The following is a 56,186-nucleotide window of genomic DNA, read 5'->3' as shown; positions in this document are numbered from 1 at the left end:
GCCTGCCGAGCCTAGAGGTTCGGCGCGCTTTCGTCAGCGACGAGTTTCCGGCGGGACGGCGGTCTACCGGGTATGAGCGATGTGGTGCTGAACATGACGGTCTCGGTCGACGGGTTCGCCACCGGGCCGGACGAGGATCTGGAGCGGCTCCACCGGTGGATCTTCGCGGAGAGCGCGGAGGACGCGGAGATCATGGCGGAGTTCGCCGCCGAGCCGGGCGCGTACGTGATGGGGATGGGCATGTTCCGGTCGGGCCTGGAGCCGTGGGGTGACGCGCCGCCGTTCCCGCACCCGGTGTTCGTGCTCTCCCACACCGAGCGGGAGCCGCTGGTCAAGCCGCCGGCGACGTTCACGTTCGTCACCAGCGGGATCGAGGACGCGGTCGCCCGCGCGCGGGCGGCGGCCGGGGAGCGGGACGTGTGGGTGGTCGGCGGCGCGGACGTGTGCCGGCAGGCGCTGGCCGCCGGGCTGGTCGGCGAGCTGCGGCTGCATGTCGCGCACGTGCTGCTCGGCGACGGGCTGCCGCTGTTCGGGAAGCTCCCGCTGCCGGCCGACCTGGAGGAGGTCAGGACGGTGACGACGCCGGGTATGACGCACCTGACGTTCCGGGTCGCCAGGAACGCCTGACCCCGTCAGGGGATCACCCGTTCCTGGGGATGCCGGCGGACACCCCTCCCGTTGACGCCCGGCGACGGGGACGCGGCGAGATAGCCGGCCAGGAGGCTTTCGGCGACCTCGCCCACGGTGGCGTCGTCGGGCAGGAACTCGGGGGTGTGCAGCCCGGCCCGCGTGTCGACGCCGACGAACATCATCAGCGACGGCATCAGCTCGCCGTACTGGGCGAAGTCGTCGCCGCCGCACGAGCGCAGCTCCTCGCTGACCGACCGCCCGCTCTGACGCAGCAGCGCGCCGGTGCGCATGGCGAGCGCGGCGTCGTTGACCAGGACCGGCTCGCCCCGGTGGACCCGGACGTCGGCCTCACAGCCGTAGGTGCGCGCCATGTCCTCGACGAGCTGGGCGAACTGGGCGTGCAGCGTCTCGCGCGCCGGCTGTGACAGGGTGCGCAGGGTGCCGTGGGCGACGGCCTCGGCGGGGATGGCGTTCGGCGCGGTGCCGGCGTGCACGGTGCCGAACGTCACCACGGTCGGCACCATCGGGTCGGCGGTCCGGCTGACGAGGTGCTGGGCTCCGGTGATCACCTGCGCCATGGCGACGATCGGGTCGCGGGCCAGGTGCGGGTAGGCGGCGTGCCCGCTCACGCCCCTGAGCGTCACCCGGAACTCGTCGGCGGAGGCGTTGACCGCGCCCGGCGTGCAGGCGGTCACCCCGGCGTCCAGCACGGGCTGCACGTGCGCGCCGATCATGGCGCAGACGTCGTTGCGGGCCAGGGCTCCCGATCGGACGATGTCGGCGGCGCCCGACGGGTGGCTCTCCTCGCGTGGCTGCAGCACGACCATGAGCGGGGCCGGCCGCTGCTGGGCGGTCACGGACTCGTACCCGGCCTCGGGCCGGCTCTCGTGCGTCTCCAGGATGGCGGTGACCCTGGCGACCGCGCGGGCCAGCGCCACGACGGCGGCCAGGTGGACGTCGTGGCCGCAGGCGTGCATGGCGCCGTTGTCGGCCGCCCAGGGCACGCCGGTGCGCTCGACGATGGGCAGCGCGTCGAGTTCGCCGCGCACGCCCACGGCGGGGCCGGGGCCGCCGATCCTGACCAGCGCGCCGGTCCCGGCGACGTGCTCCACCGGCCCTTCCGGCAGCGCGTCCAGCACCCGTCTGAGCGTGGGCGCCTCCTTGCCCGACACCCTGGGGTCGGCGTGCAGCTCGCGCCGCAGCCGCTCGGCGGCGGGCAGCTCGGCGTGCAGCGCCTCCCGAAGCAGCACCTCGCGGTGGTCGGAGCCGAGGTCGGCGCGGGCGTCCGCGCGCCGGCCGGAGAGCTGATCGGATCGCAGCTCAGCACGATGGTCCGTACGCCGGTCGGAGTGGCCGTCCGGGCGGGGATAGGAGGTCACGCGGCGCCCCCGAGCCGGTAGAGGCGGCGCGCGTTGGTGGCGCCGATCATGGTGGCGACCCGCACGGCCTGGCCCGCCGACCACTCCCCCTCGGTGACGAAGCCGCCGAGCACCCGCGTCATGGCCCGCCGCCACAGCTCCGCGCCGAGGAAGTGCAGCTCAGCCGGGCCCCATCCGTCGGACGAGAACATGATCTTGGCGAACGGGGCGGTCTCCAGGCTCTCGGCCACCACCGCGGCGCTGCCCGCACCGGTGTGGTGGACGGCCAGGCCCAGGTCGAAGAACACGTGCGGGTACGCGTGCGCCAGGTATCCGGCGTGGCGGTGGAACGGGTAGCAGTGCAGCAGCACCAGCGGCACCCCGGCCGGCTGCGTCCGCTCGATCAGCCCGCGCAGCAGCAGCGGGTCGGCGCGGCGCAGGTCCAGGTCGGGGTCGCCGATCCCGGTGTGGAACTGCAGCGGCAGGCCGGTCTCCAGCGCGGTCCAGATGAGGTGCCGCAGCAGCACCGGGTCCGCCAGGCGGCCGTCGGCGGCGAGCCAGCGGCCCGCGGCCTCGGTCACCTCGGCGGGCGAGGGCGGGTCCGGGTCGAGGTCGAGCCCGTGCCGGTAGGCGACGATGCTCTTCAGCGCGCGGGCGGTGCGGATCCGCTCCCCCAGCGCCTCGGCGAACCGGCCGGCGAAGCCCGCGGCGGACACGCCGGAGGCGGCGACCTGCTCGGCCACGGCCTCCAGCCGCACCACCTCGTCGACCGGGACCGCGGCGAGCTCGGCCATGCCGGACGGGCCGACGACCTCGTCGGCGCGGTAACCGGTCTCGATCAGGTAGTGGCCCGCGCCCGCGGCGCCGAGCAGCAGCCGGTTCACCGCGACGACGCCCAGCCGGGCGCGGCGGGCCAGGTACTCCTCGGGCGAGATGAACGCGTCGAGTCCGAGCACGGGCGCGCAGTGGCGCAGGATGGCGTGGCCCAGCTGCGAGTCGAACGGCGTCATCCAGTCGGGCGCCGGCCCGTGGGCCTCGGTGATCAGCTCCTCGAACGCGGCACGCGACAGGTCGCGGCCCGTCACCCCGTGGGCGTGCTGGTCGACCAGCGGCAGTTCCTCGATCGCCCGATGGAGCCCGGACAGCACGGTGAGTTCACTGGCCATCGGCGCCCCCGCCCGGCTTCACCTCTACGCGCGACACGTACGTTCTTCCCCTTCGCGGACAACGGCCTCAACCCGAACCGTGCCCGCGTGCGGGGCCGATGAACGTGGGGACGGGCACGACCTGCGCGCCCTTCCCCACGGATCAGTCGGTCGATCAGGCGGCTGACCTGGCGGCGACCGCCACGGCGGCCTGCTCGGTGACGCCGTTGACGGTGACCGCGACCGTCACCTGACCCTTGCGCAGCGCGGTGAGCGTGCCGGTCTCGGGGTCGAGCACGGCGACGTGCCACGGCTTGGCCTTGGCCCGCGGTCCCACGTGCAGGTTGGGCGAGCCGGACCAGGCCGCCGACACCGGGTAGGCGACGGGCACGTCACGGCCGTCCTGCCGGACCGTGGCGGTGACGGTGGCCGGGGTGCCGGTCTCGACCCTGGCCGGGGCGGTCAGCGTGAGCCGGTCGACGTGCGGGCGCAGCTCGGCGCCGATCCACTCGGGGGCGTCGGCGAACCAGTTGCGCCTGACGTGCTCGGCCTCCTTGCCGGTGACCGGGTCGACGCCCCACAGGGACCAGCCGGTGAAGCCGCCGTCGCCCGCCGGGGTGGACGGGTTCTTGGCGGAGTTGCCGTTGATCACGTAGGGCACCGCATCCACCCGGGAGGCGTGGAAAGTGCCCACGTGCCCGCCGATGAACGCCGCGCCCTTGCCGGTCTCCCGCTGGAAGTCGGCCAGCCAGCCTTCCACCAGCGCGGCTTCCTTGCGGTCGCCGAGCTGGCTGCCCTTGCCGGGGGTGGGATCGCGCGGCGGCACGTGGAACAGCACCGCGACCGAGCCGATCGAGCGGTCGTCCGCGGCCCGGTCTAGCTCCGTACGGAGGAGCTCGATCTGCTCGAAGCCGCCGCCGCGCAGGTTGAGGCGGGAGGTGTCGAGCGTGACGAAGCGGGTGCCCTTGTGGTCGAAGGTGGTGTACGTGTCGCCGAAGACGGCCTTGAAGTTGTCGATGCTGCCGCCCATCACCTCGTGGTTACCCGGGATGTAGTGATATTTCAGGTCATCGCCGAGTTCTTCGTCGAGGACCCGCTTGGCCAGCGCGAAGTCCTCCGGCGAGGCCTCGTCCACCAGGTCACCGTTGACGAACAGGAAGTCCGGCTTCGCCGCCTTGATCTCGCGGAGCGTGCGGCGCGCGCCCGCGACCAGGTCGCTGTCCGGGTCCCGGGCGACGAACTGCGCGTCCGACATGACCGCGAACCGCCACGGCCGGTCGGCCACGTCCGGCTTGACCACCGGGTCGGCGACCTTCTCCGGCTCCGGCGTCTCCACGGACGGCGGCACCTTCGCGACCAGCCCGTCGATCAGGATCTCGTTGGTGTAGGAGGCGGTGGCCTTGGTCTCGGCCACGTAGAAGCGCCGCAGCTTGAGCGGGTAGCTCACGCCCGGCGGCACCGCGAACTCGACGAACCGCCAGCCGGTCCACGTCATGTACGGGCCGCGCAGGATCTGCGACTGCCCGAGCGCGTCGTAGAACTCGAGGCTGGGCCACTCCCCCTTGCCGGTGGAGTGGATCCACAGCCCGAACGCCTGCGGCTGCCCGTCCACCACGAGCTGCTCGGGCGGGCTGGCGTAGGCGGCGCGGGTCGCCGTCGACTGGGTGAAGTCGTACGAGAGCTTGAGCCCGCCGCCGCTCTGACCCGGCGCGGCCGAGAGCGAGCCGGTGGCCCGCGCGGCGGCGAACGTCCACGAGGCGGCGTTCTCGAAGTCGGCGACCGGCTGGTCCTCGAAGCCGACGGTCACCGGCAGGGCGGTGCTGATCTTGCCGACCTTGGCGGTGATCAGGGCGGAGCCGGTGTCCTTCTTGGCCTTGACGGTGAAGGATCCGTGCTCGTTCGCGGTGACGTCGAGCAGGGCGCGGTCGTAGTCGAGCGACAGGTCGGCGGGCTCGATCGGGGCGGTGTTGCCGTTGCGGTCGTAGCCGACGACGCCGAAGGTCGCGGTGTCGTCCGCGCCGGCCAGGCCGACCCGGTCACTGGTGACGCCGAGCCGCTGGAGCGGCTGGAGCACGGTCAGCTCCAGGGAGCCGGTGGCCTTGCCCCGGGCGGCGGTGACGGTCGTGGTACCGGGCACCAGGGCGTGGAACCTGCCGTCCCTGACGACGCCGTGGACCGCGGGCTTGCTCCGCCAGATCGGCGCCCCGGAGGCGGGCCCGTACGTCTCGTCGTATCCGGCGGCGGTCAGCCGCCGCGTGAGGCCGGGGAAGACCCGCTCGGGGCGCCCGCCGCCGATGGGCGCCGCGCCGGGGGCCCGGCCGGGGTCGACGGCGGTCTCGACCCAGAAGCCCTTGAGCTTGCCGCTGCCCTCGGGGGCGTAGAGCGCCAGGCCGTTGGGGACGTGCCGCTCGCCGCCGTCGGACGGGCTGTTCTCGACCTGCGGGGCGGCCTGGCCCGGCTCGCGGGCGAGCATGGTGGAGGAGCCGCCGCCGTCGAGGTTGAGCGCGTCGGCCGCGCCCAGCTCGACCATCATCGCGGCCAGCTCGTTGAGCGTGACCCCACGGCTGTCGGCCTGGCGGCCGTCCACGGTGAGCAGGTACATCTTCTTGCCGTCGGCGGAGAACCCGACCGCGGTGCGCGGGTGCGCCGACTGGTCGGTGGAGTTCTGCGCCTTGCCGTCCTTGACCAGCACCCAGTTCCCGCCGACCGCGGCCTTGACGTCCCCGCCGTCGGAGGCCTTCGGCCGGTACGCGACCTCGACCTTGTCGCCTGCCTTGAGCCCGGCCAGGGCGGCGGCGCCGGCGTCGCGGCCGAGCAGGATCGAGGTCCCGGCCGGGATGGGGCCCTCACCGGCCTGCCCGCGGACCGCGGCGACCACGCCGTCCTTCAGCTCGACCTCGGTGACGGCGGTGGCGCCCTCGACGGCGCGGGCCCGGGTGTAGGAGCCCCACAGCGGGGTGAACAGGCCGACGCCGCCTGACTGGATGCGCTGGTTGAACTGGGTGAGCGTGACCGGTGAGCCGCCCTCGGGGGTGGCGGTGCCCTCGAAGTGCATCTTGAGCACCCGGCCGACGCCGTCGCCGCTGATCGCGACCGCGTTGTCGTGGCCGGCCATCGGCGACTGGACGAGCTCTCCGGTCTGCACGCCGATGCCCTGGGCGGCGCCCGAGTTGTTGATGTCGAAGAAGTCGCCGTTGACGGCGGCGACCGCCCGCGACCGCTGGGCGGGGCCGGACAGCGGCTCGGTCTTCGACACCTCGCCGGAGTACACGTAGTCGGCGCTCGCCCCGCCGGCGAGGTCGGCGGTGAGCGCGTCGGCGCGCAGCCACCCGAGCGGGTCCAGCCGGTCGAAGGAGGTGAGGGTGATGCCCGGGGCCACCGGCCTGGTCTTCTTGGCGGTGTCGAGCCGGTCGCCGGTCGCCTGGGCGGCGACCAGCGTCGAGAGGGGCGGGTAGGACGACGCCGTCGGCGCGTCCTCGATCGGGGGTGCGGGATCGGCCTGTGCGGGCGCGGCGGCGGTGAGCACGAGCGTCGCCGCGGCGAGTAAACGGAGGGTCTGCACGACCGAATGCAATCGTCCGTGCATATAACTTTCAAGACCTTGGGGTGAACTAAAAGAAAATTTCAGATCTTGGCGGCGACAGGGGCCTCCTCGGACGCGGGCTCCGCCAGCGGCTCGCTGTGGATCCCCGCGTACAGCACCAGCGGCACGGCCACCGCCACGACCATCGACAGCACGGCGGTGCCCGAGTCGTTCACCAGCATCCCGACCACCCCGCTGACCAGCGCCCCGATCAGCCCGGCCTTCAGCATGGGCGCGCGCTCGAACGCCTGCGGCACCACCCCTGCGCTGATCTTGCCCGGTCGCATGATCGCGAAGATCAGGAACGCCAGGCCGGTGATCACGATCGGCATCAGGTTGGGCGAGAGCATGGTGTTGAGCATGGCCCCGAGCTTGCGGAGGATCATCGGCATGAACGTCCCTTCGAGCACCATGCCGACGAACCTGCCCAGATGGGTCTGCGACGGCGCCGGCCGCAGGTAGTCGAGCACCGCGAGCGCCGACACGGTCACCCCGCCGAGGGCGCAGAACCCGACGAACTTCAGCACCGACACCCGCTTGCCCGCCACCAGCAGCGCGGTGACCGCGATGCCGGGCACGAACGCGATCACGCCGCCGAAGTCGCTGCCGATCCCCGGCCAGCCCGCCAGCAGCATCGCGGCCACGCCCAGCGTGGAGACCAGCGCCACCGCGGCCCGCCGCCGCCCGGCCCGCACCAGATGGTCGGCGGCCACCGCGGCGGTCATCAGCACGGAGGTGGCCAGCAGCGCGAACGGGATGTTCGCCAGCCCGTAGTAGCGCCCGCCCACCACGGCGGTGTAGCCCATGAGGCTGTTGAACTGCAGGTTGGTGCCGGTCAGCAGGTCGGCCACCATGACGATGCCGATGATCGCGGCCACCACGCCGGGCGGCCCCAGGGGGCCGCGCCGCCACGGCCCGAGCACGGCGAAGGCGGTGATGGCCGAGGCGATCGCCACCACGCCGGTGATGACCAGCGCGATCGGGTACGGGCCGTGCCCCCAGGGGAACACGTTCACCGCGTACGTCGAGACGGGCACCGCCGCCAGGCCGAGCGCGACCACGCCGACGGCGCCAGCGTTCCTGCGGCGGGACAGCACGTAGTAGGCGATCGCGTAGAACGACACCGTGATGACGGCGAAGCCGGTGAAGAACAGCCCGGTGGTGTTGCGGATGCCGGTGCCCATCATGTCGGCCCTGCGCAGCTCGGCGACGGCCTCCTCCAGCGGCAGCCGCTCCCCCGCCTGCCAGGGCAGGCCGATCACGGTCGGCGGGACGGGGATGCCGGCGGCGGTGAGCACGGTCGGCGTGGTGTCGGTGATGATGACGATGTCGCCGCGCCGGGTCGAGGCGGTGCCGAGCAGCGCGCCGGACGCCTCGGCCCGCTTCCACATGGCCACCCGCAGGTGTGGCACCGACCCGTGGTCGCCGATGCCGCTGAGCACCACCTGGGCGCCGGCGGGCAGCTTCGCCAGCGCGGCGCCGACCTCCGCGTCGGCGGCCCGCACGGCCTCGCGCCGCCGCTCCGGGCCGAGCGCGTCGGGCACCGCGGGCAGGTGGCCGCCCGCCAGGTAGGGGCGGATCAGCTCGTCCACGTCCACGGCCAGCACCCGGCAGCGCGACCAGTCGGCCAGGGCGGCCGGCTCCGGCGCGTACACGTCCACCTTGCCGCCGGCGTCGGCCAGCGCCAGCGCGGCGCCGGGGCCGACGGCGGTCGTGCAGTGACCGGCGGCGTGCACGGCCGCGCCGAGCGTGCCCGCGTACGTGCCGTCACGCCTCGCGCGCAGCCCGTCGAAGCCCGGCACCCGGGCGCCCTCGCCCGTGCGCTCCGGCTCGGGCGGCAGCCCGCAGCGCTGCCCGACGGCGGAGCGGACGCCGGCGGACACCGACAGCCAGCCGTCGAACGGGCAGGCGAGGGTGCCCACGGTCTTCACCGACACCGACCCCAGGTCGCTCTCCCCGGCCAGCCGCCACAGGTTGGGGGTCGCGTGCGGGTCGACGTCCTCCCAGAGCAGACCGGGCACGCCGATGAGCGCGACCGGGGGCTCCTCTTGCGCGGCGTGCGCGGGCGGCGCGATCCACCACAGCGCCGACGCGACCAGCAGGAAGTACGCCCACCTCACCGTTTGCCCCCATGCGGAGAAGGAGTCAGGTACGGCGACGCGGATCCGGCCGCCGGGGATCAGCAGGCAACGTAGCACGCCACCCCGTGGTTAGGCTCCCTCCTTATCCGGGGGCTTTCGCGCGCTCGATCTCCGCCGCGGCGGCCAGCACGACGTGTTCCTCCCACGGACGGCCGACCATCTGGACGGCCGAGCCGCCGCAGGGCACCACCACGACCGGCGCGCCGGTGAGGCTCCAGGGCAGCGTCCACAGGTAGTCGGCCGTCTCGGACTCCCGCCACGGCGGCGGCTCCTCGGCGGCGGGGATGACGAGGACGTCGGCCTGCGCGGTGGCGGCCAGCATCCGCCTGCGGAACCGGTCCCAGTCCCACAGCACCCGCACGTTCTCCTCTCCGCTCAGCCCAGCCCGGTCCCAGTAGCGCCGGGTCAGCTCCAGCGCCTCCTCCCGCACGTCGGGCAGCGGCCGTTCCGCGACGGCCGCCCCCGCCTCGGCCAGCGTCCGCACCGCCCGCGCCGTCGCCTCGTGGCCGCCGGCCCCGGCCATGGTCGCCACCCACAGCCCTGGGACGCGCACGGCTCCCGGGTCGCCGAGCGGCACCGGCGGCGTCCCGCCGTCCATCCCGTCCGGCCCGGCGATCACCTCCAGCGTGGCGGCGAGGTCGGCCACGGTGCCGGCGATCGGGCCGATGACGGTCCTGCCGTCCTCCAGCGATCCGCAGCGCGGGAAGTGACCGGTCAGCGGCACCCGCCCGAACGTCGGCTTCAGCCCGGCCACCCCGCACCAGGCGGCGGGCAGCCGTACGCTCCCGCCCGAGTCGCTGCCCAGCCCCAGCGGTACGGCACCGGCGGCCACCAGCGCCGCCGTCCCCGACGACGACCCACCGGGCGCCCTGCCCGGATCGCGCGGATTGCCGGTCTTCCCGTCCAGGGGGTTGTCGGCCATGGCGCTGCTGATCGCGACCACGACCGCCCCGGCGGCCCGCAGCCGCGCCACGGCCGTCGCATCCCGCTCAGGCCGCCGCCCCGGGCTCCCCGGCGTCCCCCCGGCCGCCCCGCTCACGGGCCAGCCTGAGACATCGATCCAGTCCTTGACGGTGACGGGCACCCCTTCGAGCACCCCGCCCTCACCGGCCCGCAACCGCCGATCAGCCCGCTCCGCCTCCGCCATACTCCACCCGGCATCAACGGCGGCCACACCCCCGAACCGCTCCCCCGCCCGCCGCACCCGCTCGATCGCCTCCCGTACGACGTCGACGGCGGTCGTCTCGCCTGCCCGTAACCCCTCCGCCAGCCCTATCGCGCTCCGCACCATGCGCGCATCCTGACATGTCCCCCGTACGACGGACATCGCGCTTTAGTCCGCGGGACGTCTTCGATAGCCCCCCGCTCCACCGGGAGGCCGGCGGTGTCCCGGCCATGACGCGGTTGCCGTCGACGCCCCGGCCAGGAACGGTGGGAAAGGTGCCGCCTCACCAGGTGGCGGCGATGACGACGCCCACCATGACGACGGCCACGACGGCGTAACGGAACGCTCTGGCGCGCAGGACTCGGGTGATCCGCATTGTCAGTCACCGGAGGCCGGGCCGAGATGCTCCTCCAGCCGGGCGATCCGCTGGACGAGGGGCTGGAGTTGCTGCCGCACGGCCACGGCCACGAGCGCCGCCAGGTCCGGCGCGCCGGGCGACTGGCCGGACGGTTGCGCGGCCGACTCGGCGCGTAGGTGGACGTAGCCGGCGAGGGCCGCCACGACGGCGCGGCGGGTCGGCCGGGGCTCGGCGCCCAGCCCGCGCAGCACCTGACCGGCGATCCCGTCGGGTTCGGCGACGAGCCCGAGGAGGAGGTGCTCGCATCCGACGTAGTTGTGCCCGAGCGAGGTCGCCTCGTTGACCGCGGCTTCCAGAGCGTTCGCCGCGCCCACGCCGAACCGGCGCGCCTCTGAACCCGGCTCGCCCGCCCCGGGTTCTTGCACCGGGCCGCTGCCCGGCTCGGGCTCAGAACCCGCAGCTCGTCCCGGCTCGCCGCCGGGATCCTGTCCGGCTCCGAGACCTCCGGACGACATACGACCGCCCGGAGAGTCGGGACCTTCCGCACCTCCCGGGCCCGTAGAAGCTTTCGCAGTCGTACGACTCTCCGGGGACGTAGAACCTTCCGCAGATGCACGACTTCCCGGGGACGTGCGCCCTTCCGCAGACGCACCACCTCCCATGGACATGCGCCCAGCGAGGTCGCGGGTTACCTGCCCGGGGTCGATGTCCATGGCGCGCAGGACGTGGAGGGCGAGGTTGGTGCCCTCCGCCAGCATGCCGGCCAGGAGGTGCTCGGTCTCGACGCCGCCCGCCCCGGCTCGCGCCGCCGCGAGCTTGAGCACGGTGCGGGTGCGCGGGGTCAGCAGGGTCAGGGCGCCGGTGGGACGGTCGAGGTCGACGTCGGACAGGGCTGTCTCGCGGATGGCCGTGACGCGGCGGACCGCCTGCTCCAGGGCTCGCTGGCAGATGGACGAGACCGGCACGCCCGCCTGCTTGACCGCCTCCGCCAGGTCGTCCGGCAGATACACGTTGATCTTCGGCACGTCACCTCCCCAAGGACTGCCCCCCATCATAACCCCCATGTAACCCCACCGCCTCCGACAAGGCCGGGAGTCTTATTCACTGGCATTGGGGCAGATGTCAGCGCAGACTGGAAAGACGGCGATACACCACAAAGTGGAGCACCCGTGGACAATCACCTTGATCACATGCCGGTTCTGTCCCGTGGCAGGCATCGCAACCCGAAGCGTGGTGCTTGCTTCATGGAGTTCGCGTCCTATCTGGCCGGAGAACGGTGGAGCGACCACCCGGCCTGCACACACCCGCTGCTGGCCGCGCTGGCCCGTCTCGTCAACGACAACACCACCGACGAGAGCCGCAGCCGCCTCATCCACCTGGTCCCGTCCATCATCGGCCTGACCAGCACGGACCTCCGGGTCGACGCCCACATCGCGCTCCGCTGCGCGACCACCGCCCTGCCCGTCGCCGCCGCCGAGCGCCAGCTCGCCCTCGCGGTGTCGGTGCTCGCGGCGGAGGAGATGCTGGCCCGGCTGAACGGCGTCCCGCCCGGACGGCTGAGCCCGCGCAGTCAGGAGGCGATGGACCAGGTCCCGCAGGCGGCGGCCCAGGCGCGCAGGTTCAGCCGGGCAGCCAAGATCACGGAGAAGGGCTTCCGCAGGTACGCGGCCCCGAACGCGGTGCAACTGGCCGTGGTCGGGATCGTGCAGGCCTGCATCGAGGACCCGGACACGATGCTGCGCGACCTGCTGACGGCGGCGATCGACGACTGCTCCCGCCTGATCCAGGACACCAGGACGACGACCCCGGCCGTGCCGCTGCCCGTCGCGCAGCCGGCGTCCTGAGAGTGTCGTTCGTCACCTGGCCCACCTTACTTAGGAGGGCCTAAAACACTCGTCCACCTGTTCGTATACGGTGCAGAACCGCAGGTCAGGCAAGCCTCTCCTTCGTTGCGGATCTTTCCGGCATTTACCTAATGTCGATGGAAATGCAGCAATAGGAGGGATTTCATGACCATCGAGCTGGAGCGGACGTACTCCCCCGAGATGCACCACAGCCACCGTGACGTCACCGGCGGGTGGCTGCGGCCGGCGGTGTTCGGGGCGATGGACGGGCTCGTCTCCAACTTCGCGCTGATCGCCGGTGTGGTGGGGGCCTCGGGTCCCGGGCGGGGCGCCGTGCTCGCCGGGTTCGCCGGGCTGGTGGCGGGTGCGTGCTCGATGGCGGCCGGCGAGTACACGTCGGTCAAGTCCCAGACGGAGCTGATGCGCGCCGAGATCGCCGTGGAGCGGCGCGAGCTGGCCCGCAACCCCGAGGGCGAGCGCGCCGAGCTGGCCGCGCTCTACCGGGCCCGCGGGCTGGAGCCGGAACTGGCCGAACAGGTCGCGGCCGGGCTGTCGGCCGATCCCGAGCAGGCTCTGCGGGTGCACGTGCGCGAGGAGCTCGGGGTGGATCCTGACGACCTGCCTTCGCCGAAGCTGGCGGCCGTGTCGTCGTTCTGCGCGTTCTCCGCCGGGGCGCTGGTGCCGCTGGTGCCGTTCTTCTTCGGGGCGTCGGGGCTGGCGCTGGCGGTGGTGCTGAGCGTGCTCGCCCTGTTCGGGTTCGGCGCGGTCGTGGCGCACCTCACGGCCCGCCCGTGGTGGGTGGGCGGCCTGCGCCAGCTCGTGCTCGGCGTCGGCGCCGCCGCGGTGACCTTCGGCATCGGCCACCTGCTGGGCGTCGCCGTCTCCTAGACCCAGCCGTCTCCTGATCCAGCCGTCTCCCGGCCCAGCCGTCTGCTGATCCATGCGCGGAACCCGGCTCCGGCAAAGAGTCCGCTCCGCCATGCGCGGAATCGGAACCTCCGGGTATGCGGATACGGGACGATGGCGTGATCGGTTTGTGACGGCCGCGAGGAGGGCGACGTGAACGGCGACATCACCCAGAGCCAGGAGTGGGCGGCGCTGGAGAAGCACCATGGTGAGCTGGCGGGCATACACCTGCGCGAGCTGTTCGCCGACGACCCCGGCCGGGCCGGCCGCATGACGCTGACGGCGGGCGACCTCTACCTCGACTACGCCAAGCACCGCGTCACCAGTGAGACCGTCGGGCTGCTGGTGCGGCTGGCCGAGCGGGCCGGGCTTCGCGAGCGCATCGAGGCCATGTTCACCGGCGAGCACATCAACGTCAGCGAGGATCGGGCCGTCCTCCACACCGCGCTGCGGGCCCCCGCCGACGCCGCCCTCGTGGTCGACGGCCAGGACGTCATCGGCGACGTGCACGCGGTGCTCGACAAGATGACCGCCTTCGCCGACCGGGTGCGCGCCCAGGAGTGGCGGGGGGCCACCGGGCGGCCCATCGCCACCGTGGTCAACATCGGCATCGGCGGCTCCGACCTCGGCCCCGCGATGGCCTACGAGGCGCTGCTCGACTACGCCGACGCCGGCATCGAGGCCAGGTTCGTCTCCAACATCGACCCGGCCGACATCACCGGCAACCTCCGCGGACTCGACCCCGCCACCACGCTCTTCGTGGTCAGTTCCAAGACCTTCACCACACTCGAGACCCTCACCAACGCCAGGGTGGCCCGGCAGTGGCTGGTCGGCGCGCTGGGCGAGGACGCCGTCGCCAAACACTTCGTGGCCGTCTCCACCAACGCCGCCAAGGTCGCCGAGTTCGGCATCGACACCGACAACATGTTCGGCTTCTGGGACTGGGTCGGCGGCCGCTACTCCTACGACGGCGCCATCGGCCTGTCCCTGATGATCGCCGTCGGGCCGGCCAGGTTCCGCGCGATGCTGGCCGGCTTCCACGCCATCGACCAGCACTTCCGCACCGCTCCTTTCGAGGCCAACATGCCGGTGCTGATGGGCCTGCTCGGGGTGTGGTACGCCGACTTCTTCGGCGCCCAGACCCGCGCTGTGCTGCCCTACAGCCAGCGCCTGCACCGCTTCCCCGCCTACCTCCAGCAGCTCACCATGGAGTCCAACGGCAAGTCGGTGCGCGCCGACGGCGCCCCCGTCACCTGCGACACCGGCGCCATCTTCTGGGGTGAGCCGGGCACCAACGGTCAGCACGCCTTCTACCAGCTGCTCCACCAGGGCACCCACCTGGTGCCCGCCGACTTCATCGGCTTCGCCGAGCCGTACGAGGACCGCGAGGGCATGCACGACCTGCTCACCGCCAACCTGTTCGCGCAGACCTCGGCGCTCGCGTTCGGCAAGACGGCCGAGGAGATCGCCGCCGAGGGCACCGCCGCCGCGGTCGTGCCGCACAAGGTCATGCCGGGCAACCGGCCCACCTCCACCATCCTCGTCCCGAAGCTCTCCCCGTCGACCCTCGGCCAGCTCGTCGCCCTGTACGAGCACGTCGTGTTCGTCGAGGGCACCATCTGGGGCATCGACTCCTTCGACCAGTGGGGCGTCGAGCTGGGCAAGAAGATGGCGCTCGACCTGGCCCCCGCGCTCACCTCCGACGAGCCGCAGGCCGGCTTCCCCGACCCCTCGACCGAGCGGCTGGTCCGCGTCTACCGCGAGCTGCGCGGCCGCCCGTCGTGAGCCACGATGAGGGCATGGACATCATGGAGATAGCGGAGAAGTCCAGGGACTCCGCGAACGTCAAGAGGGTGTTCGGCGACCCCGTGCAACACGGCGACGTGGTCGTCATCCCCGTCGCCAGGATCGCCTACGGCGGTGGGGGCGGCACGGGCCAGGGCGAGGACAAGAAGGGCGACAGCGGCAGCGGCAGCGGCGTCGGCTACGGCGTGGCGGCCACCCCCGCCGGGGTGTTCGTGGTCAAGGACGGCGAGGTGCGCTGGCAGCCGGCCGTGGACGTCAACCGCATCGTGGCCGGCGGCCAGATCGTCGCCGTGGTGCTCCTGCTGACGCTGCGCGCCGTCTTCAAGCGCCGCCGTCGCCGCCGTCACTGACGCCCGGGGTCGGCCGGAAACTCCGGGCGCCGCGCTTCCGGTGAAACCGCTCAGTGGGACTCGCGGCCCACCCCGTCGCCGCTCGAACCGGTGAGGAAGTCCAGGTCGACGCCCCGGTCGGCCTGGAGCACGTGGTCCACGTACAACCGCTCCCAGCCGCGTACGGGCCGGGCGTGGCCGGTCATGACCGGCTCCCGGGCGGCCAGTTCGGCCTCCGGCAGGTCCACGTCGAGCCGCCGGGCCGCCACGTCGAGCACGATCGGGTCGCCGGTGCGCACCCTGGCGAGCGGCCCGCCGGCGGCGGCCTCGGGCGCGGCGTGCAGCACGACGGTGCCGTAGGCGGTGCCGCTCATGCGGGCGTCGCTGATGCGCACCATGTCGCGCACCCCCTTGGCCAGCAGCTTGGCGGGCAGCGGCAGGTTGCCCACCTCGGGCATGCCGGGGTAGCCGCGGGGACCGCAGCCGCGCAGCACGAGCACCGACGTCTCGTCCACGTCCAGGTCGGGCGAGTCGAGCCGGGCGTAGACGTCCTCGACGCTGTCGAACACGACGGCCCGGCCCCGGTGGCGCAGGAGTTCGGGCGAGGCGGCGGCGGGCTTGATGACGGCGCCGTCGGGGGCGAGGTTGCCGCGCAGCACGGCGATGCCGGCGTCGGGCAGCAGCGGCTCCGCGCGCCTCCTGATCACGGTCTCGTCCCAGATCTCGGCCCCGGCCAGGGAGCCGGTGAGCGGCTCGCCGGTGACGGTGATCGCGGACGGGTCGAGCAGGTCGGCGACCTCGTTCAGCACGGCCCGCAGGCCGCCCGCCCTGAACATGTCCTCCATCAGGTGCCGGCCGGCGGGCTGCAGGTCGACGAGGAGCGGCACATCGGAGCCGGTGCGGTCGAAGTCGTCGAGGTTCAGCTCGACGCCGAGCCGGCCGGCGATGGCGAGCAGGTGGACGACGGCGTTGGTGGAGCCGCCGACGGCGGCCAGGGTGACGATCGCGTTGAGGAACGAGGCACGGGTCATCACGTGGCTGGGGCGGCGGCCCTCGCGCACCAGCTCGACGGCCAGGCGGCCGGTGTCGTGCGAGCGTTCCAGCAGTCTGCTGTCGGGGGCGGGGATGCCTGCGGTGCCGGGGATGGTCATGCCGAGCGCCTCGGCCATGCACGCCATGGTGGAGGCGGTGCCCATCGTGTTGCAGTGGCCGCGGCTGCGGATCATGGAGGACTCGGACTCCAGGAACGCCTCACGGGAGAGCGTCCCGGCGCGTACCTCCTCGCTGAGCCGCCACACGTCGGTGCCGCAGCCGAGCGGGACGCCGCGGAAGCGGCCGGTGAGCATGGGGCCGCCGGGCAGCACGACGGCGGGCAGGTCGACGGAGGCGGCGGCCATGAGCAGCGACGGGATGGTCTTGTCGCAGCCGCCGAGCAGCACCACGCCGTCGATCGGGTTGGCGCGCAGCATCTCCTCGGTGGCCATGGCGGCGAGGTTGCGCCAGAGCATGGCGGTGGGCCGGACGTTGGTCTCGCCGATGGAGAGCGCGGGCAGATTGAGGGGGACGCCGCCGGCCGCCCAGATGCCCTGTTTGACGCTGTCGGCGACCTCGTTGAGATGGGAGTTGCAGGGGGTCAGGTCGGAGGCGGTGTTGGCGATCGCGATGTGCGGCCGTTCGCCGTCGAAGGCGTCCCGGGGCAGTCCTCGGCGCATCCACGCGCGGTGGATGTACGAGTTCCTGTCATCGCCCGCGTACCAGTGCGAGCTGCGCAAAACCATAACGGCACCTTAGCCATCGAATCATGGCTAACGGTAGCAATCGTCTACGGAACGTGCCTTGTTCACCATGGCCATAACGGGGGCACTTGTCGGAGCATGGACGACATCGATGCCTATTGGCGTGCGGCCAACTACCTGTCGGTGGGCCAGATCTACCTGCTGGACAACCCACTCCTCACCGAGCCGTTGCGGCGCGAGCACGTCAAGCCGCGCCTGCTCGGCCACTGGGGCACCACCCCCGGGCTGAACTTCTGCTTCGCCCACCTGAACCGCGTCATCCGCGAGCGCGACCAGGACATGATCTACATCGCCGGACCCGGGCACGGGGGCCCCGCCGCCGTGGCGCACTCCTGGCTGGAGGGCTCGTACACCGAGCGCTACCCCGACGTCACGCAGGACGAGGACGGCATGCGCCGCCTGTTCCGGCAGTTCTCCTTCCCCGGCGGGATCCCCAGCCACGTGGCGCCGGAGACCCCCGGCTCCATCCACGAGGGCGGCGAGCTGGGGTACGCGCTCGCGCACGCGTACGGGGCCGCCTTCGACAACCCGGACCTGGTGGTGGCGTGCGTCATCGGCGACGGCGAGGCCGAGACGGGCCCGCTGGCGGCGAGCTGGCACTCCAACAAGTTCCTCAACCGGGAGCGCGACGGCGTGGTGCTGCCGATCCTCTCGCTGAACGGCTACAAGATCGCCAACCCGACGGTGCTCGCCCGCATCCCCGAGGACGAGCTGCTCAAGCTCATGGAGGGGTACGGGTACCGCCCGCACCTCGTGGGCCCGGACCACGAGGAGATGGCGCGCACCCTGGACGAGGCGTTCGAGCAGATCGCCGCGTACCGGGAAGGTGCCGAGAAGCGCCTGCCCATGATCATCCTGCGCACGCCGAAGGGCTGGACGGGCCCGAAGGTGGTCGACGGGCTGCCGGTGGAGGGCACCTGGCGCGCCCACCAGGTGCCGCTGTCGGCGGTGCACGACAACCCCGAGCATCTGGCGATGCTGGAGGAGTGGATGCGCTCCTACCGGCCCGACGAGCTGTTCGACTCCGGCGGCCGGCCGGTCCAGGGCATCCTGGACACGGTGCCGCGCGGCGAGCTCAGGATGAGCGCCAACCCGCACACCAACGGCGGCGAGCTGCTCACGCCGCTGCGGCTGCCGGACTTCCGCGCCCTCGCCGTCGAGGTCAAGGCCCCGGCCACGCAGTCGACGGAGCCGACCCGGGTGATGGGCAGGCTGCTGCGCGACGTCATCGAGCGCAACCCGCGCACGTTCCGGCTGATGGGCCCGGACGAGACCGCCTCGAACCGGCTCAGCGCCGTCTTCGAGACGACCGACCGGACGTGGGAGGCCGGACTGCTGCCCACCGACGAGCACCTGGGACCGGCCGGGCGGGTCATGGAGGTGCTCAGCGAGCACCTGTGCCAGGGCTGGCTGGAGGGCTACCTGCTGACCGGCAGGCACGGCCTGTTCAACTGCTACGAGGCGTTCATCCACATCGTCGACGCGATGTTCAACCAGCACGCCAAGTGGCTGGAGTCGTCGCAGAAGATCCCGTGGCGGCGTCCGGTGGCGTCGCTGACGTACCTGCTGTCGTCGCACGTGTGGCGGCAGGACCACAACGGCTTCAGCCACCAGGACCCGGGCTTCCTGGACGTGGTGGTCAACAAGAAGGCGTCGGTGGTGCGGGTGTACCTGCCGCCGGACGCGAACACGCTGCTGTCGGTCACCGACCACTGCCTGCGCTCGCGCGACTACGTGAACGTGATCGTGGCGGGCAAGCAGCCGGTGCTGGACCTGTTCGGCATGGACGAGGCCATCGCGCACTGCACGCGCGGGCTGGGCATCCTGCCGTGGGCGTCCACGGACGCCGGCAGCGAGCCGGACGTGGTGCTGGCCTGCGCGGGCGACGTGCCGACGCTGGAGACGCTGGCCGCCGCCTCGATCCTGCGCGAGGAGATGCCGGAGCTGAAGGTCCGGGTCGTCAACGTGGTCGACCTGATGCGGCTGCAGCCGCCGTCGGAGCACCCGCACGGCATGCCGGACTCCGAGTTCGACACGCTGTTCACCACCGAACGGCCGATCATCTTCAACTTCCACGGCTACCCGACGCTGATCCACCAGCTCACCTACCGGCGCACCGGGCACGACAACCTGCACGTGCGCGGCTACAAGGAGGAGGGCACCACGACCACGCCCTTCGACATGTGCATGCTCAACGACATCGACCGCTTCCACCTGGTGATGGACGTGATCGACCGGGTTCCCGGCCTCGGCTCGAAGGCCGCCCACCTGCGCCAGCGCATGTCCGACGCCCGGCTGCAGGCCCGCGCCTACACCCGCATGTACGGCGAGGACGCCCCCGAGATCAGTTCGTGGACATGGCCGCACACATCCTCGTCCTGAACACGGGCTCCTCCTCCATCAAGTACGAGCTGATCGACGCCGAGTCGGGAGCCCGCCCCGCGCGCGGCGTCATCGAGCGGATCCACGAGGGCGAGGGCCTGCTGACCCACCATGCAGGCGACGCTCCCCCGTACCGGAGGAAGGGCGTCTACGCGGACCACGAGCAGGGCCTCGAAGCCGTGCTGGAGGCGTTCCGGACGGTGGGGCCGGAGCTGGACCCGGTTGCGGTCGGCCACCGGGTGGTGCACGGCGGCGACCGGTTCGGCACGGCGGTGCTGGTGGACGAACCGGTGGTGGCCGCCATCGAGGAGCTGGCGCCGCTGGCCCCGCTGCACAACCGGGTGAACGTGACCGGCATCCGGGTGGCGCAGGCCGCCTTCCCCGGGGTGCCGCAGGTGGCGGTGTTCGACACGGCCTTCCACCGGTCGCTGCCGCCCGAGGCGTACACCTACGCGGTGCCGCGCGAGTGGCGCGAGCGGCTGGGCGTGCGCCGGTTCGGCTTCCACGGCACCTCGTGCGCGTACGTGTCCCGCAGGGCGGCCGCGTTCCTGGGCCGCGACCCCGCCGGGGTCAACCTGATCGTGCTGCACCTGGGCAACGGCGCCAGCGCCACCGCGGTCGAGGGAGGGCGCAGCGTCGACACCTCCATGGGCCTGACCCCGCTGGAGGGCCTGGTCATGGGCACCCGCTCGGGCGACGTCGACCCGGCGCTCTGCGCGTATCTGGGCCGGGTGGCCGGGTTCGACACGCAGGACGTGGAGGAGGCGCTCGGCCGCCACGGCGGCCTGCTCGCGCTCGCCGGCACCGGCGACATGCGCGAGGTGCGCCGGCGCGCGGCGGACGGCGACGGCGAGGCACGGCTGGCGCTGGACGTCTACTGCCGGCGCATCCGCAAGTACGTGGGCGCGTACTACGCGGTGCTGGGCCGGGTGGACGCGATCGTGTTCACCGGCGGCGTCGGCGAGAACGACGCGGCGACGCGGGCCACGTCGCTGGCCGGGCTGGAGAGGTTCGGCGTCGCGGTGGACCCGGCGCGCAACGAGGCCGCGGACGACGGCGAGCGGGCGATCTCGCCGCCCGGGGCGGAGGTCGCGGTCCTGGTCATCCCCACCGACGAGGAGTGGGAGATCGCCCGTCAGGCGCTGGAGCTGATCTGAGGGAGGTCAGGAGGTGGCGGCCGTGCGCCGCACGGCCGCCACGATGTCGCTGTTGGGCAGCCCTTTGAGCAGGTACTCGCGGACGCCGACGCGGCGCATCTCGTCGACGGAGCGGGAGTCGCCGTAGGCGGAGAACGCCATCACCCTGGTGGCGGGCGACAGCCGGCGGATCTCCCTCGCCGCCCACGCCCCGCCGCCGGGCATCCGCACGTCGAGGATGGCGACCGCGGGCAGGTGGCGGACCGCCAGCCGCACCGCCTCCCGGGCGTCGGCGGCCACGGCGACCACGTCCAGGTCGGGCTCGGCCGTCAGCACCTCGGTGAGCACCTCGCGGATCAGCGGCTGGTCGTCGCCGATCAGGACGGTGAGCCGGTCCGGCGCGGCGCTCATGACCGCCTCGGCCGCACCGCGGGCACCCAGAACTCCACCGTGGACCCCTCGCCGGGACTGCTGTGGAGCTGCCACCAGCCGCCGGAGATCTCGGCTCGCTCGCGCATCTCGATCAGGCCGAAATGCCCCATCCGGGAGGAGCCGTCGCCCGGATCGGCGAAGCCGACGCCGTCGTCGCCGACCTTGACGTGCACGCCCTGGTCGGCGGAGGCGAGCGAGACCCGCACGGAGGAGGCGTGGGCGTGCTTGCGCACGTTGGTGAGGGCCTCCTGGCAGATCCGGAACACGGTGATCGCGGTCTCCGGCGGCGGCTCCTCGTCGAGGTCGGGGACGAAGTCGTAGGTCAGGCCCGCGGTGGAGACGACCTGCTCCAGATAGCCGGACAGGGTGTCGACCAGGCCGCCGCTGTCGAGGCCCGGCGGGTGCAGGAAGAAGGCGAGGTTGCGCAGGCGGCCGACGGCGGCGTTGACCGTGTCGTTGAGCCGCAGCACGGCCTCGGCGTGGTCGCCCGGCAGCTGGGAGGCCAGCAGTTGCAGGCGCATGCCGACAGCCACCATCGACTGGATGGTGTCGTCGTGGACGTCCCAGGCGATGCGCCGCCGCTCCTTCTCCTGGGCCTGCACCAGGTGGGCGAGGAGCCTGCCGCGCTCGTCGAGCGCGCGCTCGGCGTTGCGGCGCTCGCTCATGTCGCGGGTCACCTTGCCGAACCCGCGCAGCCGGCCCTCGCCGTCGCGCAGGGCCGTGATCACCACGTTGGCCCAGAACCGGGTGCCGTCCTTGCGCACCCGCCAGCCCTCGTCCTCGAACCTGCCCTCGGCGGCGGCGGTCTCCAGGCCGCGGGCGGGTCTGCCCGCCGCGATGTCCTCCGGCGGGTAGAAGATCGAGAAGTGACGGCCGGTGACCTCGTCGGCCGCGTAGCCCTTGATGCGCTGAGCGCCGGCGTTCCAGCTCATGACACGGCCGCCCGGATCCAGCATGAAGATCGCGTAGTCGACGAGGCTCTGAAGGAGGAGCTGGAGGTCGACGTGCTCGTGCTCGGGCATAGTGCAGCTTCGCACGGCGGTGTCCCTCTGAGGGACCCGCACCCCCTCAATCGGCGGTGGTGACAGCGGTGAGAGGGGCCGCGAGCTCACACCAGACCACCTTCCCGCCCTCCTGGAGCGAGGTGCCCCAGGCGATGCTCAGTTCTTCGACGACGTGCAGCCCCCAGCCGTCGGACGGGCCGGGGCTCCGCGGCCTGGGCAACGCGTCGCTGGAGTCGCCGACCTCGACGCGGATGTGGCCGAGACCGCCGGCGATGCGCAGCACCGGCGCGCCGGCGCCGTGCACGAGGGCGTTGGTGACCATCTCGGAGACGACGAGCAGCACGTCCTCGAAGCGGCCTCGATAGCCCCACGTCATCAGGGTGTCACGGGCGACCTGCCGGGCGACGGAGATGCTGCCCATCTCCTCCGCGAGGTGGTGCTCCACCATGTGCGAGTCGAGTCCCGTGCCCATGGTCCTACTTTCGGCCACCCGAAGCCCGGCCGCGAGACGCAACCGCGCCGACCTTTCTGGTGCTGGTGCGGAACGGGCCTGGTGCAGGTGCATCAGTCAAGCAGGCCCTCACGCCGGGCGATGGCCACCGCCTCCAGCTTGGACCGGGCCCCGAGCTTCTCCAGCACCCGCTGGATGTGGTTGCGGGCGGTGTTGCGGGCGATGCCGAGCCGCTCGCTCAGCTGGTCGGTGCTCACGCCCTCGGCGAGCAGGTGGAGCGTCTCACGCTCCCGCCCGGTCAGCGCGCCCCGGCCCGCCCGCCCGCGGCCGGCGAGCTGGTCGAGCACGGCGGGCAGCAGGCCCGGCCCGAACGCCACCCCGCCCGAGGCCACCTCGATCACCGCCGACTCGAGCTCGCGCAGCCCCGACGACTTCACCACCAGGCCCGCGCCACCGGCCTCCACCACGCGCACGGCGATCGCCGGCGTCGCCTCGGCGGTCAGAACCAGCACGCGGGCGCCGGGGGCGGCCTGCGAGATGCGGCCGATGGCCGTGATGCCGTCGCCGTCGGGCAGCCGCCGGTCGAGCACCACCACGTCGGGCAGGTGGGCGCGGGCGTCGGCCACGGCGGCGGCCACCGATCGGGACCTGGCCACCACCTCGATGCCGGGGTCGTGGTCGAGCGCCATCGCGATCGCCTCGGCCACCATGTCGTGGTCCTCCACGAGCAGAAGTCGCACGGGGGCGGGCGGGTGCGGCCCCTGCGAGGGTGACACGGCAGCTCCCCTTTTACCTGCTCCCGACGATTGTCTTCTCCGCACACTACCGTTCACCTGCTATGTCGGTTCCTCTCGGTGCCGACACTATGGGTGGAGATTGGTAATGTTCTCCCGTTGTTTTCGGATCAAGATGGATGGGATACAGCCGTGGAGGTCGAGCAGACGGCGCTGCCGGGGATAGGGCTGCGCCATGAGTTCACCACCCATTCAGGCCGAAGAATCGGGGTGATCTCGCACCGCACTGGGCGGCGTGATCTCGTCATCTACAGCAAGGACGACCCCGACCGGGCCTGCGAAGCAGTCAAGCTCAACGACGAGGAGGCCGACGCGCTCGTCGAGCTGCTCGGCGCCCCGCGCATCGTCGCGCGGCTCAACCAGGCGCACGCCGAGGTCGAGGGCCTGGTCAGCCTCCAGCTGCCGATCCCGGCCACCTCCCCGTACGTGAACAGGCCGATGGGCGACGCGCGCGTGCGGACCCGGACGAACGCGTCGATCGTCGCGATCGTCCGCAACGGGCAGGTCTACGCCAGCCCCGGCCCCGACTTCGTGCTCCTTCCCGGCGACATCGTGGTCGTGGTGGGCAGCGCGGACAGCACGGCCGAAGTCGGCGACATATTGGCTGAAGGCTAGGGCCGGGTGCATCACACAGCGATACTCTTCCTCGAATTCGGGGCCGTTCTCCTCGGCCTGGGCGTGCTCGGAGCGCTGGCGCTGCGCGCCGGCATCTCCGCCATCCCCCTCTATCTGATCGCCGGGCTCGCCTTCGGCACCGGCGGCGTCCTTCCTCTGGCCACCAGCGAGGAGTTCATCTCCATCGGCGCGGAGATCGGCGTCGTCCTCCTGCTGCTGACGCTCGGCCTGGAGTACAACGCCGACGAGCTGGTCTCCAGCCTCAAGGGCAACGCCCGCGCCGGCATCGTCGACCTCGTGCTCAACGCCGCGCCCGGCGCGATCCTGGCGCTGCTGCTCGGCTGGGGGCCGGTGGCCGCCCTGGCGATGGCCGGCGTCACGTACGCGACCTCCTCCGGCATCACCGCCAAGGTGCTGAGCGACCTGGGCTGGATCGGCAACCGCGAGACACCGACCGTGCTGTCGCTGCTGGTGTTCGAAGACCTCACGATGGCCGTCTACCTGCCGATCCTGACCGCCACCCTGGCCGGGCTCAGCCTGCTCAGCGGGGCGATCGCGGTGGGCATCGCGCTGGCCACGGTGACCGTGGTGCTGCTGATCGCGCTGCGGTTCGGCAAGTGGATCGAGGCGTTCGTCTCCAGCCCCAACAACGAGGTGCTGCTGCTGAAGGTCGTCGGCCTGGCGCTGCTGGTGGCCGGCATCGCCCAGCAGCTCCAGGTGTCGGCGGCGGTCGGCGCCTTCCTCGTCGGGATCGCCCTGTCCGGCCAGCTCGCGCACGACGCGCAGGCGCTGCTCGCGCCGCTGCGCGACCTGTTCGCGGCGGTGTTCTTCGTCTTCTTCGGCCTGCAGACCGACCCGACGAAGATCCTCCCGGTGGCGGCTATCGCCGCCGCGCTGGCGCTGGTCAGCATGCTCACCAAGCTGGCGACGGGCATGTACGCGGCCAGGCGGGCCGGCATCTCCAAAGCGGGTCAGGCCCGGGCGGGCATCGCCCTGGTGCCGCGCGGTGAGTTCAACATCGTCATCGCGGGTCTCGCGGTGGCGGCCGGCGCCCACCCCGACCTGGGTCCGCTGGCGGCCGCGTACGTCCTGATCCTGGCCGCTTTCGGCCCGCTCGCGGCCAAGCTCGTCCAGCCTCTCTTCGAAGCCATCGCCAAGCGCGCCTGACCGGCGGCGCGCGCTCTTCCGTTTCTGTCGGTGGGGTGTGGGAGGTTTGCCTCCGATCATCGAAGGAGGCGGCTGACGGTGGAGTTCACGGACAACGCCGGCGGCGACCGCGTGGTCGTCGTCGGCGAGCGGGTGGAGGCGGGCGCGCGATGACGACACGCGTGACGGCCGACACCACGATCGGCCCCGACGAGTGGGACGACCGCGACCTCGACGGCGAGACCTTCCGGCGGGTGCGGTTCGTCGACCTCGACATGATGGAGATGGCCGACGACGGCACGACCTTCGAGGAGTGCACGTTCAGCAACGTCCGCTTCAACGTGTCGGTCCACGCCGACGCCGCCTTCGTCGCGTGCACGTTCGGGAGCTGCTCGTTCTTCGACGCCACGTTCAACGGCTGCAAGCTGACGGGCAGCACGTTCTCGGGCTGCACCTACGGGCTGCTCAAGGTCGACGGCGGCGACTGGTCGTTCACCTCGCTGGCGGGCGCCGACCTGCGGGGCAGCGCCTTCGACGGGGTCCGCCTGCGCGAGGCCGACCTGTCGGGGGCCGATCTGACGGGCGCCACCCTGCGCCGCTGCGACCTCAGCGGCGCCGCGCTGCGCCGGGCCGACCTGACCTCGTGCGATCTGCGCGGCAGCGACCTGAGCACGCTCGACCCGTCGGCGGTCACCCTGCGCGACGCGACCGTCGACCCCCACCAGGCCACGGTCATCGTCACCGCCCTGGGTCTCCAGGTCCTCCCCTGATCCGGTGTCAGGGGCGGCCGTCGAGGCGGTCGATCCGGGTGCCGAAGACCCCGCCGGCCTCGGCGATGAAGTCGGCGGGGAAGCCGCGGGTGAAGGGCGCCGCCTGGGCGAGGCGCTCCATGGCCTCCTCGGGGAGGGTGACGTCCGCCGCGGCGAGGTTGTCGGCGAGCTGGCCGGGGGTGCTCGCGCCGACGATGGGGTGCACCACGCGCGAGCGGGCCCGGGTCCAGGCGATCGCCACCTGCGACGGCGTGACGCCCAGGTCGTCCGCGACGTCCATGACGGCTCTGGCCGCCGCGTGCTCGCGTTCCGTCACCGAGCCGGGCTCGATCCTGGTGGGGGTCTCGGGAGCGGGGCCGGCGGTGTACTTGCCCGACAGCACGCCTTGGGCGAGCGTCGCCCAGGCGGCCACCGTCAGCCCCGACTCCTCCGCCATCGGCAGCAGCTCGCGCTCGACGTCGCGCCACAGCAGGCTGTAGGGCACCTGGAGGCCGGCGAACGGCGTCCATCCGCGCCACTCCGCCAGCGTGTTGGCCCGGCTCACCACCCACGCCGGCGCATCCGATATCCCGACATAGAGCACTTTGCCCGCTCGGACCACGTCGTCGAGGGCCCGCATCGTCTCCTCCAGCGGCGTGTGCCGGTCCCAGATGTGCACCCAGAGCAGGTCCACATAGTCGGTGCGCAACCGCCGCAGGCTCCGCTCCAGGGAGAGCACGAGGTTCTTGCGGTGGTTGCCCGCCGCATTGAGGTCGCCGGCGTCGCGGGTCAGGGTGTACTTGGTCGCCACCACGAACCGGTCCCGCCGCCCTTCCAGCACCTCGCCGACCACGCTCTCCGACTCGCCGTAGGCGGAGGCCGTGTCGACGACGTTGCCGCCCGCGTCCTCGTACAGGTCCAGCATCGCGCGCACCCCGGGCGTCACCGCCCGCCACGTCATGGCGCCGAGGAACAGCTCCGACACCCTCAACCCGGTACGCCCGAGCAACCGGTACCTCATGGCCGTCTTCCCTTCACTCGTCATTCCGTACGGGGTCCACCATGGCGGGGCCGCCGGCCGGGGAGGGAGACCGGGCGGAGACTGGCCCTGACAGGGCCACGATGCGCGGGCGCCGTCCCGCCTAGACTGCCCTGCGTGAGCGGGAACGAGCTGGCCGCCTACCTGCGCGGCCTCCGGGAAGCGGTCAGGCCGGGCGACGTCGGCCTGCCGGAGGGGCCGCGGCGCCGCACCCCCGGGCTGCGCCGGGCCGAGCTGGCGACGCTGGCGGGCATCAGCGTCGAGTACCTGACCCGGCTGGAGCAGGGCCGCGACCGCAACCCGTCCGCCCAGGTGCTGGGGGCGCTCGCCGACGTGCTCGGGCTGAGCTTCGAGCAGCGGCTGCACCTGCGCCACCTGGCCAAGATGGCCGGCGGCGACGCGCTGCTCTGCTCCGCCGCCGCGTCCTCGCCCGCGCGCACGGTGCGGCCCACGCTCCGTGCGCTGCTCGACCGGCTGGAGCCGGCCCCGGCCGTCCTGCTCAACCGGCTGGAGGACGTGCTGGCGCACACCGCCGGCTACGCCCTGATGGTGGCGGCGCTGGGCGTCCTCGACGACGATCAGCCCAACCTGGCCCGCTACGTGTTCACCGACCCCCGGGCGCGGGCCGCCTTTCCCGAGTGGGGCGCGGTGGCCGCCGGGCGGGCCACCGCCCTGCGGCTGGCCGCCGCCATGGGCGACGGGCGGGCCGTACACCTCGTCGAGGAGCTGACGATCACGGCCGGTGCGGTGTTCACCGAGCTGCTCCACGCCCCGCCGGCGCCGCCCGCGACCCCTTACCGCGAGCGGCTGGCCCATCCGGGCGCGGGCGAGCTCCGGCTGGTCGTGGAGTCCCTCGACCTGGCGGACGCCGACCAGCGGCTCGTCGTCTACCTTCCCGCCGACGAGACCACGGCCGCGGCCCTGGACCACCTGACCGGCCGCCAGCCCGGCGCCCTCCACGCGGTCACCGCCTGACCCAGGGCGCCACGGGGAGTGCGCGCGTGGTCAGGCGGGCGGGGCCAGGTGTCCGGCCGTGCGCCGGAGGGACGGGAGGGCCGCCAGGACGGTGGCGGCGCGGGCCTGGCGGGCGGCGGGGGTGTCCGCGCCCAGGTCGGAGAGCAGTTCGAGGAGGGCGTCCTCCTGGGCCGGCCGACCGGCCGCGGCGAGCTTGAGCAGGCAGCGCGCGTAGGTGGCCGCCAGCCAGAAGACCGCCTCCCGGTGCAGACCGGCGTCGACGAGGGCGCGGGTGCCGTCGACGGCGATCGGCCGGGCGGCGGCGGTGATGTCGGAGTCGAAGCGGTAGCCGGGGGCGTCCACCCGCGCGGCCGTGTCGAAGAGCCGCTCCAGCCCGTCCAGATGGCGCCGGACCCGGCCCGGGGTCATGGTGGCGCAGCCGAGCAGGTCGAGGAGGTGCTCGTGGTGGTCGGCGAGGCCGCGCCCGTCGAGCAGCTCGCGGGTGGCCGCGTACCGGCGGCGGACGGTCGGGTTGCGCAGCCCGGCGACCAGCAGGACGTGCGCCGTCACCCCGGTGCCGAACAGCCACGCGTTCACCTGGCCGGGCAGCGGCCCCGGCGAGCCGGCGCCGGCCAGCCGGGCGCGGACCGTCTCCAGGGCGTGGTCACAGCGGGCCAGCACCCAGCGCCGCCCGGCGAACCGGCGGGACACCTCGCGGCCGAGGTCCCTCAGCCGCCCGGTGGGGTCGGCCAGCACGCCGGGCCGGTGGAAGGCGCCGGCCAGGTGGTAGTCGCGCAGCACGGCCTCGGCCGACTCCACCCGGGTGGCGGGCAGGAACGACACGTCCAGGAGCGCTCCCCCGTACCGGACCTTGCGCCCGTGCCCGGCGGGCTCGTCGAGCACCACCATCACGTCCACGTCGGAGTGCGGCGGCAGCGCGGAGCCGGGCGGCGCCCACAGCGCCGAGCCGGTCAGGAACGCGCCGCCGAACCCGGGCAGGCGGGCGCCCTCGTCGCGCACCCACCGGCGGGCCGTGTCCACGGCTTCCCCCACGCGCACGCCCGCCATCGTACGGGAGGTACGGCGCTCGCACCTGAGGGTAGGTTCGCGGCGGGCGGTCATGGGCAGCGAGTTGTCATGAACGTGGCGGATCCCGAGCTGGAACGCCTGGTGTGCCAGGAGCTCAGAGACGCCGGATTCGCCGTGGCGCCGTCCCGCAAGCCGAGCGACGGCGGGCTCAGCGTGTGGTGCGACCCGGAGCGCGGCGTGGTGGTGCGCTGGAGCGTCCCGTCCGGTGACCCCTCCCGTCACGACACCATCCGCACGGCCGTCCGGCTCGCGTTACGCACGATCCTCGGCGCGGCCGGGTTCGAGGTGGCGGAGGTGGCCGGGCGGGCGGAGCTGGTGGTCACCGCGGCGGGCCGCCCGCCGCGTGAGGACGGCGCGAAGCCCGGGCTCACGACGCCATGACGCCGCGTCCTCCGTGGCGGGGCCGGCCCGCCGATGACTTCCTGCCACCGGGGCGGTCATACCAGCGTTAAGGTGACAGACATGCAGAAGATCGTGCAGGACATCGCCGACGAGCTGGTGGCGTCGGGCGCGGAGCGCGGGCTGCAGGTGGCCGTCTACCGGCGGGGAGAGCTGCTGGCGGACGTGGTGGCCGGGGTGGCGGACGCGGCGACCGGGCGGCCGTTCACGTCAAGCACCCCCGTGTACGCGACCTCGACCGGCAAGGGCGTCACCGCGGCCGTGGTGCACGTGCTGGCCGAGCGGAAGGTGTTCTCGTACGACACGCCGATCGCCGAGCTGTGGCCGGAGTTCGGCGCGCGCGGCAAGGAGCGGGCGACGATCCGCCACGCCCTCTCCCACCAGGCCGGCGTGCCCGGCGTGCCCGAGGCGACCACGCCGGAGGACCTGTGCGACTGGGACCTGATGTGCGCGGCGATCGCGGACGCCGAGCCGTGGTGGGAGCCGGGCACCCGGTGCGGCTACCACCCGCAGACCTTCGGCTACCTGCTGGGCGAGGTGGTGCGCAGGGCCACGGGCAAGCGGATCTCGCAGGTGCTGGAGGAGGAGGTCGCCGGGCCGCTCGGCGTCTCGGGCGAGCTGTTCTTCGCCGTGCCGGAGGCGGAGCTGGGCCGGCTGGCGCGGATCGAGGAGGTCGCCCCGCCGGTGACGCCGCCGCCGTCGCTGCGGAACGGGATCCCGTTCTTCCGGGTGGTCGGCGGCTACACGGCCGCGCCGATGGCGGCCATGCCGGACGCCGGGTTCAGCAACCGGCGCGACGTGCTCACGGCCGAGATCCCGGCCGGCGGCACGATGACCGCCCGTGCGGTGGCGCGCGTCTACGACGCGCTGCTGACGGGCGAGCTGGTGCCGCCGGCGCGGCTGCGCGAGCTGTCGGCGCCCGCGGTGCGCGGCCTCGACGAGGTCACCGGCGTCGAGGCCGCGTGGGGGCTGGGCTACGCGATCGGGCTCACCCCGGGGCTCGCCGCGCCCACCGTGTTCGGCATGCCGGGCAGCGGCGGCACGGTGGCCTTCGCCGACACCCGGACCGGGCTGGCCGTCGGGATCCTGAAGAACCGCATCGGCGACTTCGCCACCGTGGACCGGATCGGCTCGGCGGTGCTCAGCGCAGCACCCTGACGTACCCGTCGCCGATCGGCTCGGTGTCGCCGAACACGTGCAGGTCCTCGCGGAACACGTCCAGGTAGGCCGCCTTGTCGTGGAACGTCCCTGACAGCGCGTCACCGTAGTCGATCAGCTCGCCGTGCGCGTGCCTGCGCGGCTCGTACCCGGTCTCCAGCCCCTTCTCCAGCAGCGCCGGGTCTCCCTCGGCGGCGCAGATGATCCCGGCGAGGATCTCGGCGTCGTGCATGGTGTAGCTCATGCCCATGCCGGTCATCGGGTGGCAGGCGAACGCGGCCGAGCCGAGCAGGGCGGCGTTGCCCTTGTGGTACACCGGCACCCGCATCGCCGCCACCGGGATCTTCTGCCAGTGCGCGGGGCCGAGGACGTCGTAGGCGTCGTCGTTCTCGGTGACGAACTCCTTGAGCGCGTCCACGAGCAGGCCGTGCCCGAACACCTCGTCGTCGTCTTCCAGCGGCAGGCCGACGAACACCCGGGCCTGCTCCTCGTTGACCGGATACAGGTAGCTGAACCAGCCCTCGGAGTTGAAGTAGAGCCGGTTGAGCCGGGCGACGCTGGCGGTCAGCGGCACGGTGGCCACCCGCAGCATGTGCGGGTAGGAGGTGGTCTCCTTGGTGATGCCGAGCTCCTGGCGCACCATCGAGCGGGTGCCGTCGGCGGCGATGACCACGCCGGGCCGCAGCTCGCGGCCGTCGGCCAGGACCAGCCGGGCCACCCGGTCGCCGTCGCGCTCCAGGCTCTCGATCCGCGAGTCGAACCAGAACTCGACGCCCTCCATCGCGCAGGACGAGTAGATGACCTCGACCAGCTCGCGGTAGGGGCGGATGAGGAAGCCGTCGGGGTAACGGCATTCCTGGATCGGCTCGCCGTCGTGGTAGTAGCGGACGATGTCGCGTTTGAGCGAGTGCCGTTCCACCAGGCTCCCCAGCCCGTGCCGGGCCAGGACCGCCATGCCGGGGCGTTTGACGAAGTCGGCGCCGGCGGCCGGGATGGCCGTGCCCTGCTCCACGACGACGACGCTCCGGCCGCTGCGGCCCAGTAACAGGGCCAGGAAGCAGCCGCCGAGACCGGCGCCGACGATCGCTACGTCGCAGGATGTCGTCATTGCCATGATGAGAGCCCTTCTGGTGTTCTTGCGAGACGCGTGCCCCCGTGCACGCGGGGTTGCGAGCCGGGCCTCATGGCGTGGGCCTGGCCCCGCCCCAGCTGGGGCGGTACCGCCGGGACCGCGGGGTGGCCGGGGTCGGCGGCGGGCTGCGGGGGCAGCAGCGCGTCGGCTTCGGCGGCGACCGTGGCCAGCTGCATGCGCAGCTCCAGCAGCATCTTGCGGGGCACCAGGACCATGACCTCGCCGGTGGCGTGCGGCATCCGCAGCATCTTGATCAGGGCGAGCGTGCCGACCAGCACGGAGACGGCCACGCACACCGCCAGCGCGCTGGCCAGACCGCCCATGGGGCCCACCATGAAGGGGTGGCCGATGACGACCGACACGGTGGCCACGCCGACGGCGCCGCCGACCATGCGGGACATGACGGCCGCGCCCACCGCGGAGGCGTACTGGTGCGGCTGGGCGGCCAGGGTGGTGGCCATGGAGGTGCCGGGCGCGAGCGCCCCCACCCCGACGCCCACGCCGACGCTCGCCGCGAGCCCCCACAGCGTGGGACCGCTCTGCGCCAGCGCCACGACACAGGAGCCGCCGCACGCGGTGGCGCCGACGTAGATGAGACCGTACGGGCCCAGCTTGCGCACGACCTTGCCGCCCAGCCACGCGGTCACCGCCACGGCGACGGAGGTGGGCGTCAGCCACAGCGCGACCTCCAGCATGGGGAAGCCCAGGTGCAGGAGGTAGAGCGGCTGCAGCGCGAGCAGGCCGTACGACAGCACGCCGAATCCCCAGGTCGCGAGCCAGCCCCAGGCGAAGCCGGGCCGCCGCCAGAGCGTCAGGTCGACGGCGGGCACCCGGTGCCGGCGGGACCGCAGGAGCGACAGGACCAGCAGGACGAGCGCGCCGGCGGCCAGGTAGGCGCAGACCACGCCCCACGAGGTCGCCTTGGAGATGGCCAGGACGATGGCCCCGATCGAGGCGGCCAGCAGGACCGCGCCGAGCATGTCGGGCCGCGTCCGGGCGCCGCTCCGGCCGGCGGGCAGGCCGGGCGGCAGCCAGGTGGCGGCGAGCAGCAGGAGCATGCCGACCACGACGACCGGCGCGAACAGCGCGCGCCAGCCGAACCCTTCCGCCAGCCAGCCGCCGCCCGCCTGCATGAGCAGGCAGCCGACGCCGGAGGCGGAGCTCCACAGCGCGATGGCGCCCCGCCGCTGGTGCTCGGGCAGCTCGCCGAGGAGCACGGCGAGGCTGGCCGGGATCATGGCGGCGGCGCCGACCCCCTGCACGGCCCTGGCCGCGAGGACCATCGGCCAGTCGGGCACGGTGAGCGTGGCGAGCCCGCCGAGGACGAACACCACGAGCCCGATGATCAGCACGCGGCGGCGGCCGAACAGGTCGGCCCAGCGTCCCGCGGTGGCCAGCAGGGCCGCGATCGGCACGAACGCGGCGCTGGTCAGCCAGAGCAGGTCGTTCAGCGGCAGGGCGTTCCCGGCGTCGCCGTGCTGCATCAGGCCGACGGCGAGCGTGGTGGCCGTGGTGTCGGCCATGACGGTGAACATGACGCCGGCGCCTACCAGCCGCAGCAGCGTGCCGCGCCCGCGTGCGGGCTTTCGCGTGACCGGGTATGAGCCCGTCTCGACGACTGGCGACTGACGCAACGTGGCCACCTCCATGAGAGCCCGGATGTCGTTCCCGCCGCCCGGCGCGCCGGGCGGCGGTCGTGCCTTCCCGTCCCCGCCGCCGTCAGGCGCTGTAGCGTCCCGGCGAGACCAGTCCGTACGGGTCCAGCGCGCCCTTGAGCCGGTAGAGCATGGACAGGGTCGCCGTCGAGGACTGGGCGTAGACGTCGGCGGCGGCGTTGTCGATGTCGGAGCGGTAGATGGGGCAGCCGTAGCCGCGCAGCAGGCCGTTGGCGTCCTGGCGCAGGCGGTGGGCGCGGGCCGGCGCGTCCGCCACGCCCCGGTCGAAGAAGATCTGGATGACGCCGTTGGCGAGGTTCCTGCTGACCATGTTCCACTCCATCATCGCCGCGGTGCCGTTGCACTCGACGGCCGCGCGGAGCACGGTCAGGAGGTTCTCGGTGGAGATCTCGTCCATCGGGAGCTTGGGCAGCAGCACGAGGAAGCCGATCTGGCCGGCGTCGACGTCGTCGCAGGAGGTGACGCCGAGCGCGTTGTGCACGCTCAGGCAGTTGGGGATGCCCTGGGCCATGAGCGCCCGCGGGTAGAGGGGGTCGTCGGGGCTCACCGCCGCGGCGTCCAGGACGCGGAGCCCTTCGGCGCCCTCGACCTCCAGCAGGTGCTTGCGCAGCAGGTCCTCGGCCAGGCGAACGGTCTCGCCGCTGCCGAGCAGCGGGCCGACGATGGTGAGCAGTTCGGGGTCCACCCCGTCCGGGAGCATCCAGCCGCCCCGGCTGGGCGTCAGCGACAGCTCGCGCACCCGCAGCAGCCCGTCGGCGGGGTTGCCGTTGCGCAGGAACGAACCCACCGCGCCCACGGCCCGGCCGGCCTGGTCGCGCGGGATGCGGGCGTGCACCAGCCCGATGGCCTGCGGGCGGGGCACCAGCGCGATGACGCCCGCGGTGATGATGCCGAGGTTGTGCTGGACGAAGGCGCCGGTCAGGTCAGGGCCGGCGACGGCGCCGCGGTAGCGGCCCCAGTGGTCCAGCCCGCCGGTGCTGACGAGGCTGCCGTCGGCGAGCACGGCCTCGAGCCCGGCGAGGTCGTGCACGCGGGAGCGGATCGAGCCGTCGCCGCGCTCCAGCGCGTTGCCGACCACGGAGGTGTCGGCGCACGAGGAGGTGACGTTGAGCATCCAGTCGGTGTCGCGCAGCTCCTCGGCGAGCTGGCGCTGGGTCACTCCGGGCTCGATGACGGCGAAGCCGTTCTCCAGGTCCAGGCTGCGGATGCGGTTCATGGCGCTGAGGTCGACGACCACGTTCTCGTCCTTGGCCGGCACGCCGGAGCCCATGCCCCAGTTGCGCCCGGTGCTCAGCGGATATAGACGACGCCCCTCGACGGCTGCCCGCCGCACCACGGCGCGTACCTCGTCGACGTTCTGGGGCCGCGCGACGCCCGCGATCATCCGCGCGCGGTGTGCTCCGACGTCGCGTACTGCTGACGCCAGTCGCGTGTGACCTTGCATGACACTCCTTGGTGAGCCGAGACATTCCCCGCGGATCGCCGGCCGCTTCGCCGGGTCTCCCCCCTCATTGGTTCGCGATCAGGCGGTGCGCTTGAGCAGGTCGTCGATGGAGCCGATGGCCCTGTTCGATATCTCCCGGATCTGCCACAGCCGCTCGGTGACCTGGGTGTCAGGCTCGATCGGCTCGGGTGCGGCGATCTCTTCCAGGTGGTCGTAGACGGCCAGACGCGGCTTGGGCGGCTGCCGGTCTCCGTCGTAGGGGTGGCGGTAATCGGGGTGGACGTGCATGGCGGGGCTCCTACCGAACGGGTTCTGGGTCGCGGTCGGCCGTGACGTCGGTGCGGCGCCGTCGGGGGTAACGCTCATCTCGCTGGTCACCTCCCCTTTCAGGACATCCGCGAAGTGCTCTGTAAACCCTGAACTACTTGTTCACGCCCTGATCCTGCCATTTACCGTCAAGCTGTCAACTGCTACTTAACGAATGCGTTGGAATGCCCTCATGGGTCACAGGGCGGCTCGCAGGAACTTCCAGGCGCGCCGGTCAGCCGGCGTGGAAGACCGCGCGAAACCGTTCCGGTAGTGCTCGGAAAGGGGATCTCGGCCGCGGAAGGGGGCCACGGGCGAGCCGTCCGCCATGTAACCCGAAGGTCAGGCGCGACTACCCTGCGGGAGGGTAAGAGAGCAACCACGGAGTAACGGGTCGTGACAGCCCGCAAGCGGGATCAGGCCCGCCCGAATTCGAGGGTTTCGTTGCGCTATGTGAGTTCTTTCATCATCTGAAAGCGAGGGCGCGACCGTGCGCCCTCGCCTGAAAACCGCGCGAAAGAGGGCGTCAGCGCCCGCGTCGGTCGTCGCCCTCGTCGATCGTCGTGCCGTCCCGGTCGACCTCGAAGCGCTCCTTGCGGACCTCCCCCTGCACCGTCTCGTCCTTGCGGACTCTCTCCTTGTGCAGGCGCACGCGCTCGACGGGCCGGGTCTCCTTGCCGACGACCGGGCGCTCCTCGTACAGGGTGATGGACTCCTCGTCCTCCTCCAGCTCGCGCCCTTCCAAGGGCTGGCCGCCGGAGATCGGCTCGCGCTCGATCACGACCTCGTCGTGCTCCAGCGGGATGCTCTCCTGGACGTTCTCGCTGTCCACGTACTTGCGCAGCCGGACGTGGCCGGCCTCCCTCGTTTCCTTGCCGACGTGCATCGTCTCCTCGGAGCGGGTCATGTCGACATCCCGCTCGGTCCCCCGCGCGCCGCGCCGCTCGGGCGCGGGGCCGGTGACCTTTCCGGTCATCCCGGCGGTCATTCCGGACGTTCCGGTCGTTCCGGTGGTCGTTCCGGTGGTCGTTCCGGTCGTGCCCTCGGGCTTGCGCTGGCTGGGGATGGTGGACGGCTGCATGCCGTAGTAGCGGTAGAGCCCGGCCTCCTCCTCCAGGGTCAGGTGTTCGTCCACGTCGATGCTGGGCGCGCCCTTGATGATCTCCTTGACGAACGGGACGCGCAGTTCGTTCCCGGACCGGCGCGAACCGGTCAGCGGCACGAAGTTCTGCTTCATGCCGAACATCCCGGTGCGCACCGTGACCCACTCCGGGTCCCCCGTGCGGTCGCTGAGGTAGACCTGGCCGACCCTGCCGACCCGCTGACCATCGGAGTCGATGACATCGCAGTCGAAAAGGCTCCGGATCTCTGTCTGCATAGCCACGACGATTCCCCCGAATTGTTCGTTCTGACGGCCGCTTCGCCGGACCGACAGGTGGCTCAAGACGGGCAAATACCCCCATACCTGCACAAACGCACGCTCATCCGGGATGTTTTGCGTAATTCGGGGTTGACGCCTCAGGAGTTCTCCGGGGCCGGGGCGCCGCTGTCCGGCGCCGGCGCCTCCCCGCCGGGGATCTTGCCGATCTCGTCGAGATGCATCTCCAGCGCCGGGAGCGCCTTCTCCGCCAGCTGCTTCACCTGGGGCGACGTGCCGCTCTGGATCTCGGTCTGCGTGGCGGTGATGGCCTTCTCGTGCGCCTTGCGCATGGCGATCAGGAACTCCTGGTTGAAGTCGGCGCGCGAGGCGTCGCGGAGCCCGGCGATGACCTTCTTCTGCTCGCCCGAGGTGTTCTTGGGCAGGCTGACGCCGAGCTGCTCGGCGGTCTTCACGACCTCCTGATCGAGCTTGGTGTGGTCCTCGACCAGCATCGTGCCCAGCCTCTGGACCGCCTCGGAGGTGCTCTTGTGCTGGGCCAGGTCCCCCGCCTGGATCTCGGCCATGTTGCCCTGGTGGATCTCCCGGAGCCAGATCCGGTCCTGGTCGGAGGGCTGAGCGGGAGAGGCCGTCCCCGGCGAGGCCGCGGTGGGCGAGGCGGGCGTGGCGAGCCCCGCGGACGTGCTGGGGCCGCTGTTGCAGCCGGTGACGGCGGTCACGGCGGCCAGGAGCAGGGCGAGGTACGGGCGCGGAACGGACATGCTGAATCCCCCGACGATCTGTGATGGTGCGTTGACGGAGAGTCATCCAAGCGCGCCCGGCGGGCCCGGCCCGCCACGCCACGCCGGTTCGCCGGTAAAAGTCCCGGCCACAAAGGTTAGGACCCGGACAGACCGGGGAATGGCAGGCGACTCATGTACGTCGAATCCGAGGAGGAGCCGTAGTGCTCACCCTGACAGCTAATGCAGCCCAGGCGATCCGCAATCTCACGGCGGGCGCGCCCGAGCCGGCGCAGGGCGGCATCCGCATCGCCTCCAGCGATGACGACGCCAGCTCGCTGACCCTGTCCCTGGCCACGGCTCCCGAGCCGGCTGACGCGGTCGTGGAGTCGGAGGGCGCCCGCGTCTACCTCGACCCGGTGGCCGCGACGGTGCTGGACGACAAGTCACTCGACGCCGGCGCCGACGACCAGGGGGCGGTGTCCTTCCTGGTGACCGAGCGCGCCGGCTGACACCGCAGCTCGGCACGCCGCCGGGTCCGGCACGATCCACGTGCCGGATCGGCGGCGTGCCAGGCGGGCGTCAGGCGAACAGCGCGGCCAGGTGGCGGCGCTGCTCCTCGCGCTGGTAGCCGCTCCCGCCCTCGTGGCCGTTCCACGGCCACACCGTGATCTCCTTCGGCCCCTGCCAGTGGTTGTAGGCGGCGAAGACCGTCGACGGCGGGCAGACGAAGTCCATCAGCGCCACCGAATACAGCGCCGGCACCGTGCCACGAGCCGCGAAGTTGACCCCGTCGAAGTACGAGAGCGTCCGGAACACCTGGTCGGCGGCCTCGCGCCGGGTGGCGAGGAACCGGACCAGCTCCTGGTACGGGTCGCGGTCGGTGATCTCGAGGGCCCGGCGGAAGTGCGTCAGGAACGGCACGTCCACGAGCGCCGCCGCCACCGACGGGTGCAGCGCGGCGGTGGCCTGCGCGATGCCACCGCCCTGGCTGCCGCCTGAAACCACGATCCGGCTCGCGTCCACGGACGGGTGGGCCGCCGCCGCGTCGACGGCCCTGACCGCGTCGGCGAACACCCGGCGGTAGTAGTAGTCGTCCGGGTCCATGATCCCGCGGGTCATCATGCCGGGAGCCTGCGGGCCCGCCGCGCCGTGCGGGTCGCCGGTGGAGCCCGGCGACTGCACGCTGGCGCCGCCGTGGCCGCGGGTCTCCATCACGAACACCGCGTACCCGGCCGCCGGCCACATCAGGTGGTCGTGCGGGAAGCCGCGCCCGCCGCTGTAGCCGATGTAGTGCATCACGCACGGCAGCGGGGCCGCGGCGCCGCGCGGGATGAGGAACCAGCCGTTGATCCGGTGCCCGCCCCACCCGGCGAAGGAGACGTCGAACGCGTCCACGTGGGCGAACGGCAGCTCGTACGGGGTGAACTCCGCGTCCAGCGCGAACTCGCGGGCCTCGGCGAGCGTGCGGGCCCAGAACGCGTCGAAGTCGGCGGGTTCGTCACGGTCGGGGCGGTAGTCGCGGAGTCGCTCAAGCGGCAGATCGAACAGGGGCACAGATACTCCAACCTTTCGGGATGGAGACATTTCATCGCATCCACGCACATCAGCGCCACAGCGTGCACGATCATCAGGAATCCGGGTAGCTGACCCCCGTGAACGTGCACCTGTTCCAGACTTCCCGCCCCCACCTGGCGCCGGGCATGATCCTCGACGCCCCTCTGGACTACGACGACTTCATCCTGGGGTTCGGCGACGAGACCGAGGCGCGGGCCGAGCTCTTCTTCATCGGCGGCCGCCCGTTGCTGGTCGTCGGGGGTTACATGACCATGGACGGCACCGTCGTCGACGAGCGCATGTGGACCGTCAGCGAGGTGACCGTGAGCGGCGACCGGCGCATCCTGCGCCTGGGGCACCCGCTGGAGTGACCGGCGTCAGGGGTGGTACGGCCGGACGCGCGGCCACCACCCGGGCACCGCGCGCCGGTATCGCTCGTAGTCGGCGCCGAACCTGCCGAGCAGGCGCGGCTCCTCGTACCAGTGCGCGAAAGCGCCCATCGCCGCCCCAGCCACCGCCGCGTACACCAGCAGCCCGCCGTCGCCGAACAGCAGCGCCTGGCCCAGGATCGCCGCCAGGACGCCCACGTACATCGGGTTGCGCACGTGGCGGTAGAGGCCGCCGACGACCAGCCGCCCGGGCGCCGCGATCGGGGCCGGCGTGCCGGAGCCCTCGGCGACGAACCGGACGAACGCGTCCACGACGACGGCCGCCCCGGCCAGGAGCAGCAGCACGCCCGCCACCCTGAGGGGGATCATCCAGGCGCCGGGCAGCGGCGAGCGCGGCTCCCAGCCGGAGACCCACCAGGGGCCCAGGCCCGCGACGACGCCCGGGGCGGCGAGGAAGAAGATCGCACTGCCGATCGCGGCTGATGTCCTGCGCATGGCCCACCCCTTATTTCATCACATGATGACTTCTTCGGATCGGCCCGTCACCCCCGGGGAACGCGAAATGCCGCACCCGTCGAAACGGGTGCGGCATTTCGTCCGCACGATGAATCACCGAAGGGAATCCGCCTGCCGGATTTTCGCCACGGCCTGCGGCCGGGCCGGAAAACGAGCGGCGGGTTCATTCCCCTCCGCTACGGGCGACGAGCCCCAGCGGCTTTTTCAGGCGGTCTTCTTCTTCTGGTCGGTGCGCCACCACGGCTCGCTGCCGTTCTCGACGAACGGCCACACCCACCACTTGTTGTTGTGGTGGTGCTTCTTGGCGTAGTGGCCGTGACCCCACTTCTCCTTGTGCGGAGCCTTGTACTTGCCCCAGTCGCCGCGGGCGTGGTCACCGTTGTACGTGTCCCACTCGGCGCGGTCGCCGTCGCCGTACTTCTCCCACTCGCCGCGGTCGCCGTTGTACTTCTGCCACTCGCCGTGGTCGCCCTTGTACCTGCCCCAGTCACCGTGGTCCTGGACGCCGTTGTACGTGTCCCACTCGCCGCGGTTCCGGTCGCCGTTGTACTTGTCCCACTCGGCGCGGTCGCCCTTGTACTTGTCCCACTCGCCGCGGTCCTCGTTGTACTGCTTCCAGTCACCGCGGTCCTGGTAGCCCTTGCGCCCGTCCCACTCGCCGCGCTCGTCGTCGCCCTTGCGCTTACCCCAGTCGCCGTCGCGGTCCTTGTGCTTGAACCCGTCGTCGTGGTGGCGGCCCTTGTGCTCGAACTCGTCGTCGTCGACGTCATCGTCGAGGTCGCGGTGGTGGTGGTGACCCTTGTTCTTGAAGAACCAGTTGCCGTCGTGGTGGCGGTGCCCGCAGTTGTGGCAGCCGCGACGGTGCCCGCAGCTGTGGCACCTGTAGCGGTGCCCGCACTTGCGGTGCTTGCAGAGAATCGGCTTCTCGTGCACGACGACGGCGGTGCCGGCCACCTGGCCGGTACCGGCGACGGCCTGTGCCGCGGGGAGGAGCGTCGCTCCGGCGGCGGCCGCCGCCAGCGCGAGACCGGCGACCCGCCTGCCGGAGCGGATACGGCTTGCAATGTTCATGGGCGATGGTTTCCGTTCATGGTTCATCGATCTGGAAGCGGGCTCTGAAACGCCTCGCGACAGCCGCGAACATACCCTTGCCGCGAAGCAGGACTATCTCGCCACTCAGCAATACCGGTTCAAAAAAACGCCATTCTAGGGAACCAAAAAGAAGGCGGCCCAAAATGTCCGAATTTGTCCTGGCCTGCTCTTTACAGAATGAGACCCTCCGGCGGGATCACCATTTCCTAACAAGGGATACGTTAACTCCGTGATCAACGCCTGCCGCATTCTCGCGCTCGTCCTGTGCCTCGCTCTCCCGACGGCCGCCCCTTTCATCTCCCCGGCGGCGGCCGACGACGGCTGGGGCGAGGACGAGGAGATCGACCTGCGGCCAGGAGACCGCGGCGAGGACGTCAGGTGGCTCCAGCAGCGGCTGCGCCAGATGGGCTACCTGTTCACCAAGGCGACCGGCAGCTACGACAAGGACACCCGCTTCGCGGTGTGGGCGTTCAGGAAGAGCCAGGGCATGCAGGCCGCCAACATCGTCGACACCGACGTGTGGCGGAGGCTGACCCGGCCCAGGAAGGTGCGCCCGCTGGTGAAGACCGGGTCAGCCAACCGGGTCGAGATCGACCTGCGCCGCCAGCTCCTGACCGTCTACCGCCGCGGCCGGCCGGTGCTCATCTCGCACACCTCGACGGGCGCCGGGGTGCGGTTCTGCCAGGGCGGCCGCTGCCGCGTCGCCGTCACCCCGATCGGCGACTTCCGCGTCTACAAGCGCGCGCCGGGCTGGACGACGGGCCCGCTGGGCTCGATGTACAACTCGCTGTACTTCGTGGGCGGGGTGGCGATCCACGGCGGCCGTAAGGTGCCGTCGTGGCCCGGCTCCCACGGCTGTGTGCGCCTCCCCATGTCGATAGCCGACCGCCTCTACCGGATGGTGACCATCGGGGAGCCGGTGTACGTCAGGCAGGGCCACAAGCTGAAGGGTTAGGCCGCCGCGCCGAAAATCCGTCGAGGGGCGCGGGACCGGCGATTACCGTGTGCCGGATGGACACGGAACGCCTCATCCTGCGCCCCTTCACGATGGACGACGCCGGCGAGCTCGTCCGCCTGCACAACGACCGCGACGTCATGCGCTTCCTCAACGGCGGCAGGCCGACGCCGCGCGAGACGATCGTGCGCGAGACGCTCCCCCGGTTCATGGCGTCGGGGTTCTTCGCCGCCGAGGAGCGGCGCACCGGCGCCTTCATCGGCTGGTTCCACCTGCGGCCGGGCGGCGAGGGCGAGCTGGAGCTGGGTTACCGGCTGCGCCGGGAGTCCTGGGGACGCGGGTACGCGACCGAGGGGTCGCTGCGGCTGATCGAGCGGGCGTTCGCCGAGCTGGGCGCGCGCCGCGTCTACGCCCAGACGATGGCGGTGAACCTGGGCTCGCGCCGGGTCATGGAGAAGTGCGGGCTGCGGCACGTACGCACCTTCTGGGAGGACTGGGAGGACCCGATCGACGGCGCGGAGCAGGGCGAGGTCGAGTACGAGCTGCTCCGGGAGGAGTGGGAGGCGCGACACCACCTGGTGCACTGGTCTGACCAGTGACTAAGGTGCTGCCATGAAGGCATACGAGGGGTTGTTCCGCCTGGACGGGCGGCGTGCGGTGGTCATCGGGTCGGGCAGCGGCATCGGCAGGGAGGCGGCGCTGGCGCTGGCCGCGCACGGCGCGACGGTGGTGTGCGCGGACCGCGACCTGCCCTCCGCCGAGGAGACGGCGTCCCGCTGCGGGGGCACGTCCCTGGCGCTCGACGTGCTGGACGGCGCGGCCGTGCACGCCGCGGGCGCCGAGCTTGAGGCGGACGTGGTGGTGTTCACCGCGGCCACCAACGTGCGCAAGCGGCTGCTGGACTACACGGCCGAGGAGTTCCAGCGGGTCGTCGACCTCAACCTGAAGGCCTCGTTCGAGGTGGTCCGCGCGTTCGGCGCGGGCATGGTGGCGCGCGGCCGCGGGTCCATCATCGGCTTCGCCTCCATCCGCGCCGCCGTCACCGAGCCCGGCCAGGGCGTCTACTCGGCCACCAAGGCCGGGCTGGTGCAGTTGCTGCGCACCGCGGCGGCCGAGTTCGGGCCGCACGGGGTGCGGGTGAACGCGATCGCGCCCGGCGTGGTGGAGACGCCGCTCACCAAGCAGATCAAGGACGACCCCGGCTGGTACGGGGCGTACGCGGCCAAGAGCGCGCTGGGCCGCTGGGCCACCGCCGAGGAGCTGGCGGGCGCGGTCGTCTACCTGGCCGGCGACGCCGCCAGCTTCGTGACCGGCTCGGTGCTGTACGTCGACGGCGGCTGGACGGCGGTGGACGGCCGCTTCGACCCGCCCAACTGACGGCGGACCAGGAGCCCGCCGGACGCCCGTCATCCGTCCTCAGGGGCGGATGATGGCCATCCGGGTCACGGTGAGCTCCTCGATCGCGAACCGCGGGCCCTCCCGGCCGACGCCGGAGTCCTTGACGCCCCCGTACGGCATGTTGTCGGCACGGAAGCCCGGCACCTCGTTGACCACCACTCCCCCGGCCTCGATCCGCTCGATCGCGGCGAAGGCGGTGGCCAGCGAGCGGGTGAACACGGAGGCGTGCAGCCCGTACCGGGAGGCGTTGACCGCGGCGAAGGCGGCCTCCAGGTCGGGCACCGGGCGCACGCACACGACGGGGCCGAAGATCTCCTCGTCCCAGGCGGCGGCCCCGTCGGGCACGCCGGCCAGCAGCGTGGGCGCGATGGCGCGGCCGTCGCGCACGCCGCCCGTCACCACCTCGGCCCCGGAGGAGGCGACCCAGTCGAGCACCCGGTCGGAGGCGGCCGGGTCGATGAGCGGCGCCACCCGGGTCTCGGGCAGCCGCGGGTCGCCCACCACCACGTCCTTCATCCGTGCGGCCAGCAGCTCCCGGAACCGCGCCGCCACCGGCTCCTCGACGAGCACCCGCTGCACCGAGATGCACGCCTGGCCGGAGGCGTAGTAGCCGCCGCGCACCACCGCGTCGGCGGCGGCCTCCAGGTCGGCGTCGGCGGCCACCACGAGGGCGGCGTTCGAGCCGAGTTCGAGCAGCACCTTCGTGGGGGCGGCGTTGCGGGCGATGGCGTGCCCGGCCGCGGCCGAGCCGGTGAACGAGACGGCGCCGATCCGCCGGTCCTCGACCAGCGTCCGGCCCACCTCGACGTCGCCGGTGACGAGCTGCACCGCCGCCGGCGGCAGCGCGCCGGACTCGCGCAGCAGGTGCACCAGCCAGAGCGTGGCCAGCGGCGTCGCCGGGGCGGGCTTGACGATCACCGGGCACCCGGCGGCCACCGCGGGCGCGATCTTGTGGGCGGCCAGCAGCAGCGGGTAGTTGAACCCGGTGATGCCGACCACCACCCCGATCGGCCGCCGCGTCCAGAACCCGATCAGGCCCTCCCCCGCGGGCAGCAGGTCCAGCGGCACGGTCTCGCCGTGCAACCTGGCCACCTCCTCAGCGGCCGTGACCAGCGTGACCAGGGTGCGCGCCACCTCGACCCGGCAGTCGACGAGCGGCTTGCCGGTCTCCAGCACGAGCAGCCGCTCGACCTCCTCGCGCCGCTCGGCCAGCGCGTCGTGGGCGGCCATGAGGGCGCGGCGGCGGGCGTGCGACGGCAGCGCCGCCATCGCGGGCGCGACCGCGAGCGCTTCCTCGACCGCCCGCGCGGCCAGCTTCACGTCCCCGACGGGGGCGGGCATCACCACCGAGCCGTCGTACGGGAAGATCACGTCGGCTTCGGCGGCCGGTTCGACCCATCCGTCGCCGATGGGCAGCCCGGACGGCCACGCATCCTGATATTTCACGCTTTGATCCCCCTTGGTGTGTTTCATGACGTACGCATCGCGCTCGGGAACACGTCGAGATAGGCCGGCGCGCCCTCCCTGCCGGTGGCGGCCAGCACGGCGTGCGCCACGGCCCGGCTGAACACGTCGGCCCCGGCGGCGAGCAGGTCGTGCAGCTCGGCGCCCGGCGGCTCGTCCTCCCCGGCCCGCTCCCCGAACACCCGCTGCTCGCCGCCCGGCTCGGGCAGGGCGCAGGTGGCGACGGCGAAGATCGTGTCGCCGTCGACCATGGTGTGCGCGGGGCGGATGGCGCGGGCCAGGCCGTCGTGCGCGACCGCGGCCAGCTTGGCGCACTGCGCCTTGGTGAGCGTCAGGTCGGTGGCGACGACGCCGATCGTGGTGTTCAGCGAGGTCACCCCGGACGGCCGCCACGCGGCGGTCTCCTCGGCGCTCGGCTCCCGCAGGTGGTCGAACTCCCCAGGCAGCCCGTACCTGGCCCCGGCCAGGGCGCCGCTTCCTGGATCGAGCACCGACCCGGCGGCGTTCACCACAGCCAGCGCGGCGACGGTGGCCCCGGAGGGCAGGACCACGCTCGCGGTCCCCACCCCGCCGGCCAGCCCTCCGGCCACCGCACCCGCGCCCGCGCCGACGGACCCGCTCACATGCCCCGCCGCGCTCTCCCCGCACGCCCCTCCAGACGCGGCGCCCGCCTCGCCATCGGCGGCCGAGGCCGAGGTGAAGGAGCCCCGCGCGGACACAGCAGCGCCACCTGACGCCGCGTACGGACCACCGGCGGGGCCGGCAGGCGCGACACCGCTCGTACCGGCCGGCTCGACGTCGGCGGCCGAGGAGGCGCGCGCCGAGGGAGAAGCGCCGGGCGCGGCGTGCAGGGTGCCGTGGCCCGTGACGGGGGCGGCCGGGCGGGCCGGCTTGACGCCGGTGGCCGGGGTCGCCGTGAGAGAGGGAGCGGGGTGGAGGGCGGCGTCGTGGGCGGCTTCGCCGAAGGCGGCGTCCGGGGTGGCGCGGAAGGCGCCGCCGCGGCCGAGGTCGTAGATGACGGCGGCGGGGACGATGGGGACGACGCCGCCCTCGACGGGGAAGCCCACGCCGGCGTCGGCGAGGCGGGACATGACGCCGCAGGCCGCGCTGAGGCCGTACGCGCTGCCGCCGGTCAGGACGATGGCGTGGACGCGTTCCACGAGGTTGCGCGGGTCGAGGAGCTCGGTCTCGCGGGTGCCGGGGGCGGCGCCGCGGACGTCGACCCCGGCGACCATGCCGCCCGAGGGGGCCAGCACGACGGTGGTGCCGGTCCGGTAGCCGCCGCCCGCCCTGTGGTGGTGGCCGACGCGCAGGCCGGCCACGTCCAGCAGGGAGTTGGTGACACCCGGTGTCACGTCAGGTTCCGGGTGAGGAAGCGCCTGGCCGCCTCGGCGAACACCCGGGTGCAGCGGACGATCTCGTCCACCTCGACGTACTCGTCCGCCTGGTGGGCGATCCACTTGCCGCCCGGACCGTACACGACGGAAGGGACGCCGCCCCAGTGGGTGAGCACGGTGCCGTCGGTGGAGCCGGGGACGCCGCCGTAGACGGGCTCCTCGCCGGTGACGTCGCGGTGCGCGGCGGCCAGCGCGGCCACCACCGGGTCGGAGACGGGCACGTCCACCGGCGGCCGGTCCACCAGGATGCTCACCTCGGACGCGATCCCGTCCCAGGCGGCCAGCTCGGCCACCCGGCCGGCCACGTCCTGGTGGCCGACGCCGGGGATGGTGCGCACGTCGACGAAGACGGACGCGGTGGCGGGGATGACGTTGACCTGCTCCTCGCTGCCGGCCCGGACCACGGTCGGGGTCACGTACACCTCGCCCAGGTGCTCGTGGGCGGGGAAGCGCTTCTGCAGCTCGGCCTGGAGCTCGCGCAGGCCGGTGAGCAGCGCGCCGACGGCCTGGACGGGGTTGCGGCCGTGCTGCGGCATCGCGCCGTGCGCCATCTTGCCGGTGAAGTCGACGCGCAGCCGCAGCGCGCCCTTGGCGACGGCGCAGATCTCGCCGGCCTCGGGCTCGGCCACGATGGCGCCGTCGACGTCGGCGGCCAGGCCCTGGTCGACGAAGTGGTGGGCGCCGATCATGAGCCCTTCCTCGTCGGCCAGCGCGCACACCTTGATCCGTCCCGGGAACGGTCCAGCGAGCTGCAGCGCGCGGGTGGCGTAGAGCGTGGCGGCCAGGCCGGACTTCATGTCGGCGCTGCCGCGCCCCCACAGCTTGCCGTCGCGGATCTCGCCGCCGAACGGATCCACGGTCCACTCCGACAGGTCGCCTTCGGTGACGACGTCGGTGTGGCCCTCGAACATCAGGGTGGGCCCGTCGCCGCCGCCGCCCTCGACCACGGCGACCACGTTCGGCCTGCCGGGGGCGGCCTCGTACACGACCGGCTCCCAGCCCCACTCGCGCATCCTGGCGGCCACCAGGCCGGCGGCGGGCTGCTCGTTGCGGCCGCGCGCCGGGTCGTTGGTGCTCGGGACGCGGACCAGCGCCCGGGTGAACTCGACGACGCCCTGCGCGTCCACTTCGATCACAGCAATCCCTCCAGGGTGGGTACGGCCCGCAGCAACGCCCGTGTGTAGGGGTGGCTCGGCTCGATCCAGATGTCGTCGACGGCGCCGGTCTCCACGATCTCACCGTCGTTCATGACGGCGACCGTCTCGCACACGTGGCGGACGACGGACAGGTCGTGCGAGACGAAGACGAGAGTGAGGCCGTGCTCGTCGACGAGGTCGGCCATCAGGTTGAGTATCTGCCCGCGTACGGACACGTCGAGCGCGCTGACGGGCTCGTCGGCGACGAGCACCTTGGGCCGGGGGGCGAGCGCGCGGGCGATGGCGATGCGCTGGCGCTGGCCGCCGGAGAACTGGTGCGGGTAGCGGTCGGCGGCGGAGGCGGGCAGCCCGACCTCGTCGAGCAGCTCGGCCACCCGGCCGCCGACGGGCTCGCCGAGCGCGACGAGCGGCTCGGCGACCAGGTCGCGGACGCGCATGCGCGGGTCGAGCGAGCTCATCGGGTCCTGGAACACGATCTGCAGGCTGTGGCGCAGGAAGCGCAGCCGCCGTTCGGGCAGGCCGGTGATCTCCTGGCCGTCGAACCGGATGGAGCCGGCGGTGGGCTTGTCGAGCCCGCACAGCAGCCGCAGCAGCGTGGACTTGCCGGAGCCGGACTCGCCGACGATGCCGAACCGCTCGCCCTTGTGCACGGTCAGCGACACGCCGCGCAGCGCGTGCACGGCTCCGCCCGGCTTGGTGAGCGAGGTGCGGGGCCGTTGGTAGACGCGGGTGAGGTGGCTAACCTCGATCAGCGGGGTGCCAGCATGCGTGGGCATGGCCCTCTCCTGTCAGCGCCGGGACTTTCTCACACGTCACGTCGGCGTGCGGGCAACGGTTGCGGAAGACGCATCCGCCGGGGAACCGGCCGGCGGGCGGGACGCTGCCCTTGATCGTGGGCAGGCGGGTGCCGCGCGGCGTCAGCTTGGAGGCGGCCAGCAGTCCTTCGGTGTAGCGGTGGCGGGGCCTGGTGAACACCTCGCGGATCGGGCCGCTCTCCACGACGCGTCCCCCGTACATGACCAGGACGCGCTCGCAGACGGAGGCGACCACGGCCAGGTCGTGGGTGATGAACAGCAGCGCGGGCGCCACCTCGGCGATGAGGTCGAGCATCTGCTTCTGCACGGTGACGTCGAGCGCGGTGGTGGGCTCGTCGCAGATGAGCAGCTCGGGCTCGTTGGCGAGGGCGATGGCGAGCATGACGCGCTGGCGCTGGCCGCCGGAGAGCTGGTGCGGGTAGGCGCGCGCGACCTGTTCGGGGCTGGGCAGGCGGACCCGGCCGAGCAGCTCGACGGCGCGGGCGCGGGCCTGCTCGCGTGGCTTCCCGTGCAGGGTCATGACCTCGGCGACCTGGGCGCCGACCCGCATGAGCGGGTTGAGCGCGGTCATCGGCTCCTGGAACACCATGGACATGGCCCGGCCGCGCAGGTCCTTCAGCCGCGCCTCGGGCACGCCGACCAGGTCGCGGTCGCGCAGGCGGGCCCGCCCGGCGGCGGTGACGCCCTCGGGCAGCAGGCCCATCAGCGACAGCGCGGTCAGCGACTTGCCGGAGCCGGACTCGCCGATGAGGCCGACCCGCTCGCCGGGCCCGATCCGGAACGACACGTCGTGCACGAGCTCGGCCGCGTGCGCCCGCACGGTGAGGCCCTCAACGCTCAGCACGGATCCTCCTGAGCTTGGGGTCGAGGTAGTCGCGCAGGCCGTCGCCGAGCACGTTGAAGCCGAGCACGGCCAGCGCGATGGCCAGGCCGGGCCACAGGGCCAGGCGCGGCGTGGAGAACAGCAGCTCCTGCGACTCCTGCAGCATGCGCCCCCACGACGGGGTGGGCGGGCGGGTGCCGAAGCCGAGGAACGACAGCGCGGCCTCGGCCAGGATGGCGATGGCGAACGACACCGACGCCTGCACGATCAGCATCGAGCCGATGTTCGGCAGCACGTGCCGGAACGCCACGGGAAGGCGGCGGCGGCCGGCGGCGCGGGCGGCGAGGATGTAGTCGGTCACCATGACCTGCATGGTCGCGGCGCGGGCGACCCGGGCGAAGGCGGGCACCGTCGCCACCCCGATGGCGATCATCGCGGTGAGCGTGCCGGCCCCGTACACGGCGCCGAGCATGACGGCCAGCAGCAGCGCGGGGAACGCGAACACCAGGTCGTTGGCCCGCATGACGAGCTCCGACAGCCAGCGCCAGCGGGTCATGCCGGCGATCACGCCGAGCGGCGTGCCGATCAGCGCGGCGATGCCGACGGCCACGATGCCGACGTAGAGGGTGGTGCGCGCGCCCACCATGAGCTGGCTGAAGGTGTCGCGGCCGAACTTGTCGGCGCCCAGCAGGTAGCCGTCGCCGGGGCCGTGCAGCTTGTTGCCCGCGTCGACGAGCACCGGGTCGTGCGGCGTCCACACGAACGACACCAGCGCCATCGCCACGACCAGCCCGACGAGGACGGCGCCGCTGACGAGGCTCGCGTTCAGCCGGCCCTTCATCGTGCCCCCCGCAGCCGGGGGTCGAGCGCCGCGTAGGCCACGTCGACCAGGAAGTTGATCAGCAGGACGGCCAGCACCAGGACCATGACGACGCCCTGGACGAGCAGCAGGTCGCGGCCCGCGACGGCGTTCAGCAGCAGGTCGCCCAGGCCGGGGATGACGAACACCCGCTCCACCACGACCGCGCCGATGAGCAGCGTGGCCAGTTGCAGGCCGAGCACGGTCACCACCGGGACGGAGGCGTTGCGCAGCCCGTGCCGCCACAGCGCGCCCATCCGGCCGCGTCCCTTGGCGCGGGCGGTGCGCAGGAAGTCCTCGCGCATCACGTCCAGCACGGCGGAGCGGACGTAGCGGGTGAGCACCGCGCCCTGCACGAGGCCGAGCGACAGCCACGGCAGCAGCAGACCGCGGAACCACTCGACGGGGTCCTCGGCCAGCGGCACGTAGCCGCCCGACGGCAGCACCTGGGCCTGCACCGCGAACACGAACACCAGCAGGATGCCCGCCAGGAACGCCGGGATCGCGATGCCCACCTGGCTGAAGGCGCTGATGGCGACGCCGAGCGGGTTGCGGTGGTGCACGGCGGCGAACGTGCCGGCCGGCACCGCGATCAGCAGGGCCACGAGCATCCCGCCGCCCACCAGCACGGCGGTGACGCCCAGCCGGTCGTTGATCTGCTCCCCGATCGGGGAGCTGGTCACGTACGAGGTGCCGAAGTCGCCGGTGGCCAGCCCGCCGAACCAGTCGAAGAACTGGGCCGCCGCCGGCCGGTCGGTGCCGAACTGCTCGCGCAGCTCGGCCACCGCCTCGGGGGTCGCGTTCACGCCCAGCGCCACCTCGGCGGGGTCGCCCGGCAGCACGGCCATGAACGAGAACACCAGCACACCGGCGACCGCGGCGCTCAGGACGAACACCGCGGCCCTCTTCAGCAGGTACAGGATCACTGCTTGGCGAGACCGGTGAAGTCGAAGGACTCGGAGATGGCGTTCTTCGGCAGGCCGGTCACGCCCTTCTTCGCCACGATCAGGTTCGGGAAGCCGAACAGGAAGTCGGCCGCGGCGTCCTCGGACAGCAGCTTGGCCGCCGCCTTGTAGTTGTCGGTCTGCTCCTGCTCGGTGCCCTCGTCGGCGGCGGCGAGCAGCTTGCCGAACTCGGGGTTGTCGTAGCGGAAGTAGTAGGACTTGTCGGCGAAGATGCGGATGTCGCGGGGCTCGACGTGGTTGATGATCGACAGGTCGTAGTCGGCCTTGGTGAACACCGAGTCCAGCCAGCGGGCCGGGAACTCCAGCGGCTCGATCTCGGCGTTGATGCCGACCTGGGCCAGCTGCGACTTGACGACCTGCGCGCTGGCGACCGCGTACGGCAGGTTCGGGATGCGCATCTTCACGTCGTACGTCTTGCCGCCCAGCAGTTCCTTGGCCTTGGCGACGTCGTACGGGTAGTCGCCGGTGCGGTCCTCGTACCACGGGTCGGTCGGCGGCACCATCGAGCCGATCAGCTGGCCGCGCCCGGCCCAGGCGGTGTCGAGCAGCGCCTGGTGGTCGATGGCGTGGCGGACGGCCTGGCGCACCTTCTTGTCGTCGAACGGCGGCCGGCCGTTGTTCATGGACAGCACGACCTCGCCGTTGGTGGTGCCCTCGATGGTCTCGAACCGGTTGGGGTCGGCGAACTGCTGCAGCGACTCGGGCGCCTGGACCGCGGAGATGACGTCGATGCCGCCGGTCAGCAGCGCGTTGTTCATCGCCGTGGCGTCCTTGAAGTACTTCAGCGTCACGGACCCGATCTGCGGCTTGGTGCCCCAGTAGCCGTCGTTGGAGTCGAGGCGGATGTGGTCGCCGCGCCGCCACTCGCCCAGCTTGTACGGGCCGGTGCCGACAGGGGTGTTGGCCAGGTCGGAGACGCCGGTGCGGCTGAACATCGCGCCGAGCCGGGTGGCGATCGTGTAGAGGAAGCTGTTGCTCGGCTTGGAGAGCGTGACGACCGCGGTGGCGTCGTCCTTCTTCTCCACCTTCTCCACCACGTCGAGCTGGGAGGTGATCTTCAGCTTCCAGTCGCTCTTCAGCCGCTCGAACGAGAAGACCACGTCGTCGGCGGTGAAGGCCGCGCCGTTGGTGAACTTCACGTCAGGCCGCAGGGTGAAGGTGTAGGTCTTCAGATCGTCCGAGACCTCCCACTTCTCGGCCAGCAGCGGGACGATCTTGCCGTCCTGGTCGAGCTTGACCAGGCCCTCGTAGACGTTCACCAGCAGCGCCTGCGGGATGGCGGCGCCCTCGGTCGAGGTGAAGTCGAGGTTGGCCGGCTCGGCCACGAACCCGACCGACAACGTCTGCGCCTGGGGGGCCTGCTGCTCGCCGCCCGCGGTCTCGGATCCGCCGCCTCCGCCGCAGGCGGCGATGCTCAACAGGAGACCGCCCGCGGCGATCCAGGTCCCGATTCGCCTCATGTCCTTCAGCCTCCTGGCTAGTGCACTGGTCTGACCAGTAGGCTGCACATTGCCAGTCCGCTACGGCTCAGGTCAAGGGGGCTTCAATGGGTGGTCCACGGTTCGAGCCGGTGCGGACCGTACGCGCTTACGAGCGGATCGTGGAGCAGATCGAGGAGGCCGTCGAGACGGGGGCGCTCACGCCGGGCCAGCGGCTGCCGAGCGAGCGCGATCTCATGGCGCAGTTCTCGGTGAGCCGCTCCACGGTGCGTGAGGCGCTGCGCGTGCTGCAGGCGCGCGGGCTGGTCCAGTCGCGGCCCGGGGATCCCAACGGCGCCGAGGTGCAGCCGTTCTCGCCCGCCGCGCTGCACAAGTCGATGACCACGCTCGCCCGGGTGGACGAGCTGTCGCTGGGCGAGCTGGTGCAGTTCAGGATGGTGCTGGACGCGTCGGCCAACCTGCTCGCGGCGCGGCTGCGCACCGACGAGCAGCTCGCCGAGATGGACGCGGCCATCGAGCGGATGCGCCGGGCCGCCGAGGTCAGCTACGACGAGTTCAGCGCCGCCGACGTGGCCTTCCACGACGCGGTGGCGCGGGCCTCGCGCAACAAGCTCATCGAGATCAGCACCGGCGTGGTCCGCTCGATCGTGCTCAACCTGATAGCGGGCAAGATCGCCTCGTCGGACGACCGGGTGGCGCTCATGCGGCGCAGCATCCGGCACCACGAGGAGGTGCTCGACGCCGTGCGCGCCGGCGACGGGCCGCTGGCGGCCCGGCTGTCGCGGGAGACGATGTACGACTACTACGTCGACTACGTCCCGGCCGACGAGCGCCCCGCGCTGCGCGCACTGCTGGAAGAGTAAATGGTGCCGGCGGCGCAATCCGGGTAAAGAGTGTTATGTTGCAGCCGTGGCTGGGGAGGAGTCGGTGGCCGAGGCGTTCCTGCGCGAGCCCCGCCGCTACACCAGCCACCAGGTGGCCGAGATGGCAGGGGTGCCGGTCTACCGCGCGCGGCGGTTCTGGCGGGCGCTCGGCTTCGCGAACGTGGCCGACGACGCGGTGGAGTTCACCGACTCCGACGTCGAGGCGCTCAGGACCCTGCTCGGCATGGTCAGCGACGGCCTCTACGACGAGGAGCACATGCTGCTGATCGCCCGCTCACTCGGGAGGGCGACGGCCCGGCTGGCCGAGTCGCAGGCCGAGCTGGGCGCCGAGGAGCTCGACCAGGCGGGGGTGCCGCTGGCCGAGCGGCCCAGGGCGTGGCGCCGGCGGGCCGAGCGGGTGGTGCCCGACCTGACCGGGCTGCTGGTCTACGCCTGGCGGCGCCAGCTCGCCGCCGCCGCGGGGCGGCTCGCCGTCCAGGACCTCAGCGCCGTACGGGTCACGGTCGGGTTCGCCGACCTGGTCGGGTTCACCAGGCTGAGCAGGCAGATCACCGAGACCGAGCTGGCCGCGCTGGTCGACAGGTTCGAGGGCCGCTCGGCCGACATCGTCACCTCCTACGGCGGCCGGGTGGTCAAGACGCTGGGCGACTCGGTGCTGTTCGTGGCCGACAAGTCGCACGTGGCCGCCGACATCGGGCTGCGGCTGGTGGAGACGCACGCCAAGGGCCGGGGCATGCCGGAGCTGCGGGTGGGCCTGGCGGCCGGGCCGGTGGTGTGGCGCATGGGCGACGTCTTCGGCACGACCGTCAACCTGGCCAGCCGCCTGACCGCGCTGGCCCTGCCGGGGACGATCCTGGCGGACCCGCAGGCGGCCGAGGAGCTGGAGGACGACCGGGCGTTCCAGCTCCGGGCGGTGGACCGGCTGTCGGTCCGGGGTCTCGGCGAGCTGGTCCCGTTCACCGTGACCCGCGCCTGAGCGCCGCCGGGCAACCGGGTCGTCGTCCCACCGCGTCTGTACCGTCAGCAACGCTCTGGTGACTCCTCCACTTCCTGAAGGAAGCGGCTTCTCGCTTTCCCCTGCTGAGGTAGGCGACGGACAAGCCCTGCCCGTTTCGAACAAAGAAACCATAACAGGGAAGCGATTCCCCTGCCGGGTGAACCAGGCAGTCCCCTCACTAGATCTGATGGGGAGGCGCATCCCGTGACGGATTGAGCCATTTTTCAGGACTTCGCGTCCGCCGCGTCCTGGTCACCACCTACACCTCCTGGTGGCGCCGCAGGTGGCGGGCCGAGGTGCCCAGCGCGAGCCTGCCGGACTTCCCCGTACGGGATGACGACGCCGGGGAGCGGGCGGAGCTGTGGCGCGCGGTGATCGTGCTCCGCTTCTACGAGGACCTGCCGGTGGCCGAGGTGGCCGCGCTGCTCGGCTGCGGGACCGGCACCGTCAAGAGCCAGACGGCCAAGGCGCTGGCCAAGCTGCGGGTGAACGAGTCGATCATGAAGGAGCTGCGGTCATGACCGTTCAGGATCTCCGGGAGGCGCTGCGCGAGCGGGCCGACGGCCCTTCTCCGGCGAATCCGTCGCGCCACGAGCAGGTCCTGGCGCGCGTCCGCAGGGCCCGGCTGGGCAGACGGGTGACGGCCGGCGTGGCGGCGGGGGCGGCGGTGGCCGCAGCCGTGGTGCTGGGTGCGGCGGTCATGCCCGGCCCGGCGGAGCCGGAGACCACCGTCGCCGTGCGGCCGGCGGCGAAGCTGCCCGAGCGGTTCACCGCCCCGGACGGCACCGCGTACCGGCGCGTGGCGGTCACCACGATCCGGGCGGGCGGCGCGGACCGGGCGACGGTGCGGGTGCCGGTCACCGGCGAGCGGCTCGACGTGGCGGCCGTGTGCGAGGGCGACCTCCAGGTGAACACCGGCGTGCGCGTCGCGGTCGACGGCCGCTCCAGCGGCCCCGGCTTCGGCCGCTGCTCGGCCAGGCGGGCGCTCCAGCCGCTCACGGTGCCCACCGGCGCCCGGGAGGTGAGCGTCACCTTCGACACGACCACCACCGGCACGGCATGCGTGGTGCAGGGTGGGACGTGCCGGCCCGTGCCGCGGACCGAGGGCACCTGGACGCTGGGCGTCTACGCCTGGACGCCGCCGGACGCGCCCGTGCGGCCGGAGCCGGTCAAGGACCTGCCGGACAGGCTCGGCGGCCGGCCGCTCCTCGACGCGCGGACCGGGATGTGGCCGGCGGACGACACCGTGCGGTTCGAGTTCGACGCCACCGGTCGGTCCTTCGGCCTCGACCAGATCTGCGCCGGCGACCTCGCCGAGCGGCTCCGGTTCGAGATCACGGTCGACGGCGGGGTGGGCCACGGCAGCGGCTGCGTCGTGTGGCGGTCCGGCCCGTTCCCGCTGGCGATGAGCGAGCACAAGACGCGGCCCGGTGAGCGGGTCGTGGTGACCGCTCGGATCACCGTGGACGGCGGTCATCCCCACCGCCCCGTCCGCTGGTCGATCGGGCTCTACGGCGAGTAGGAACCATTTCCCGCCCGCCCTTGTTGCACCGGGATATGACACCGCTCTCGATCCTCGACCGTTCGCTGGTCCGGCAGGGGCAGTCGCCGGCGTCGGCGCTGCGCGACACCGTGCGCTTCGCCCGCGAGGCCGAAAAGCTCGGCTACCACCGGTTCTGGGTGTCGGAGCACCACAGCGTCCCCGGCGTGGCGGGGTCGGCGCCTACTGTGCTGGCGGCGGCCGTCGCGGCGGCCACCTCCCGCATCAGGGTGGGCACCGGCGGCGTGATGCTGCCCAACCACCGGCCGCTGGTGGTGGCCGAGCAGTTCGGCGTGCTGGAGTCGCTGCACCCGGCGCGGATCGACATGGGCCTGGGGCGGTCGGTGGGGTTCACCGGCGGCATCCGCAAGGCTCTCGGCCAGGGCAGGGAGGCCGCCGACGGGTTCTCCGGGCAGCTGGCGGAGCTGCTCGGCTTCTTCACCGGCGCCCAGGACGCGTACCCGGGGGTGCACGCGCTGCCGGCGGAGGGCCTGCGCCCGCAGGTGTTCGTGCTGGCCATGGGCGCGGGCGCGGACATCGCCGCCGCGCACGGGCTCCCCCTGGTGATCGGCGGCGGAGCCCCGGCCGGGGCCGCCGCCCGTTACCGGGCCGCGTTCCGGCCGTCGGAGTGGAGCGCGGCGCCGTACGTGATGGTGGCGGCGAACATCGCGGTCGGCGAGACCGCCGAGCGGGCGGCGCTGCTGCAGGTGCCGGAGGCGTGGTCGACGGCGCACTCGCGGGTACGCGGCGTGTTCCCGCCGCTGCGCCCGCCGGGCGAGATCCTGCGGATGGACCTGCCGGAGCGCGAGCGCGCGCTGCTGGAGGACGCCCGCAAGGGCCAGATCAGCGGGACGGCGGACGAGGTCGCGACGCGG

54 protein-coding genes (1 of these 54 running past the window's edge) are annotated in these 56,186 nt (G+C 72.6%); 24 read left to right on the top strand and 30 right to left on the bottom strand.

The annotated features are described in order from the left end of the window. Positions 1-72 precede the first annotated feature (72 nt). Complete coding sequence (locus ACZ6YG_RS11910; RefSeq protein ID WP_466017966.1) at positions 73-627, top strand: dihydrofolate reductase family protein; 555 nt, start codon at positions 73-75, stop codon at positions 625-627. A 5-nt stretch (positions 628-632) separates the two neighbouring features. Here the strand turns inward: ACZ6YG_RS11910 and ACZ6YG_RS11905 are convergent, their stop codons facing one another. The 6 genes from ACZ6YG_RS11905 to ACZ6YG_RS11880 all read right to left on the bottom strand — a co-directional run bounded on the left by ACZ6YG_RS11905 (position 633) and on the right by ACZ6YG_RS11880 (position 11,405). Further along, on the bottom strand, positions 633-2,009 hold the full coding sequence (locus tag ACZ6YG_RS11905; RefSeq protein WP_466017965.1) for a M20 metallopeptidase family protein: 1,377 nt from the start codon (positions 2,007-2,009) through the stop codon (positions 633-635). Further along, a complete protein-coding gene (locus ACZ6YG_RS11900; RefSeq protein ID WP_466017964.1) occupies positions 2,006-3,154 on the bottom strand; it encodes an amidohydrolase family protein in 1,149 nt (382 codons plus the stop codon). The genes ACZ6YG_RS11905 and ACZ6YG_RS11900 overlap by 4 nt, the downstream gene beginning before the upstream one ends. A 154-nt stretch (positions 3,155-3,308) precedes the next feature. Next, positions 3,309-6,695 (bottom strand): phosphodiester glycosidase family protein, encoded by a 3,387-nt coding sequence (locus ACZ6YG_RS11895; protein WP_466017963.1) that lies wholly within the window; start codon positions 6,693-6,695, stop codon positions 3,309-3,311. Between the two features lie 62 nt (positions 6,696-6,757). After that, positions 6,758-8,836 carry a hypothetical protein gene (locus ACZ6YG_RS11890; protein WP_466017962.1) on the bottom strand — a complete coding sequence of 693 codons (2,079 nt, stop codon included), beginning with the start codon at positions 8,834-8,836 and terminating at the stop codon, positions 6,758-6,760. Positions 8,837-8,939: 103 nt separating this feature from the next. Then, a complete protein-coding gene (locus tag ACZ6YG_RS11885) occupies positions 8,940-10,148 on the bottom strand; it encodes an amidase (RefSeq protein WP_466017961.1) in 1,209 nt (402 codons plus the stop codon). Between the two features lie 252 nt (positions 10,149-10,400). Next, positions 10,401-11,405 carry a Clp protease N-terminal domain-containing protein gene (locus tag ACZ6YG_RS11880; protein ID WP_466017960.1) on the bottom strand — a complete coding sequence of 335 codons (1,005 nt, stop codon included), beginning with the start codon at positions 11,403-11,405 and terminating at the stop codon, positions 10,401-10,403. 219 nt (positions 11,406-11,624) lie between these two features. On the opposite strand from ACZ6YG_RS11880, the gene ACZ6YG_RS11875 reads away from it, so the two are divergent. From ACZ6YG_RS11875 to ACZ6YG_RS11860, 4 genes are all read left to right on the top strand, one after another. Next, entirely contained in the window at positions 11,625-12,224 is a 600-nt protein-coding gene (locus tag ACZ6YG_RS11875; RefSeq protein WP_466017959.1) for a hypothetical protein, read from the top strand. A 165-nt stretch (positions 12,225-12,389) separates the two neighbouring features. Continuing rightward, positions 12,390-13,112, top strand: coding sequence for a VIT1/CCC1 transporter family protein (locus tag ACZ6YG_RS11870; RefSeq protein WP_466017958.1), 723 nt, complete (start codon positions 12,390-12,392; stop codon positions 13,110-13,112). A gap of 171 nt (positions 13,113-13,283) precedes the next feature. Then, positions 13,284-14,915: a glucose-6-phosphate isomerase gene (gene pgi, locus ACZ6YG_RS11865; RefSeq protein ID WP_466017957.1), complete on the top strand. Its 1,632-nt coding sequence runs from the start codon at positions 13,284-13,286 to the stop codon at positions 14,913-14,915. 14 nt (positions 14,916-14,929) lie between these two features. Continuing rightward, positions 14,930-15,286 (top strand): spore germination protein GerW family protein, encoded by a 357-nt coding sequence (locus ACZ6YG_RS11860; RefSeq protein ID WP_219544297.1) that lies wholly within the window; start codon positions 14,930-14,932, stop codon positions 15,284-15,286. 50 nt (positions 15,287-15,336) lie between these two features. Here ACZ6YG_RS11860 and ACZ6YG_RS11855 read toward each other — a convergent pair whose 3' ends face one another. Beyond that, complete coding sequence (locus ACZ6YG_RS11855) at positions 15,337-17,043, bottom strand: IlvD/Edd family dehydratase (RefSeq protein ID WP_466017956.1); 1,707 nt, start codon at positions 17,041-17,043, stop codon at positions 15,337-15,339. Positions 17,044-17,139: 96 nt separating this feature from the next. Between ACZ6YG_RS11855 and ACZ6YG_RS11850 the strand changes: the two genes are divergently transcribed. Both ACZ6YG_RS11850 and ACZ6YG_RS11845 read left to right on the top strand, forming a co-directional pair. Beyond that, positions 17,140-19,443 carry a phosphoketolase family protein gene (locus tag ACZ6YG_RS11850; RefSeq protein ID WP_148032096.1) on the top strand — a complete coding sequence of 768 codons (2,304 nt, stop codon included), beginning with the start codon at positions 17,140-17,142 and terminating at the stop codon, positions 19,441-19,443. Continuing rightward, positions 19,419-20,600 (top strand): acetate/propionate family kinase, encoded by a 1,182-nt coding sequence (locus tag ACZ6YG_RS11845; protein ID WP_466017955.1) that lies wholly within the window; start codon positions 19,419-19,421, stop codon positions 20,598-20,600. Before ACZ6YG_RS11850 ends, ACZ6YG_RS11845 begins: the two co-directional genes overlap by 25 nt. Before the next feature lie 6 nt (positions 20,601-20,606). Here ACZ6YG_RS11845 and ACZ6YG_RS11840 read toward each other — a convergent pair whose 3' ends face one another. The 4 genes from ACZ6YG_RS11840 to ACZ6YG_RS11825 form a co-directional block, all read right to left on the bottom strand. Next, on the bottom strand, positions 20,607-20,990 hold the full coding sequence (locus ACZ6YG_RS11840; RefSeq protein WP_148032098.1) for a response regulator: 384 nt from the start codon (positions 20,988-20,990) through the stop codon (positions 20,607-20,609). Beyond that, positions 20,987-22,048, bottom strand: coding sequence for a PAS domain-containing sensor histidine kinase (locus tag ACZ6YG_RS11835; RefSeq protein ID WP_466017954.1), 1,062 nt, complete (start codon positions 22,046-22,048; stop codon positions 20,987-20,989). Before ACZ6YG_RS11835 ends, ACZ6YG_RS11840 begins: the two co-directional genes overlap by 4 nt. 31 nt (positions 22,049-22,079) lie before the next feature. Beyond that, on the bottom strand, positions 22,080-22,487 hold the full coding sequence (locus tag ACZ6YG_RS11830) for an ATP-binding protein (RefSeq protein ID WP_271279530.1): 408 nt from the start codon (positions 22,485-22,487) through the stop codon (positions 22,080-22,082). Between the two features lie 92 nt (positions 22,488-22,579). Then, entirely contained in the window at positions 22,580-23,242 is a 663-nt protein-coding gene (locus ACZ6YG_RS11825) for a response regulator transcription factor (RefSeq protein WP_261808613.1), read from the bottom strand. A 150-nt stretch (positions 23,243-23,392) separates the two neighbouring features. On the opposite strand from ACZ6YG_RS11825, the gene ACZ6YG_RS11820 reads away from it, so the two are divergent. From ACZ6YG_RS11820 to ACZ6YG_RS11810, 3 genes are all read left to right on the top strand, one after another. Further along, positions 23,393-23,875 (top strand): cation:proton antiporter regulatory subunit, encoded by a 483-nt coding sequence (locus tag ACZ6YG_RS11820; RefSeq protein ID WP_148032100.1) that lies wholly within the window; start codon positions 23,393-23,395, stop codon positions 23,873-23,875. A 6-nt stretch (positions 23,876-23,881) separates the two neighbouring features. After that, complete coding sequence (locus tag ACZ6YG_RS11815) at positions 23,882-25,042, top strand: cation:proton antiporter (RefSeq protein ID WP_148032101.1); 1,161 nt, start codon at positions 23,882-23,884, stop codon at positions 25,040-25,042. A gap of 149 nt (positions 25,043-25,191) precedes the next feature. After that, positions 25,192-25,791: a pentapeptide repeat-containing protein gene (locus tag ACZ6YG_RS11810; protein WP_466017953.1), complete on the top strand. Its 600-nt coding sequence runs from the start codon at positions 25,192-25,194 to the stop codon at positions 25,789-25,791. Between the two features lie 7 nt (positions 25,792-25,798). Here ACZ6YG_RS11810 and ACZ6YG_RS11805 read toward each other — a convergent pair whose 3' ends face one another. Next, a complete protein-coding gene (locus tag ACZ6YG_RS11805) occupies positions 25,799-26,791 on the bottom strand; it encodes an aldo/keto reductase (RefSeq protein ID WP_466017952.1) in 993 nt (330 codons plus the stop codon). Between the two features lie 135 nt (positions 26,792-26,926). On the opposite strand from ACZ6YG_RS11805, the gene ACZ6YG_RS11800 reads away from it, so the two are divergent. After that, entirely contained in the window at positions 26,927-27,784 is an 858-nt protein-coding gene (locus ACZ6YG_RS11800; protein ID WP_466017951.1) for a helix-turn-helix domain-containing protein, read from the top strand. A 30-nt stretch (positions 27,785-27,814) separates the two neighbouring features. Here the strand turns inward: ACZ6YG_RS11800 and ACZ6YG_RS11795 are convergent, their stop codons facing one another. After that, positions 27,815-28,822, bottom strand: a complete 1,008-nt coding sequence (locus ACZ6YG_RS11795) for a hypothetical protein (RefSeq protein WP_466017950.1) — start codon at positions 28,820-28,822, stop codon at positions 27,815-27,817. Between the two features lie 78 nt (positions 28,823-28,900). Here ACZ6YG_RS11795 and ACZ6YG_RS11790 point away from each other — a divergent pair, with 78 nt between their 5' ends. Together ACZ6YG_RS11790 and ACZ6YG_RS11785 are read left to right on the top strand one after the other, a co-directional pair. Continuing rightward, positions 28,901-29,233: a hypothetical protein gene (locus ACZ6YG_RS11790; protein ID WP_364235232.1), complete on the top strand. Its 333-nt coding sequence runs from the start codon at positions 28,901-28,903 to the stop codon at positions 29,231-29,233. Between the two features lie 81 nt (positions 29,234-29,314). Continuing rightward, positions 29,315-30,409 carry a serine hydrolase domain-containing protein gene (locus tag ACZ6YG_RS11785; RefSeq protein WP_364235229.1) on the top strand — a complete coding sequence of 365 codons (1,095 nt, stop codon included), beginning with the start codon at positions 29,315-29,317 and terminating at the stop codon, positions 30,407-30,409. On the opposite strand, the gene ACZ6YG_RS11780 is transcribed toward ACZ6YG_RS11785, so the two are convergent. From ACZ6YG_RS11780 to ACZ6YG_RS11755, 6 genes are all read right to left on the bottom strand, one after another. Further along, positions 30,393-31,517, bottom strand: coding sequence for an FAD-dependent monooxygenase (locus ACZ6YG_RS11780; RefSeq protein WP_271279522.1), 1,125 nt, complete (start codon positions 31,515-31,517; stop codon positions 30,393-30,395). The genes ACZ6YG_RS11785 and ACZ6YG_RS11780 overlap by 17 nt on opposite strands. Then, the gene (locus ACZ6YG_RS11775; RefSeq protein ID WP_466017949.1) at positions 31,514-33,175 is read right to left on the bottom strand and encodes an MFS transporter; all 1,662 of its coding nucleotides are present in this window, start codon (positions 33,173-33,175) and stop codon (positions 31,514-31,516) included. Before ACZ6YG_RS11775 ends, ACZ6YG_RS11780 begins: the two co-directional genes overlap by 4 nt. Positions 33,176-33,260: 85 nt before the next feature. Continuing rightward, complete coding sequence (locus tag ACZ6YG_RS11770; RefSeq protein ID WP_148032110.1) at positions 33,261-34,661, bottom strand: FAD-binding oxidoreductase; 1,401 nt, start codon at positions 34,659-34,661, stop codon at positions 33,261-33,263. A 78-nt stretch (positions 34,662-34,739) separates the two neighbouring features. Then, positions 34,740-34,949: a hypothetical protein gene (locus ACZ6YG_RS11765; protein ID WP_466017948.1), complete on the bottom strand. Its 210-nt coding sequence runs from the start codon at positions 34,947-34,949 to the stop codon at positions 34,740-34,742. 544 nt (positions 34,950-35,493) lie between these two features. Beyond that, positions 35,494-36,345 (bottom strand): DUF2382 domain-containing protein, encoded by an 852-nt coding sequence (locus ACZ6YG_RS11760; protein WP_466017947.1) that lies wholly within the window; start codon positions 36,343-36,345, stop codon positions 35,494-35,496. 140 nt (positions 36,346-36,485) lie between these two features. After that, positions 36,486-37,106, bottom strand: coding sequence for a DUF4142 domain-containing protein (locus ACZ6YG_RS11755; RefSeq protein WP_187281202.1), 621 nt, complete (start codon positions 37,104-37,106; stop codon positions 36,486-36,488). Positions 37,107-37,288: 182 nt separating this feature from the next. Here ACZ6YG_RS11755 and ACZ6YG_RS11750 point away from each other — a divergent pair, with 182 nt between their 5' ends. Continuing rightward, positions 37,289-37,576, top strand: coding sequence for an iron-sulfur cluster biosynthesis family protein (locus ACZ6YG_RS11750; RefSeq protein WP_148032115.1), 288 nt, complete (start codon positions 37,289-37,291; stop codon positions 37,574-37,576). 70 nt (positions 37,577-37,646) lie between these two features. Here ACZ6YG_RS11750 and ACZ6YG_RS11745 read toward each other — a convergent pair whose 3' ends face one another. Beyond that, positions 37,647-38,621, bottom strand: a complete 975-nt coding sequence (locus ACZ6YG_RS11745) for an acetylxylan esterase (protein ID WP_466017946.1) — start codon at positions 38,619-38,621, stop codon at positions 37,647-37,649. Positions 38,622-38,719: 98 nt separating this feature from the next. Between ACZ6YG_RS11745 and ACZ6YG_RS11740 the strand changes: the two genes are divergently transcribed. Next, positions 38,720-38,992, top strand: a complete 273-nt coding sequence (locus tag ACZ6YG_RS11740; protein WP_148032117.1) for a hypothetical protein — start codon at positions 38,720-38,722, stop codon at positions 38,990-38,992. Positions 38,993-38,998: 6 nt separating this feature from the next. Here ACZ6YG_RS11740 and ACZ6YG_RS11735 read toward each other — a convergent pair whose 3' ends face one another. Next, positions 38,999-39,505 (bottom strand): methyltransferase family protein, encoded by a 507-nt coding sequence (locus ACZ6YG_RS11735; RefSeq protein ID WP_148032118.1) that lies wholly within the window; start codon positions 39,503-39,505, stop codon positions 38,999-39,001. Between the two features lie 225 nt (positions 39,506-39,730). Next, complete coding sequence (locus tag ACZ6YG_RS11730) at positions 39,731-40,597, bottom strand: hypothetical protein (RefSeq protein ID WP_466017945.1); 867 nt, start codon at positions 40,595-40,597, stop codon at positions 39,731-39,733. Between ACZ6YG_RS11730 and ACZ6YG_RS11725 the strand changes: the two genes are divergently transcribed. The 4 genes from ACZ6YG_RS11725 (at position 40,596) to ACZ6YG_RS11710 (ending at position 42,950) form a co-directional block, all read left to right on the top strand. Continuing rightward, complete coding sequence (locus ACZ6YG_RS11725; RefSeq protein WP_187281204.1) at positions 40,596-40,736, top strand: hypothetical protein; 141 nt, start codon at positions 40,596-40,598, stop codon at positions 40,734-40,736. The two genes, ACZ6YG_RS11730 and ACZ6YG_RS11725, sit on opposite strands and share 2 nt — an antisense overlap. 111 nt (positions 40,737-40,847) lie before the next feature. Then, on the top strand, positions 40,848-41,573 hold the full coding sequence (locus ACZ6YG_RS11720; protein WP_271280292.1) for a L,D-transpeptidase family protein: 726 nt from the start codon (positions 40,848-40,850) through the stop codon (positions 41,571-41,573). 56 nt (positions 41,574-41,629) lie between these two features. Continuing rightward, positions 41,630-42,172 (top strand): GNAT family N-acetyltransferase, encoded by a 543-nt coding sequence (locus ACZ6YG_RS11715; RefSeq protein ID WP_271280291.1) that lies wholly within the window; start codon positions 41,630-41,632, stop codon positions 42,170-42,172. 13 nt (positions 42,173-42,185) lie between these two features. Further along, positions 42,186-42,950: an SDR family NAD(P)-dependent oxidoreductase gene (locus tag ACZ6YG_RS11710; RefSeq protein WP_466017944.1), complete on the top strand. Its 765-nt coding sequence runs from the start codon at positions 42,186-42,188 to the stop codon at positions 42,948-42,950. A gap of 39 nt (positions 42,951-42,989) precedes the next feature. On the opposite strand, the gene ACZ6YG_RS11705 is transcribed toward ACZ6YG_RS11710, so the two are convergent. From ACZ6YG_RS11705 to ACZ6YG_RS11670, 8 genes are read right to left on the bottom strand one after another with little or no spacing between them, the layout of a single operon-like run. Beyond that, positions 42,990-44,417: an aldehyde dehydrogenase family protein gene (locus ACZ6YG_RS11705; protein ID WP_222708970.1), complete on the bottom strand. Its 1,428-nt coding sequence runs from the start codon at positions 44,415-44,417 to the stop codon at positions 42,990-42,992. A 23-nt stretch (positions 44,418-44,440) separates the two neighbouring features. Continuing rightward, entirely contained in the window at positions 44,441-45,790 is a 1,350-nt protein-coding gene (locus ACZ6YG_RS11700; RefSeq protein ID WP_466017943.1) for a P1 family peptidase, read from the bottom strand. Continuing rightward, positions 45,787-46,968 (bottom strand): M20 family metallopeptidase, encoded by a 1,182-nt coding sequence (locus tag ACZ6YG_RS11695; protein ID WP_466017942.1) that lies wholly within the window; start codon positions 46,966-46,968, stop codon positions 45,787-45,789. The genes ACZ6YG_RS11700 and ACZ6YG_RS11695 overlap by 4 nt, the downstream gene beginning before the upstream one ends. After that, complete coding sequence (locus ACZ6YG_RS11690; protein WP_466017941.1) at positions 46,965-47,765, bottom strand: ATP-binding cassette domain-containing protein; 801 nt, start codon at positions 47,763-47,765, stop codon at positions 46,965-46,967. The genes ACZ6YG_RS11695 and ACZ6YG_RS11690 overlap by 4 nt, the downstream gene beginning before the upstream one ends. Next, positions 47,728-48,648 carry an ABC transporter ATP-binding protein gene (locus ACZ6YG_RS11685; protein ID WP_466017940.1) on the bottom strand — a complete coding sequence of 307 codons (921 nt, stop codon included), beginning with the start codon at positions 48,646-48,648 and terminating at the stop codon, positions 47,728-47,730. Before ACZ6YG_RS11685 ends, ACZ6YG_RS11690 begins: the two co-directional genes overlap by 38 nt. After that, positions 48,635-49,468 carry an ABC transporter permease gene (locus tag ACZ6YG_RS11680; RefSeq protein ID WP_466017939.1) on the bottom strand — a complete coding sequence of 278 codons (834 nt, stop codon included), beginning with the start codon at positions 49,466-49,468 and terminating at the stop codon, positions 48,635-48,637. The genes ACZ6YG_RS11685 and ACZ6YG_RS11680 overlap by 14 nt, the downstream gene beginning before the upstream one ends. Further along, on the bottom strand, positions 49,465-50,412 hold the full coding sequence (locus ACZ6YG_RS11675; protein WP_148032126.1) for an ABC transporter permease: 948 nt from the start codon (positions 50,410-50,412) through the stop codon (positions 49,465-49,467). The genes ACZ6YG_RS11680 and ACZ6YG_RS11675 overlap by 4 nt, the downstream gene beginning before the upstream one ends. Next, complete coding sequence (locus ACZ6YG_RS11670; RefSeq protein ID WP_148032127.1) at positions 50,409-51,911, bottom strand: ABC transporter substrate-binding protein; 1,503 nt, start codon at positions 51,909-51,911, stop codon at positions 50,409-50,411. Before ACZ6YG_RS11670 ends, ACZ6YG_RS11675 begins: the two co-directional genes overlap by 4 nt. A gap of 86 nt (positions 51,912-51,997) precedes the next feature. Here ACZ6YG_RS11670 and ACZ6YG_RS11665 point away from each other — a divergent pair, with 86 nt between their 5' ends. The 5 genes from ACZ6YG_RS11665 to ACZ6YG_RS11645 all read left to right on the top strand — a co-directional run. Then, positions 51,998-52,753: a FadR/GntR family transcriptional regulator gene (locus tag ACZ6YG_RS11665; RefSeq protein ID WP_148032128.1), complete on the top strand. Its 756-nt coding sequence runs from the start codon at positions 51,998-52,000 to the stop codon at positions 52,751-52,753. Positions 52,754-52,799: 46 nt separating this feature from the next. Continuing rightward, complete coding sequence (locus ACZ6YG_RS11660; RefSeq protein ID WP_271279296.1) at positions 52,800-53,750, top strand: adenylate/guanylate cyclase domain-containing protein; 951 nt, start codon at positions 52,800-52,802, stop codon at positions 53,748-53,750. 233 nt (positions 53,751-53,983) lie between these two features. Then, a complete protein-coding gene (locus tag ACZ6YG_RS11655; RefSeq protein WP_466017938.1) occupies positions 53,984-54,292 on the top strand; it encodes a sigma factor-like helix-turn-helix DNA-binding protein in 309 nt (102 codons plus the stop codon). Then, positions 54,289-55,293: a hypothetical protein gene (locus tag ACZ6YG_RS11650; RefSeq protein ID WP_466017937.1), complete on the top strand. Its 1,005-nt coding sequence runs from the start codon at positions 54,289-54,291 to the stop codon at positions 55,291-55,293. The genes ACZ6YG_RS11655 and ACZ6YG_RS11650 overlap by 4 nt, the downstream gene beginning before the upstream one ends. Positions 55,294-55,328: 35 nt before the next feature. Beyond that, positions 55,329-56,186 carry the 5' portion of an MsnO8 family LLM class oxidoreductase gene (locus ACZ6YG_RS11645; RefSeq protein ID WP_466017936.1) on the top strand. It continues 111 nt past the right edge of the window, so 858 of the gene's 969 nt are visible here — the first part of the coding sequence; the start codon lies at positions 55,329-55,331; its stop codon lies off the right edge, out of view.

Source organism: Nonomuraea sp. NPDC054003 (assembly GCF_055585125.1).
This window is presented reverse-complemented; position numbering and strand designations above follow the sequence as displayed.

Bases quoted from the DNA above. Each gene is read 5' to 3' on its own strand.
- ACZ6YG_RS11785 (WP_364235229.1), top strand. From the start codon at position 29,315: ATGCAGAAGATCGTGCAGGACATCGCCGACGAGCTGGTGGCGTCGGGC.
- ACZ6YG_RS11805 (WP_466017952.1), bottom strand. From the start codon at position 26,791: ATGAGGTACCGGTTGCTCGGGCGTACCGGGTTGAGGGTGTCGGAGCTG.
- ACZ6YG_RS11850 (WP_148032096.1), top strand. From the start codon at position 17,140: ATGGACGACATCGATGCCTATTGGCGTGCGGCCAACTACCTGTCGGTG.
- ACZ6YG_RS11875 (WP_466017959.1), top strand. From the start codon at position 11,625: ATGGAGTTCGCGTCCTATCTGGCCGGAGAACGGTGGAGCGACCACCCG.
- ACZ6YG_RS11670 (WP_148032127.1), bottom strand. From the start codon at position 51,911: ATGAGGCGAATCGGGACCTGGATCGCCGCGGGCGGTCTCCTGTTGAGC.
- ACZ6YG_RS11840 (WP_148032098.1), bottom strand. From the start codon at position 20,990: ATGAGCGCCGCGCCGGACCGGCTCACCGTCCTGATCGGCGACGACCAG.
- ACZ6YG_RS11730 (WP_466017945.1), bottom strand. From the start codon at position 40,597: ATGAACATTGCAAGCCGTATCCGCTCCGGCAGGCGGGTCGCCGGTCTC.
- ACZ6YG_RS11770 (WP_148032110.1), bottom strand. From the start codon at position 34,661: ATGCAAGGTCACACGCGACTGGCGTCAGCAGTACGCGACGTCGGAGCA.
- ACZ6YG_RS11760 (WP_466017947.1), bottom strand. From the start codon at position 36,345: ATGCAGACAGAGATCCGGAGCCTTTTCGACTGCGATGTCATCGACTCC.
- ACZ6YG_RS11665 (WP_148032128.1), top strand. From the start codon at position 51,998: ATGGGTGGTCCACGGTTCGAGCCGGTGCGGACCGTACGCGCTTACGAG.
- ACZ6YG_RS11690 (WP_466017941.1), bottom strand. From the start codon at position 47,765: ATGCCCACGCATGCTGGCACCCCGCTGATCGAGGTTAGCCACCTCACC.
- ACZ6YG_RS11810 (WP_466017953.1), top strand. From the start codon at position 25,192: ATGACGACACGCGTGACGGCCGACACCACGATCGGCCCCGACGAGTGG.
- ACZ6YG_RS11725 (WP_187281204.1), top strand. From the start codon at position 40,596: ATGGGCGATGGTTTCCGTTCATGGTTCATCGATCTGGAAGCGGGCTCT.
- ACZ6YG_RS11830 (WP_271279530.1), bottom strand. From the start codon at position 22,487: ATGGGCACGGGACTCGACTCGCACATGGTGGAGCACCACCTCGCGGAG.
- ACZ6YG_RS11855 (WP_466017956.1), bottom strand. From the start codon at position 17,043: ATGGTTTTGCGCAGCTCGCACTGGTACGCGGGCGATGACAGGAACTCG.
- ACZ6YG_RS11790 (WP_364235232.1), top strand. From the start codon at position 28,901: ATGAACGTGGCGGATCCCGAGCTGGAACGCCTGGTGTGCCAGGAGCTC.
- ACZ6YG_RS11860 (WP_219544297.1), top strand. From the start codon at position 14,930: ATGGACATCATGGAGATAGCGGAGAAGTCCAGGGACTCCGCGAACGTC.
- ACZ6YG_RS11780 (WP_271279522.1), bottom strand. From the start codon at position 31,517: ATGACGACATCCTGCGACGTAGCGATCGTCGGCGCCGGTCTCGGCGGC.
- ACZ6YG_RS11735 (WP_148032118.1), bottom strand. From the start codon at position 39,505: ATGCGCAGGACATCAGCCGCGATCGGCAGTGCGATCTTCTTCCTCGCC.
- ACZ6YG_RS11650 (WP_466017937.1), top strand. From the start codon at position 54,289: ATGACCGTTCAGGATCTCCGGGAGGCGCTGCGCGAGCGGGCCGACGGC.
- ACZ6YG_RS11870 (WP_466017958.1), top strand. From the start codon at position 12,390: ATGACCATCGAGCTGGAGCGGACGTACTCCCCCGAGATGCACCACAGC.
- ACZ6YG_RS11680 (WP_466017939.1), bottom strand. From the start codon at position 49,468: ATGAAGGGCCGGCTGAACGCGAGCCTCGTCAGCGGCGCCGTCCTCGTC.
- ACZ6YG_RS11885 (WP_466017961.1), bottom strand. From the start codon at position 10,148: ATGGTGCGGAGCGCGATAGGGCTGGCGGAGGGGTTACGGGCAGGCGAG.
- ACZ6YG_RS11900 (WP_466017964.1), bottom strand. From the start codon at position 3,154: ATGGCCAGTGAACTCACCGTGCTGTCCGGGCTCCATCGGGCGATCGAG.
- ACZ6YG_RS11845 (WP_466017955.1), top strand. From the start codon at position 19,419: ATGGCCGCACACATCCTCGTCCTGAACACGGGCTCCTCCTCCATCAAG.
- ACZ6YG_RS11755 (WP_187281202.1), bottom strand. From the start codon at position 37,106: ATGTCCGTTCCGCGCCCGTACCTCGCCCTGCTCCTGGCCGCCGTGACC.
- ACZ6YG_RS11715 (WP_271280291.1), top strand. From the start codon at position 41,630: ATGGACACGGAACGCCTCATCCTGCGCCCCTTCACGATGGACGACGCC.
- ACZ6YG_RS11765 (WP_466017948.1), bottom strand. From the start codon at position 34,949: ATGCACGTCCACCCCGATTACCGCCACCCCTACGACGGAGACCGGCAG.
- ACZ6YG_RS11710 (WP_466017944.1), top strand. From the start codon at position 42,186: ATGAAGGCATACGAGGGGTTGTTCCGCCTGGACGGGCGGCGTGCGGTG.
- ACZ6YG_RS11910 (WP_466017966.1), top strand. From the start codon at position 73: ATGAGCGATGTGGTGCTGAACATGACGGTCTCGGTCGACGGGTTCGCC.